Source organism: Marinobacterium sedimentorum (assembly GCF_024267675.1).
Taxonomy (GTDB): domain Bacteria; phylum Pseudomonadota; class Gammaproteobacteria; order Pseudomonadales; family Balneatricaceae; genus Marinobacterium_A; species Marinobacterium_A sedimentorum.
Genome location: NZ_JALDYX010000004.1, coordinates 56,842 through 112,351, shown reverse-complemented (window position 1 = coordinate 112,351; position 55,510 = coordinate 56,842). Strand labels below are relative to the sequence as shown.

Here is a 55,510-nt window from a genome sequence, read left to right as displayed (position 1 = left end):
AGCCCCGCCATGGTGATCTGCGCCACCAGGGTTTCGGTGTCGATCGCCGGATTAACCAGCTCACGCAACCACTGTTCACTGAATTTCATTCTGCTGTCCTGACAAATCTGTTAAAAATCGCTTCCACACCGCGAGCCCAGGCTCGCCACCCGCCAGACCCGGTCGCAACCAGGCCCGCTGCAGGCTAGTTGAACTGGCCGAGGAAACGCAGATCGTTTTCGAAGAAAAGGCGCAGGTCATTCACGCCATAGCGCAGCATGGCCAGGCGCTCGACGCCCATGCCAAATGCAAAGCCGGTGTATTCTTCCGGATCTATGCCGACAGAGGCGAATACCTTGGGATGCACCATGCCGCAGCCGAGTACTTCGAGCCATTTGCCGTCGCCGCGATCGATATCAACTTCGATCGAGGGTTCGGTGAAGGGGAAGTAGGACGGACGGAAGCGCACCTTGACGTCTTCCTCGAAGAATTCGCGCAGGAACTGCTCCAGCGTGCCCTTCAGGTCAGCAAAGCTGATGTTCTTGTCGACCAGCAGACCTTCAACCTGATGAAACATCGGCGAGTGGGTCTGGTCGTAATCGCAGCGATATACGCGCCCCGGGCAGATGATGCGCACCGGCGGTTTCTGCTCTTCCAGGGTGCGAATCTGCACCGGCGACGTATGGGTACGCAGCAGGGTGTGGGCGTCGAAATAAAAGGTGTCGTGCATTGCCCGCGCGGGGTGATGCGCCGGAATGTTGAGTGCCTCGAAGTTGTGGTAGTCATCTTCGATTTCAGGCCCTTCGGCCACGCTGTAACCGATATTGGCAAAGAAGGCTTCAATGCGTTCCAGGGTCTTGGTGACCGGGTGCAGTCCGCCGAGCGCCTGACCGCGACCGGGCAGGGTCACGTCTATGGTTTCGGCCGCCAGCTTGGCATTCAGCGCCGCGCCTTCGAGGGAATCCTTGCGTGCGTTCAGGACATCCTGCAACGCCTGCTTGGCTTCGTTGATGCGTGCGCCCGCCTGCGGACGCTCCTCTGCGGACAACTGCCCCAGCCCTTTCAGCAGCTGAGTAAGATGACCTTTCTTACCGAGATACTGAACACGGACCTGATCCAGGTCCTGAGTACTCGCAGCCTGTTCTACGGCAGCAATGCCCTGTGCCAACAGGGGCTCAATGTTTTCCATTACCGGCTCCAAAAGAAAATAGGGGAAGAGCTTGCACCCTTCCCCTATTCGATTCGATCAATTACCTACAAGAGGCGGGTTTGCCTTACGCCAGAGCAGCTTTCGCTTTTTCGACGACAGCAGTAAACGCGCCCTGCTCGTGTACAGCCAGATCAGCCAGGACCTTACGGTCGATTTCGATGCTAGCTTTTTTCAGACCAGCGATCAGACGGCTGTAAGACATGCCGTTGATACGGGCTGCCGCGTTGATACGGGCAATCCACAGTGCACGGAACTGACGCTTACGTTGACGACGGTCGCGGTACGCGTACTGACCTGCCTTGATGACAGCCTGTTTGGCAACACGGAATACACGGCTACGAGCTCCGTAGTAACCCTTTGCCTGCTTCAATACCTTCTTGTGACGACGACGTGCTTGCACACCACGTTTTACACGAGCCATTGCAATACCTTCCTAAAATTCTGTTGATACCAAGAGTCTAAAAAAGACTTAGATGTACGGCAGCATGCGCTTAACGAGTGCCTTGTCCGCTGCATGAACCTGCAGCATCGGACGCAGCTGACGCTTACGCTTGGTGCTTTTCTTGGTCAGAATGTGACTTTTGAAGGACTGCTTGTGCTTGAAGCCATTGGCAGTTTTCTTGAAGCGCTTGGCAGCGCCACGGTTTGACTTGATCTTAGGCATTTCCAAAATCCCCACGCATTCGTTAAGTTGTGTTCACCTGAACAACCGCAAAACCCGCAACCACTTCCATACAGAAGCAATTACGGGCGCTGCATCGTTCAGACTACTTTTTCTTCTTCGGAGCAATGACCATGGTCATCTGACGGCCTTCCATCTTCGGACGCTGTTCAACGACACCCAGCTCTTCCAGGTCTTTTTCGACCCGTAACATCAGCTGCATGCCCAGTTCCTGATGAGCCATCTCGCGACCACGAAATCTCAAGGTCACTTTCGCCTTGTCTCCGGCTTCTAGGAAACGTACCAGGTTGCGCAGTTTTACCTGGTAATCCCCCTCTTCCGTCCCAGGACGGAATTTCACTTCCTTGACCTGCATCTGAACCTGTTTTTTCTTGGCCAGGTTCTGCTGCTTTTTAGCTTCGTACTGATGCTTGCCGTAATCCATCACCTTGCAGACGATGGGGTCGGAATCGGCGATCTGTACGAGGTCAAGACCTGCTTCCTGAGCTGCCTCAAGAGCATCCTTAATCGATACTATTCCAATCTGGCTACCGTCGGGGCCAATCAGTCGACACTCGTTAGCTCGAATATTGTCGTTGATCGCTGGGCGTTTCTCGCCGCGTCTGTTATCGCGCCTGATGGTACTATCTCCTGCTCAGATTAATGCTGGCGTCCCTTCCGAGTCACGTCTTGTGACAGGAGGGTTACGAACTCTTCGATTGACAAGGTACCCAGGTCCTCGCCCGAGCGAGTACGCACTGCCAGGGAACCTGATTCTACTTCCTTATCGCCCACTACCAGAAGATATGGAACCTTCTGCAATGTGCGCTCGCGGATTTTAAAGCCGATCTTCTCGTTTCTCAAGTCCGCTTGTGCTCGGAAGCCCTTATCTTCAAGAAGTTGCGCCACTTTTTTACTATATTCAGCCTGTTTGTCGGTAATGTTGAGTACCGCAACCTGCTGTGGAGCCAACCAGGCCGGCAATGCGCCGGCATAGTTTTCGATCAGTATGCCGATAAACCGCTCGAAGGAACCGAGGATAGCACGGTGTAGCATGACCGGGGTCTCACGTTCACCCGTTTCATTCACGAACTGGGCACCCAAACGGCCCGGCATCGAGAAATCGACCTGTATAGTACCGCACTGCCAGACGCGACCGAGACAATCTTTCAAAGAAAATTCAATCTTGGGTCCGTAGAAGGCACCTTCGCCCGGCAGCAGGTCCCATTTCAGGCCCGCGGCATCGAGTGCTTCGGCCAGGGCTTGTTCGGCCTTGTCCCAGCTTTCGTCGGAACCGACACGCTTTTCCGGACGGGTCGACAGCTTGTAAATAACCTCGGTAAAGCCGAAGTCCGCATACACCTCATGCAGGAAATCGATAAAGCTCGCCACTTCGCTCTGGATGTCCGCCTCGGCACAGAAGATATGCGCATCGTCCTGCACAAAGCCACGCACACGCATGATGCCGTGCAGCGCGCCAGAGGGCTCATTGCGGTGACAGGCACCGAACTCGGCCAGACGCAGCGGCATTTCGCGGTATGAACGCAGCCCCTGATTGAATACCTGCACGTGGCAGGGGCAGTTCATGGGCTTGATGGCAAAGTCGCGGTGCTCCGAGTGCGTGGTAAACATCTCTTCGGAAAATTTGTCCCAGTGACCGGACTTCTCCCACAGAGAGCGCTCCACCACCTGCGGCGTCTTGATCTCCTGGTAGCCGTGCGCACGCTGTTTGGCGCGCATGTACTGCTCGATTTCCTGATACAGAATCCAGCCCGGCGGGTGCCAGAACACCATGCCCGGCGCTTCTTCCTGCAGGTGGAACAGGTTCAGCTGCTTGCCGAGCTTGCGGTGATCGCGTTTTTCCGCTTCTTCGAGGCGGTGCAGGTACTCCTTGAGGTCTTTCTTGTCGCCCCAGGCCGTACCGTAAATGCGCTGCAGCATTTCGTTGTTCGAGTCGCCGCGCCAGTAAGCACCCGCCACCTTCATCAGCTTGAATGCCTTGATATGGCCGGTAGCAGGCACGTGCGGGCCGCGGCACAGGTCGATAAAGTCGCCATGACCGTAGAACGACAGATCTTCGTCGCCGGGAATGGCTTCGATAATCTGCACCTTGTACTGCTCGCCCATTTTTTCAAACATGGCGATAGCTTCTTCACGCCCCATCAGAGACCGGCTTACGCTCAGGTTCTCCTTGGACAGCTGCTGCATGCGCTTTTCGATCAGCACCAGATCGTCCGGTGTAAAGGGCCGCTCGTAGGCGAAATCGTAATAAAAACCGTTGTCGATCACAGGACCAATGGTCACCTGAGCCCCAGGGAACAGCTGCTGCACCGCCATGGCCATCAGGTGCGCGCAGGAATGGCGGATAATTTCCACGCCTTCTTCGTCGCGTGCCGTGATGATAGCAAGCTGTGCATCGTCGCTGATCAGGTAGCTGGTATCCACCAGGGTACCGTTCACCTTGCCGGCAAGCGCGGCCTTCGCAAGACCGGCACCGATAGACGCCGCAACCTCATGTACCGTAACCGCGGTTTCAAAACTGCGCTGGCTGGCATCCGGGAGTGTAATAACAGGCATGAAAGTCCCTTGTTGGCTCAGTGGTGACCCTTACGACAGGCCACTTAAGTGATCAAAAAATGTCGTGAAAATAAAGCTGTACAGACGAAGCACAGCATAAAGGGGGTGGAATTATACTCCAACGCAATCGCAGCGACTACCGCCAATTCAGGTTACACTGCGTTTAGGCCGGTAACGGCCGGGCTCGACATAAAAAAACAGCAACATGCGACCCCGGAAACACCATGACCAAATTCAAGATAAGCACCCGGCTGATGCTCATGATGTGTCTGCTGGTGCTACTGCAGGCCGGGCTACTCGGCGGCTTTGCCCTGCGCTATCTGGCGTCCTCACTGGAGGAGCAGATCGGCCTGCGGGCGCTGCAGCTGGCTTCCATGATTGCCCAGACCCACTCCATTCGCCAGGCAGCCATGGAACGCGACAGCGTGCAGATGCAGACCCTGGCCGAACAACTGCGCGAAGCCACCGACGCCAGCTTCATCTCCATCGGCGACAGCGAGGGCGTACGGCTGGCCCACCCGCTGCCCGAGCGCATCGGCAAGCCCATGGTGGGCGGCGACAACGAGCGCGCGCTGGAGCTGGGCCAGAGCTACATATCCAAAGCCACCGGCAGCCTTGGCCCCTCCATTCGCGGCAAGGCGCCGATTTTTTCCAGCGACGGCGATATCCTCGGCGTGGTGTCGGTGGGCTATCTCACCACCAGCATCGACAACGTGATCGAGCGCTACCAGCGTATCGTGATCGGCGTCACCCTGGCGCTGCTGCTGCTGTCCGTGCTGCTGGCCGTGTGGATTTCAAGCCGCTTCAGAGCCGCCATCTTCGGGCTCGAACCGCACCAGATCGCACGCCTGTTTGAAGAGCGCAACGCGACCCTGGAGTCGGTGCGCGAGGGCATCATTGCTGTCAATACCGAAGGCCTTATCACAACCGTCAACAAGGCTGCGGCCTCGACCCTTGGGCTCGACGATACCGAATCCCTGATCGGGCGACCGATACAGGCCGTGCTGCCGGACAGCCGTCTGCCCGACATGCTGGCCCACGGCGAACCCGAGTTTGACCGCGAGCTGGTACTGCGTGGCCAGACCCTCATCGTCAACCGCATTCCGATCCGGGATGGCCAGAAGGTCATCGGTGGCGTGGCCAGCTTCAGGCGCAAGGACGAGCTCGATCAGGTCAGCCGCCAGCTTACCCAGATTCAGCAATACGCCGAGACCCTGCGCAGCCAGGCACATGAATATGCCAACAAGCTGCACACCATCGCCGGCCTGATCCAGCTCGGCGCCAGTGACCAGGCACTGGACATCATTGGACAGGAAACCCGTGAGCATCAGGCACTACTGCGCTGGCTGGTCGCTTCGGTGACCGAACCGGTACTGTCCGGCTGTCTGCTGGGCAAGTACAATCGCGCCCACGAACTGGGCCTGCAGCTGCTGATAGACCCCGACAGCCACATGGGCGCCCTGCCCCCCCATGTCGCCCCCGAGTCTATCGTCACCCTGCTCGGCAATCTGCTGGACAACGCCTTCGAGGCGACCCTGGCGGCCCGGGGCAAGCAGGTCCAGCTGTCAATGACGGACCTGGGGTCGGATCTGATATTTGAAGTCGAAGATCAGGGCGCCGGTGTGCCCGAGTCCGAGCGCGAGCGCATTTTTCAGCGCGGCATAAGCGGCAAGCCCGGCGATCGCGGCATAGGCCTGCACCTGGTACGCCAGACACTGACCCAGCTCGGCGGCGAAATCACCGTATCTGAAGCGACAGGCGGCGGCGCGCGCTTTACCGCCTACATTCCCAAGGAGGCCGCAGTATGACCCCCAGAGAACAGCACCCCGGCAGCCCCACAGCGACGAGGCCACAGCATGACGCCTAAAATCAGCGTTATCATCGCCGAAGATGACCCTCAGATCGCAGAAATTCAGCGCCGTTTCGTTGAACGTATCGAGGGCTTCGAGGTGCGCGGCATCGCCCACAGCACTCAGGATGCGGCGGATCTGGTGGAAGTCATGCGCCCGGATCTGCTACTGCTGGACATCCAGTTTCCCGATGGCAGCGGCCTTGCGCTGCTGCGGCGTCTGCGTACTGAAAACAGCGCCACGGATGTAGTCATGGTCACCGCCGCCAAGGAGGTTGAAACCCTCACCGAGGCACTGCGCTGGGGGGTGTTCGACTATATCCTCAAGCCGCTGGTGTTCGACCGCCTGCAACAGGCGCTGAGCAATTATCGCCAGCACCGCGAACGCCTGCTGCAGCTGCAAAGTCTGTCCCAGCAGGAAGTCGACGGCTTGCTGCCTCGCACCGGCGCAACCGCATCCAAAACCACGGCAACCTCCCTGCCCAAGGGCATCGACATGCTGACACTGGAGAAAATCCGCCAGGTGTTTCGCAGTGACGCAAGCCTGGCCCTCAGCGCCGAACAGGTGGGTGACAGTATCGGCTCCAGCCGCACCACCGCACGACGCTATCTAGAATACCTGGTCGGCACCCAGGAGCTGACCGCCGATGTCGCCTACGGCAGCGTTGGCCGCCCCGAACGGCGTTACCGCCTGCCCCGCAAGCCAGGCTAGGCGGCGCCCACCAGGCTCATTGCTGGACCAGAACCCAGCGGGCCTGCACCCAAGCTACCAAGCTGCAGCTATCGTAGGAGCTGCGTCCCGCAGCGAAGCTTTTTGGGGTAGATGGCAAGGCGCCACGGGGCGCCGACCATTCGTCGCGGGGCGTTCGCCGCGGGGCGCGGCTCCTACACGGTTAAATTTGGTCCTGAACATGAATTCCTGCGTTCGCGGCATGCCCGCCAGGGATGGCGGACATCCATGTAGCCATCGCTCCTGCTCATCCATGCGCCCGCGCTGTACCCTACTTCCTGTACATAAAAAAACCGCCCGAAGGCGGTGGAAAACACACTGGCAGGAAGGCCCTTCCTGCCGGGGCGGAGCTTGGGTTGCGGCGCCCGAGCACCAAGGCCGGTCGCCGCAACCGCTTGATCAACAGATCAGTCTACGATGCTGTGATCCTTGTCCTGGGCGGCCGCCATGCGACGACGCAGGACCGGGCCTATCAGATAGGGCAGAACAAGACCTGCGATCGCCACCGCCCAGATACCCACCGACAGGCCGCTGCTCCAGAGGATGGTCCAGTCACCGTCTGAAATGGTCAGCGCATGACGCAGGCTCTTCTCCATTTCTGGCCCCAGCAGCATGCCGAGGATGACCGGCACCAGCGGGATATGCAGCTTGCGCAGCAGGTAACCCAGCAGACCGAAGCCAATCATGAAGTACAGGTCCAGCGGGCTGTTGCTGATGGCAAAGATGCCCACCGACGCCACCAGGGTCACCACCGGCATCAGGTACTTGGGCGGAATGCTCAGCAGCTTGACGAAAATGCCGATCATCGGAATGTTCAGCAGCAGCAGAATCAGGTTGCCGACGAACAGCGCCGCGATCACGCCCCACACCAGCTCAGCGTTCTGGGTGAACAGCATCGGGCCCGGCTGAATATTCAGCGAGATCAGCATGGCCAGCAGCACCGCCGTGGTACCACTGCCCGGCACGCCCAGGGTCAGCATCGGCACCAGGGCGCCGTTGGCCGCCGCGTTGTTGCCGGCTTCAGGCGCGGCCACACCGCGTGGGTCACCTTCACCGAAATAGCCACTCTTGCCGACGATTTTCTTTTCCATCGTATAGCTGAGGAAGCTGCCCAGCGATGCCCCGGCACCCGGCAGAACACCGGCGATAAAGCCCAGCACTGAGCCGCGCAGACAGGTCGGCAGTACCTGAATAATGTCTTTCATGCTCAGATTGAGCTTGTTCAGCGAGACCTTCTTGAAGCCTTCGCCAGCGTGCATTTCAATAAAGAACAGCAGCTCGCTGATGGCAAAGAGACCGACGATGGCGATGATGAAATCCACCCCTTCGTACAGTTCCAGAATATCGTAGGTGTAGCGCTGATTGCCGGTGGTGATATCAACCCCCACGGTGGCAATCATCAGGCCCAGACAGGCCGCCACAACGGTTTTGACCTGGTTCTTGCCGGTAATGCCGCCCAGGGTCGCAAACGCCAGCGTAAAGAGCGCGAAATACTCGGCAGGGCCGAATCGCAGCGCAAACTTGGCCAGTATCGGTGCCAGAATTACCAGCCCGACGGTCGCCAGCAGGCTGCCTATAAAGGATGCAATCGCGGAGATCGCCAGGGCTTCGGCCGCCCTGCCCTTGAGCGCCATGGGATAGCCGTCGAGGCAGGTCATCATCGCGGGCTCATCGCCCGGAATGTTCAGCAGGATACTGGAGATACGGCCGCCGTACATGGCGCCGGCATAAACCGATGTCAGCAGAATCAGGGCAGAACTCGCCGGCAGCCCGAGACTGAAGGCCAGCGGGATCAGGATGGCAACGCCATTGGCAGGGCCCAGGCCCGGCAAAGCACCGATCACGGTGCCCAGGATGGCACCGATGGCTGCAAACATCAGGTTTTCCGGCGTCAATGCGACGGCAAAACCCTGCAGCAGAAAATTCAATGTTTCCATTTAGATCAGCCCCCGCTCAGCTTCAAGAGTCCGGCCGGCAAGTGCAGTTCCAGCAGGAAATTGAACAGCACATACACCACAACCGCGCTGCCGACACCGGTAAAAACGGAGGGCAACGGCTTGGCACCCATGCGCCAGCACAGCACGCCGACCATCAGGGTGGTGGCGGGAATAAAGCCCACCGGCTGCAGCATCAGGGTAAAGATCGCCAGTATCAGCAGGACAAAGCCCAGTTCAGCCAGCATTTTCATATGCGGCCATTCTTCGTCTTCATCCGGTCGCACCAGCAGATAGATACTGCTCAGCCCCAGAACCACCGACAGTATTAGCGGGAATGTTTCCGGCCCGACAGCCTCGGATCCACCAAAGGGCTCTGGAAACATGGCAGCCTCCCAGCCGTAAACGACGGCCAGGAGGAGCAGAACGACACCGAGGATTCGATCCCCTATCATTTAATCAGCCCGATCTCAGTGGAAATTTCCTTGATGCTCTCGACCTGGCCTTTCACAAAGGTGCTGAATTCGGCACCGGTCTTGTGAAACGGCATCAGGCCATTTTTCTGCATCACGTCCTGCCAGTTATCACTGCTGTAAACGTTGTCCACGGTATCAACCCACCACTGGTAGGCTTCATCGGAAACACCCTTGGGTACGTAGAATCCACGCCAGTTGGGCGCTACAGCATCAATGTTCTGTTCACGGGCGGTCGGAATACCATCCAGCGGTGCCGGCAGACGTTCTTCAGACAGAACAGCCAGAACCTTCAGGTCACCGGATTCCATAAAGCCCTGGGCTTCGGAGATATCACCGGTGAACGCATCCAGATGGCCACCCACAACCTGGGTAATAGCCTCGGCGCCGCCGTTGAAGGCCAGGTATTTAACCTTGGGCAGATTGGCTTTTTCGATACCGGCGGAACGACCGGCAATCAGCACCTTGAGGTGATCCCAGCCGCCGGCTGCACTGCCGCCGCCAAACTTGACAGAAACAGGATCAGCCTTGAGTGCATCCATCAGCGCGGTCAGTGTCTGGTAGGGAGAGTCCTTGGAGACGGCAATAACGCCATAGTCGGCACCCAGGGCACCCACCCAGCGCACCATGTCCTGATCCATGCCAACAAACTGCCCCTGGGCCAGGCGGGTAGTGGTGGCGGTGCTGGCTGCAACGATAAGCGCGCTGTCATCGCCACGTTTGGAAATGGTATGCGCAAAGGCAACACCACCGCCGGCACCCGGCATGTTAACGGTCTGAACGTTGCCAGAGATGTAACCCAGATCGGTCAGCACCTTGCCAACACTGCGGCAGGTGAAGTCCCAGCCACCGCCCGGGTTGGCCGGAGCGATACATTCAGCGGTACGGGATTGTTCAAACGCGCTGGCCTGGGCGGCCAGGGTGAGGGTCGCTGTCGCGATCAGGGTTTTGGCTACAGGAAATTTCATTCAGCACTCTCCGTCTTTCTTTTTGTAATCAGCCATACCAGGCGGTACCGCTGTGTTTTGAATTCTGCGCCTGCTGTTGCCGGCTGCGTAAACTGCAGCAGGATCCAGACAGGGACAGATGCAGACTAGGCGGCCAAGCCTAAACTGGCCAGTTTGCGGAGATACTGGGTTTTCAAACCTTTGCGGGCATTGTGGTCATAAAGTTCACGCCCGGCAGATACCCGGGTGAGGGATAGGTAGCTACTCGCTTTGCTCAAGCAACCGATGCGTAAACAGGATATGTTCGGTAGCCAGGCGCCTGGCCTGCTCGCCATCACGCGCCATCAGCGCCTGATAGATTCCGGCGTGCTGTGCCCGAATGCCGTCGGGGTAGCGGCCATAGCGCTTGAGAGTGCGATCGAGCACACCGTAAATGGCATTGAAATAACGGCTGTAGAACAGCTGACTGAAGGACAGCAGCAACAGGTTGTGGCTCGATTGCGCAATCATCATGTGAAACTTCAAATCCGCCTTGGCCTTGGCCAGGGTGCTCTGGCCCTCACTGCGCTGCACCATACACTCGTACTCCCGCTCGATGCCGGCCAGTTCTGCGTCGCTGGCGCGCCGGGCACAGTTGTAGGCCGCTTCACCTTCCAGGGCCGCGCGCATTTCCAGTACCTGCAACTGAAAACCCAGGTTATCCCCGGCCCCGGCGGTGGGCATTTCGAAGTGCATCTCCAGCAGATTCAGACAGCGGCTGCCATCGCCCTGACGGGTCTGAATCAGGCCGCCGAGCTCCAGCTGGTTAATGGCTTCACGCACCGTGGCGCGGGAAACGCCACAAACCTCGGCCAGGCTGCGCTGCGAGGGCATCAGCTCGCCCGGCAAATAGCGGCCCTCGACGATACCGCGACTGAGCTGCGCTGCGAGCTGCTGCACCTTGTCCGCCTCCCCTTTCACTCCGCCTCCTTAACGCTTGGTCAGACCAGTGGACAGTGTAGCATTTCCTTTTTCGCCACCGGCTTCTATTGTTCATCCAGCCTGCGGGGAACAACCCCGCCATCGCGTATAAAAAACAACAGGTAAATCCATGCCCAACGCCGAGCGCTCGCCCCATGTCGCCCTGTTCGTCACCTGCCTGGTAGACATGTTCAGACCCGAAATAGGTTTTGCCAGCGTCAGCCTGCTGCAGCAGGCCGGTTGCAGCGTCGAGGTGCCCGAACGCCAAACCTGCTGTGGGCAGCCTGCGTTCAACTCGGGTGATCGAGCCAGCACCCAGGACATTGCCCGCCAGACTATCGAAGCCTTCGATGGCTATGAATACGTCGTCGGCCCTTCAGGCTCCTGCATCGGCATGCTGCACCATTACCCCGAGCTGTTCGAGGCCACCGACCCCTGGCACACCAGAGCGCTGGACCTGAAAGCCCGCGCCTTCGAGATCACCAGTTTTCTGGTGGATGTACTGAAGTTTCGCAGTGTTCAGAGCGAATTCAACGGCCAAATCAGCTATCACGACTCCTGTGCCGGCCTGCGCGAACTGGGTATCAAAACACAGCCGCGGGCCCTGCTCGGCCAGGTGGCCGGATTGCAGCTCAATGAAATGGACGAGTCCGAAACCTGCTGCGGCTTTGGCGGCACCTTCTGCGTGAAATACCCGGAAATCTCCAACCGCATGGTGGAAAACAAAACCGCCAATACCGCCGCCAGCGGCGCCGATACCCTGGTGGGGGGCGACCTTGGCTGCCTGCTGAACATGGCCGGCAAGCTCAAGCGTCAGGGTCACGAGATCCAGACCCGCCATGTGGTGGAAATTCTCGCAGGCCAGTGCGAGCTGGCCGCCATCGGCGAATCCGAAGCGCGAAAGCCCTCCGCGGCAGCGGCGTCCCCCTACGATCTTGCCAAGCAACTTTGACGCGGAGCCCAGGCCATGCAAATTACCAGTCCTGCTTTCAAGCAAAACGCCCGTATCGCGCTAAAGGATGCCGGCCTGCAGAAGGCCCTTGGCAACCTCAAGGCCGGCTTCCCGGTCAAGCGTGCCCAGGCCATCGCCAGACTGCCGGAATTCGATGCGCTGCGCGATGAAGCCCGCGACCTGAAAAACCATATCCTCGAAAACCTCGATATCTATCTGGAACAGTTCGAGAGCAAGGTGCAGCAACAGGGTGGCCATGTGCACTGGTGTCGCAGCAGCGACGAGGCCTGCAAAACCATCCTGGATATATGCAAACAGGTGGACGCCAAAACCGTCACCAAGGGCAAGTCCATGGTGTCGGAGGAAATTAACCTCAACGACTACCTGGAAAAGAACGGCGTGACGCCGGTGGAAACTGATCTGGGGGAATACATCCTGCAGCTGCGCGGTGACCACCCCAGCCACATCATAGCCCCGGCCATTCACCTTAATCTGGAGGACGTGTCCGAAGCCTTTCACCAGCACCACCACAGGCCCAAATCCTATGACCCCGCCGTGCTGATGCAGGAAGCGCGGGAGGTACTGCGCGAGCAGTTTGTGGCGGCGGATGTCGGTATCACCGGCGCCAACTTTCTGGTGGCCGAAACCGGCTCGACACTGATCGTCACCAATGAGGGCAATGGCGACCTGACCCAGACGCTGCCGAAAACCCACATAGTGGTCACCTCCATCGAAAAGGTGGTGCCCACCCTTGAGGACATGACCCTGTTTCTGCGCCTGCTGGCCCGCTCGGCCACCGGTCAGGAATTTACCGTTTACAACACCCTGTCCAGCGGACCAAGGCGCGACAATGACCAGGACGGGCCGGAAAACTTTCACGTCGTGCTGGTCGACAACGGTCGCAGCGACATGCTGGGCGGCGAACTGCAGGACATGCTGCGCTGCATTCGCTGCTCGGCCTGCATGAACCATTGCCCGGTCTACGGCGCGGTGGGCGGCCACAGCTATGGCTGGGTCTATCCAGGCCCCATGGGTTCGGTCCTGACGCCCCAGATGGTCGGCATCGAAAAGGCGGCGCTGCTGCCCAACGCTTCCACCTTCTGCGGCAAGTGCGAATCCGTCTGCCCGGTGCGCATTCCGCTGCCAAAGCTTATGCGCCACTGGCGCGAGAAGGAATTCGAGCGGCACCTGAGCCCCAAAGCCGTGCGCTATGGCATCGGCGGCTGGGCCTTCTTCGCCAAAAGACCCGGGCTTTACCGCCTGCTGAGCCGGGGCTCCAACCTGGCATTGCGCCTGCTGGGCGGCAGGAAGCGGCTGATCCACAGATTGCCACTGGGCGCAGGCTGGACGGACGGTCGCGACATGCCGGCCCCCAGCGGCAAAACCTTTATGCAGCAGTGGCGGGCCAAGCAGCAAGCGCAACAAAAACAGCAGCACACTCAGCAGCGAACCCAGCCGTCGTCACAGGAGCAGCAGTCATGAGCCGGGCCGAGATTATGAACAATATCCGTCGGGGCCTGCGCCGTGGCGAAGCATCCGCCGAGCAGCGAGCCGCGGCGCTGGCGCGCATCGAGGCGCGGGCCAACAACCTGATTCCGCGCCGGGCCCAGCTGCCCCGCGCCGAACAGGTCGCGCTGTTCAAGACCATGGCACTGGATGCCGCCGCCGAGCTGATTGAGCTGGACAGTATCGAGCAGGCCCCCGGCGCCATCGCCAACTGGATGACAACGCAGCAGATACCCGAGCTGGTGTGCGCCAGTGACGCGGCGCTGCAGGCACTCGACTGGTCGGCGCTGGGCACAATTAACCGGCTTGAGCGCGTCGCCCAGGCGGGGGATCTGGCGAGTCTGACCGGCAGCTTTGCCGGCATCGCCGAAACCGGCACCCTGATGCTGCACTCAGGTAGCACCAGCCCGACGACGCTTAATTTCCTGCCGGACAATCACCTGGTGATCCTGCATGAATCGCGTATCGTAGGGGTCTATGAAGAGGCCTGGAAACTGCTGCGCCATGCCACCGCGGGTCAGATGCCGCGTACCGTTAACCTGATTACAGGCCCTTCGCGCAGTGCCGATATAGAGCAGAAGCTGCAGATGGGCGCCCATGGCCCGCGCACCCTGGTGATTTTCCTGATCCGGGATTAATTGGCACCGCCACCTCCGCCGCAGGAGCAACGCCCCGTTGCGAATCACCCCTTCCCATTCGCCGCGCGGCGCGGCTCCTACGGTTATGCAGCCATTGGATCCGCCACCTGCGCAGGAACAACGCCCCGTTGCGCCCCCCTCCGGTACCCTTCCCATTCGCCGCGCGGCGCGGCTCCTACGGTTATGCAGCCATTGGCACCCGCGCCGCCGTCAGAATCCGACGATGGAGTCGCGCCCATAGTGAAACTTCATGTAGACGATGCCGGGCGCCATCACCAGGCGCCAGGCCAGCTCGGTGGCATCGTCACAGTCGGCATCAAAACGCCGCAGGGTCGCGATCAGAGTTTCCATCCACAAATCGTAGAGCTGCGGCCGAATGTTGTAGTGATTGCAGTTGTGGCTGATGGCCACCTTGTCGAGGTAATAGTCGGCGTTGCTGGAAGCGTAAAAGCTCAGCAGGTGGTAAAAGGATTTGCTTAACATCGACTGCTGACGTTCCATATCGGTGTTGCGAAACTTCTGCGCCACCTCGGGCGAGGCCGCGACAAAGGCATCGTAGAAGGCTTCGAAAAACGCCCGCCCGTCCCGCTGACACGCCAGCACCCGCGCGAGACTCTGATCAAACAGCTGTTCTGTATTCATCGAAAAGTCACTCGTTGACAGTGCCCCTGAGTATAAACCCCGTACTCTTTGCCGGCCTTGCCCTGCATCAAGACCGGTAGGCATTGCGGCAATGTTGCCAGATCAATGCCTGTATTCACCCTGAGTTCAGTTTACTCTGCACAATGGGTCCCCATACTGAATGGACTGTTGCACGAGGACGGCACACGCCATGAAAAATACCAAACTGATTATTCTTCTGGTCGTTGCCGCGCTGATCGCACTCTTCTTTGCCTTCGATCTGCAACAGTACCTGAGCCTGGCCGAACTCAAGGCGCGCCAGGCCGACTTCAACGCCTACTACCAGAACAACCCGCTGCAGACCCTGGGCCTGTTCTTTGGCTTCTACATACTGGTCACGGCGCTGTCGCTGCCCGGTGCCGCCATCATGACCCTGGCGGCCGGTGCGCTCTTTGGCCTTGCCAGTGGCCTGCTGCTGGTGTCTTTTGCCAGCAGCATTGGCGCCACCCTGGCCTTTCTGGTGTCCCGCTACCTGTTCCGGGATACGGTGCAGAGCCGCTTTGGCAATCAGCTCGGCGCCTTAAACCGTGGTGTGGAGCGCGATGGGCCCTTCTACCTCTTTACCCTGCGTCTGGTGCCGCTGTTCCCGTTCTTCATGATCAACCTGCTGATGGGGCTGACGCCCATCAAGGCCCGTACCTTCTACTGGGTCAGCCAGGTCGGCATGCTTGCCGGCACCGCCGTGTTCGTCAATGCCGGCACTCAGCTGGGCCAGCTCGAAAGCCTGTCCGGCATACTGTCGCCGGCGATCATCATCTCCTTTGTACTGCTGGGTATATTCCCCCTGCTGACACGCAAGATCGTCGATATCGTCAAACAAAGGCGCGCTCTGGGCCACTTTCCCAAACCCGCCCAGTATGACTACAACCTGGTGGCCATAGGCGCAGGCGCAGGCGGCCTGGTGAGTACCTACATAGGCGCGGCGGTCAAGGCGCGGGTGGCACTGATTGAAAAACACCGCATGGGGGGCGACTGCCTGAACACCGGCTGCGTACCGAGCAAGGCGCTGATCCGCTCAGCCCAGCGGGTACGGGATATGCGCGACGCAGGCGAGGTTGGCATTGAGGGCGCCGCCCCCGAGGTGGATTTCGCGCGCGTGTTCGAATCCGTGCAGGACATCATTCGAAAAGTCGAACCCCATGATTCCGTGGAACGCTACACGGGCCTTGGCGTCGAGTGCATCAGCGGCGCCGCCCGGGTCATTTCCCCCTATGAGGTGGAAGTGAACGGCCAGCGCCTGACCACACGCAATATCGTTATCGCCACCGGTGCCCGCCCGCAGGTACCCGACATCCCGGGCCTGGACCAGGTACCCTATTACACCTCGGACAGCATCTGGGAGCTGCGCGCACACCCGGGCCGTCTGCTGGTGCTCGGCGGTGGCCCCATCGGCTGCGAACTGAGCCAGGCCTTTGCCCGCCTGGGCGCCAAGGTCACCCAGGTGCTGCGTGGTGACCGCCTGATGCCGCGCGAAGACGCCGATGCCGTCGAGGTGGTCAGCCGCAGCTTTGCCAGGGATGGTATCCAGGTACTGACCCGCCACGAGATGCGCCGTTTCGAATCTGTCGACGGCAAGCACCGTCTGATCTGCGAGCATGAGGGCAAGCAAGCCAGTATCCAGTTCGATACCCTGTTGCTGGCGCTCGGTCGCACCCCCAATGCCAAGGGCCTTGGGCTGGAGGAGATCGGCGTGCAGCTCGACAAGCGCGGCGCCCTGCAGGTGGATGACTTCCTGCGCAGCAACATTCCCAACATCTACGGCGTGGGCGATGTCACCGGCGGCTACCAGTTCACCCACACCGCCGCCCACCAGGCCTGGTACGCCGCCGTGAACGCCCTCTTCGGCCGTTTTCGCAGCTTTCGTGTCGATAACCGTGTCATTCCATGGTGTACCTTCACCGCCCCTGAGGTAGCCCGTGTGGGGCTCAATGAACAGCAGGCCCGGGAGCAGAAGGTGGCCTTTGAAGTCACTCACTTCCATATGAAAGAGCTGGATCGCGCCATCACCGAACGAGAGGAAGCGGGTTTCGTCAAGGTACTCACGGTACCCGGCAAGGATCGCATTCTGGGTGTGACCATCGTCAGCGTCCATGCCGGCGAGCTGATCACCGAATATGTGCAGGCCATGAAGCAGGGGTTGGGGCTGAACAAGATCCTGGGCACCATCCACATCTACCCGACCCTGAGTGAGGCCAACAAGTACGCCGCCGGCGAATGGAAACGCGCCCATAGCCCGCAAAAGCTGCTGCAGTGGGTCGGCCGCTACCACCGCTGGATGCGCGGCACCCAGGCGCCCGCAAAATCACAGCCAACCGCGAGCGAGAAGCCCGCGTCGCGGTGAAAGGTGAAAGGAGGCAAGGTGTCTCCACAGCTTCGCTGCGGATGTCGGAATTCGCTACGCTCATTACCAACCTACGAATGCCGTTGTAGCCTGGAATGAGCCTGCGAATTCCGGGAAACGAGCGAAGCGAGTTTCGAGGACGTGCCTGTGAATTCCGGGGCGAATCCGGGAAATGAGCCCCAAGCGAATTTCGAGGATATACCTGCGAATTTCGGGAAGCAGGATAAAACCTGCGACGTTCGAGCAGGTGACCTAACTGTGTGTCCACTTTTGTGGGGTCACAGCAATTTTTTTGCATGCGTATTTACAGGCGCAACTTCAACCCTGGCTTCAGGCGGCGTCTAACATGCCCTGCTTGATCACGAACGCGATGATTTCATCCAGCCCGGTACCCAGCTTGAGGTTGGTGAACACATAGGGCTTGCCGGGGCGCATGCGCTTGGTGTCCTGGTCCATCACGTTCAGGTCCGCCCCCACATAGGGTGCCAGATCGATCTTGTTGATAATCAGCAGATCGGAACGGGTAATGCCGGGGCCGCCCTTGCGCGGGATCTTCTCGCCTTCGGCCACATCGATCACATAGATGGTCAGGTCGGCCAGTTCCGGGCTGAAGGTGGCGCTGAGGTTATCGCCGCCACTTTCAACAAAGACCACATCCAGCGTCTTGTGACGCCGCGCCAGTTCTTCCACCGCCGCCAGGTTCATGGAGGCATCCTCGCGAATCGCGGTATGCGGGCAGCCGCCGGTCTCGACACCGATAATGCGATCCGCCGCCAGGGCTTCAGCCCGGGTCAGTATCTTGGCATCTTCCTGGGTGTAGATATCGTTGGTCACCACGGCAATGTTGTAATCATCGCGCATGGCCTTGCACAGCACTTCCAGCAGCGCTGTCTTGCCGGAGCCTACCGGGCCGCCAACACCGATACGCAGTGGAGATTTGTAGTCGTTCATTTTTCACCTCAAGCAACAAATGTTCGTGAATCCAGTCAGGAACGGAGCCATTCAATCAGGAGCAAAGCCATCTGGTCAGGACCTGAACAGGCGCGTGTACTGCGTCTCGTGCCGGCTGCTGGCAATGGCCAGCGCCAGTGTCGAGCTGCCGATATGGTCGTCATCGATGCCAAGGGCCCGCTCCAGCGCCGCCGGCACAATCTCGGACAGGCGCAGCAGCAGTTGCTGACCCGCCGTCTGCCCCAGCGGTACCAGCTTGACCCCCGCCATGACACCGGCTTCGAGCCAACTCCAGCAAAAGCCCAGCAACGCATCCCGTGGTGCTATGTCCCAGCGCACCGCCGCCAGCGCAAAGCCCGCCAGTTGAGTACTGCGCAGGGTCTCAGCCAGTTCAGGCGAAATCTCGATCCCCAGATTCGGCAACAGCGTTGCCAGGGCAGCACCGCGCTGACGCTCCTCCTGGCGCAACTCGCGGGTTTCGCGGCAACAGAGCAGCCACTGGCAGTATTCCTCAACCCGGGCCTTATCCTGCTGCCCAAAGGCAGCATGGAGCCGGCTCAGCAGTGGCAGCTCCAACGTTACCAGACTGTGCTCAAGCACACTTTCAAGCCAGTCGCCAAGGCTCTCGCTTGATGTGACCCAGCCGCGTTCGATGGCCCACTCAAGCCCCTGGGAGTAGGTAAAACCGCCCACCGGCAGCGACGGGCTGGTGAGCTGGTACAGGCGCAGATCCGGCAGCATCAGCCAGCCTCAGCCGAGCAGCGCAAGGGCAACTGCCGCCAGCGCACTGGACGCTCCCAGCTGCCGGGGAGCCAGCTGCCGTCCCAGCGCAAATCCGGCGCCCAGCAGCGCACAGGCCGTTAGCAACATGCCCGGCAGGAAGAACGCCACCTGTGCCGGTGCCACTTCAAGCCCGTGCGCCCAGCCATGAAACAGCACCAGCACCACCGATGCCATCATCGCCATGGCTTTGCCGCGCCCAAACCACAGACCCGCCGCCACCACAAACAGCGACAACCCAATCATCAGCTCGATACCACCGGCCCAGCCGGTTGTCAGCCCCAGCAGGGCACCACCGAAGAGCGCGACCAGGGCAGCGGCATAGATGCCCGTACGGGCTTTCAGGGTCTGACCCGCTCCCAGGGCGCCGACACCCAGCAGCATCGCCAGGTGATCGAGCCCGGTCAGCGGGTGCAGCATGCCGGCGGCAAAGCCCCCCAGGTCCTGGCCGGTATGGGCCAGAGTCAGCGGTGAGGCAACCGCCAGCAGGCTGGCCAGGGCGGCTTTGTGAGTGGTTTTCATCGGTAAGGCTCCTTTCAACAATGAATTCAGTGGCTATGCCCGGCGTGACCGCTATCGTCGCTGCCGGCATGGCTATGGGAGTGGCTATGGGCATGCGAATGACCATGGGAGCCGCCCTGATAGGCGCCGGCTTCGGGCTCGAAGGGCGCCTCTTCAAAAGCCACCTCCAGACCGAGCCCGCGTACCATGTCATCCAGTACATGATCGTGCAGATAGCGTACCCAGCCGGCTTCCACCTGCAGCGGTACATGGCGGTTGCCCAGGTGATAACAGACCCGCGCCAGCGCCAGGGCATCATCGCTGCGCACCGTGGACACGGGTTCCGGCGCCGCTTCGATGCGCACCACCAGCCCATCGTCGGACTGCAGCAGATCGCCGTTACGCAGCGTCAGGCCCCGGGGCAGGAAGAGCCCGACCTCGCGGCCATCCACCAGTTCGGCGCGCAGGCGACTCTTGATGCGCTTGTCGATGGGCAGACACAGCTCGGCCGTGTAGGGCTGCGGCTCGTTCAGCACTTTGGTCAGATGAATCATGACTCTCCTTTTTCAAACAGGATGCTTCTTAAAACAGGGAGCTTTTAAAACAGACCGCTGTTTAAAATAAAAAATACCGCTGGGCCATCGGCAGTACCGCGGCCGGCTCACAGATCAGCAAGCGACCGTCGGCGCGCACCTGATAGGTTTGCGAGTCCACCTCGATGACCGGCTGATAGCTGTTGTGCACCATGTCGTTCTTGGTCACGCTGCGACAGTTGCGCACCTCGCCGATCAGGCTCTTGAGCCCCACCTGCCCTGCCACATCGGCGGCAATGGCCGCCTGGGACATGAACAGCATGGAAGTGGCCTGACAGGCGCCGCCATAGGCGCCAAACATGGGCCTGTAGTGCACCGGTTGCGGCGTGGGAATAGATGCATTCGGGTCCCCCATTGGTGCCGCGGCAATCAGGCCACCCTTGAGAATGACGCTGGGTTTGGTGCCAAAAAACGCCGGTCGCCAGAGCACCAGATCCGCCAGCTTGCCCACCGCGATGGAACCCACTTCATGGGCAATGCCGTGGGCCAGCGCCGGATTGATGGTGTACTTGGCAACATAGCGCTTGAGGCGGGTATTGTCGTGACCGGCCGGATCACCGGCCAGGCTGCCAAACTGCACCTTCATCTTGTGGGCCGTCTGCCAGGTGCGGGTGATTACCTCACCCACCCGCCCCATGGCCTGGGAGTCGGACGAGATCATCGAAAACGCGCCCAGGTCATGCAGCAGGTCTTCGGCGGCGATGGTTTCGCGCCTGATGCGCGACTCGGCAAAGGCCACGTCCTCGGCGATGCTTGGGTCCAGGTGATGACAGACCATCAGCATGTCCAGGTGCTCATCCACCGTATTGACGGTGTAGGGCCGCGTCGGGTTGGTGGACGAGGGCAGCACATTGGCATAGCCCGCCGCCTTGATAATGTCCGGCGCATGGCCGCCCCCGGCGCCCTCGGTATGGTAGGTATGGATGGTGCGCCCACCGATGGCCTTGAGCGTTTCTTCTACAAAGCCGGATTCATTCAGGGTGTCGGTATGGATCGCCACCTGCACGTCCATTTCCTCGGCCACGCTCAGTGCGCAGTTGATCGAGGCCGGTGTGGTGCCCCAGTCCTCGTGCAGTTTCAGGCCAATGGCGCCGGCGGCCACCTGTTCGCGCAGCGCCTCTGGCTGGCTGGCATTGCCCTTGCCCAGAAAGCCGATGTTCATGGGCAGCGCATCGGCGGCCTGCAGCATGCGGTGCATGTTCCAGGGGCCCGGCGTGCAGGTGGTGGCATTGGTGCCGGTGGCAGGCCCGGTGCCGCCGCCCAGCATGGTGGTAATGCCGGAGGTCAGCGCCTCCTCGATCTGCTGCGGACAGATGAAGTGGATGTGGGAGTCGATACCGCCAGCGGTCAGAATCTGGCCTTCGCCGGCGAGGATCTCGGTGCCGGGGCCGATCAGGATATCGACGCCGGGCTGCACATCGGAATTGCCGGCCTTGCCGATGGCGGCAATGCGGCCGGCCTTGATGCCCACATCCGCCTTGACGATGCCCCAGTGATCCAGAATCAGCGCGTTGGTGATGACCAGATCCATGGTCTGGCTGCTGGGGAACTGCCCCTGCCCCATGCCGTCACGAATGACCTTGCCACCGCCAAACTTCACTTCGTCGCCGTAGACCGTGAAATCCTTCTCGACCTCGAGCCAGAGCTCGGTATCCGCCAGCCGCAGCCGGTCACCCGTGGTAGGCCCGAACATTTCCGCATAGGCCTGTCGTGAAATTCTGGCCATCAGTTACACCTCCCTGAATTACACGCGGCAAAAAAGCCCCCGTGGGCCGCTCTCGTAACGGACTCCGCATAGGCCTGTCGTGATATACGAGCCATTACAAGTCCCCCATCACTTTGCCCTGAAAGCCATACACCTTGCGGTCCCCTGCATAGCTCACCAGTTCGACGGTGCGACTCTGCCCCGGCTCAAAGCGCACGGCGGTGCCGGCGGCAATATTGAGACGAAAGCCCCGCGCCTGGTCGCGGTCGAACTGCAGTGCATCATTGACTTCATAGAAGTGGTAGTGGGAACCGATCTGGATCGGCCGGTCACCGGTGTTGGCGACCTTGAGCGTGACCACGGGGCGGCCCGCATTGAGCTCGATGTCGCCGCTTTGAACAATCATCTCTCCGGGTATCATAGGACCTCCTCAGACGATCGGATCATGGACGGTGACCAGCTTGGTGCCATCGGGAAAGGTCGCTTCGACCTGCACATCGTGGATCATCTCGGCCACGCCTTCCATGACATCGTCAAGACTGAGCAGGGTGCGGCCAAAATCCATCAGCTCCGCCACGGTACGACCGTCCCGCGCGCCTTCCAGAATGGCCGCACTGATATAGGCCACCGCTTCCGGATAGTTAAGTTTCAGCCCCCGCGCCTTGCGACGCTCCGCCAGCAAGCCGGCAGTAAACAGCAGCAGCTTGTCTTTTTCCCGTGGTGTCAATTCCATGCAGGAGCCCCGTATACATTGGTGGAAAAAAGGCCGCTTGCCGTCATCACGCCTTGCTGTGCAGCGGCCCGTCTAAAGTTAGAAATTATGAATGCAATACCCAGACCAATCTGGCACATCACGGCCACCAGCCCTCAAAGCGCTCGGCGCCCAACGCCGCTCTTAGGTTAGAGTGCCAGTGGCATAACCACACATACATCCATGCCGGTGCGCCATAACCGCCAGGGATGGCGGAAATCCTTCCTTTGCAGCAGCAAAAATTCAGGGAGCCTAGCTCCCGTACATAACGGACAAATAGGGAGGGAAGCTGCTTCTCCGCCCGATTAATAGCGCCAGCACTTTACAATCATCCGGCACTCAACATGCCCCGAAGATACGAATTAGCACCACAAGAGTGCATAAGATAAACGAGCGCACAATATGCGTGCATTCAACGCACCAAAATGACAGTAGCAACGACACCAAGCAGACCCAGGAACGACTGCGCTCCTGCACGCGCCTGATCATCCGAATACAGCTGTCCCAGCCCCGGCTGGACTAAGCTGCAGATCAAGGCCCGGCAGCCGGCGGCAATTCTCGCGAACTCAGGATGCAGGTGATCAGCATGCGCAACCCACCCCATATCCCCGGCAGACCCCAGTCCCGCACCGAGGAACTGGCCAACAGCCTGAGTCACTGCCTGGGATGCATTGCAGCCCTGGTCGCGGCACCGGTGATGATCGTGCAGGCCGTGGAGCGCGGAGATATCGGCATCATTATCGGCGTCTGTCTCTTTGCCCTCAGCATGGTGCTGCTATACCTCAGTTCAAGTCTCTACCACGCCCTGCCCCCGGGCCGGGCCAAACGCCTGATGCGCATGATTGAGCACTCGGCCATCTACCTGTTGATTGCCGGCACCTACTCGCCCTTTATGCTCGGCGTGCTGAGCGACCTCTGGGGCTGGATTCTGCTGGGCGTTATCTGGGCACTGGCACTGGCCGGCGTTATCCTGAAGGTCACCCAGCGCCTTTCCCACCCGATACTCTCCACCGGGCTTTACCTGCTGATGGGATGGTTGATTGTGCTGTTGATAGAGCCGCTGAGCCAGGCCCTGTCGGGCACCGGGCTCGCCTGGCTGGTCGGTGGCGGCCTGGCCTATACGGTCGGCGTACTTTTCTTTGTACTCGATTCCAGCCTGCTGTACGGACATTTCATCTGGCATCTGTTCGTCATGGCCGGCACTACCTGTCACTACATCGCCGTGTTCTGGTACGCCATTTAACCGGCATGCGCCCCCCTTGGCAGGGCCTTGAAAAACGTTGGCGCAGCAGCAGAGGCATAAATCCGCGAAAAACCGCCGTTTACCTGTTCGAAACGAAGACTTTGAGCGGATTTTTAACGCCGAACTGGCTCTGCAGGTAGATTTTCAACCCCCTGTCAGAGCACCGCACTCATAAAACTTTGCAACTCCGGCGTCTGCGGGCTGGCCAGCACCTCCTTTGCCGGGCCGGTTTCCCAGACCTTGCCCTGGTGCATGAACACCACACGATCCCCCACATCCCGGGCAAAATTCATTTCATGGGTCACCAGGATCAGTGTCATGCCTTCGGCGGCCAGCTGTTCCAGCACCTTGAGCACTTCGCCGACAAGTTCGGGATCCAGCGCCGAGGTAATCTCGTCGCACAGCAGCACCTTGGGCTTCATGGCCAGCGAACGGGCTATGGCCACCCTCTGCTGCTGCCCGCCGGACAGCTGCTCCGGAAAGCTGTCGAACTTGTCCGCCAGCCCAACCTTGGCCAGCACCGCCCGTGCTGTCGCCTCGTTCTCGCCGGCCGGTGCCTTGAGTACCAGCTTGGGGGCCAGCATGACATTCTGGCCAACGGTCAGGTGGGGAAACAGGTTGAAACTCTGGAACACCATGCCGACACTGCGACTCAGTTTGCGCACCTGCCGGTCGTCACTGGTCACCTCGAGCCCGTCGACCACGATCCCCCCCTGCTGATAGGCCTCCAGGCCGTTGATACAGCGCAGCAACGTGCTCTTGCCGGAACCGCTGCGACCGATGATGGAGACCACCTCGCCGCCGGTAATTTTCAGATCCACGCCCTTGAGTACGTGGTTTTCACCGTAAAATTTGTGAACCGCATCGATCTTAACGAGTGACATGAAGCTTTTTCTCCAGGTTCTGGCTGGCCTTTGACAGCGGATAACAGAGCAGGAAATACATAAGGGCCACCAGCCCGAACACCTTGAACGGCTCGAAGGTTGCGTTGTTCAGCATGGTGCCGGCCTTGGTCAGTTCGACAAAACCGATAATCGAGGCCAGCGCCGTGCCCTTGACGATCTGCACCGAAAAGCCGACGGTGGGCGCAATCGCCACACGCAGCGCCTGGGGCAGTATCACGTAGCGCATCAGTTCGAAATAGCCAAGCCCGAGACAGCGACCCGCCTCCCACTGCCCCCGCGGTATGGACTCGATACAGCCACGCCAGATCTCGCACAGAAAGGCGCTGCTGAACAGCGTCAGCGCCAGCGCGGCCGCGGTCCAGGCGGACACTTCAAGCCCCAGCATCGAGAGCCCGAAAAATGCCAGGAACAGCTGCATCAGCAGCGGCGTACCCTGAAACAGCTCGGTATAGAGCCGCGTGAACCAGATCAGTGGCGTGCGCCGGCTCATGCGCAAAAAGGTCAGCAGCAGGCCGACAATGGCACCGCCGGCAAAGGCGATCAGCGACAGTGCAATGGTCCAGCGCGCCGCCAGCAGCAGGTTGCGCACGATATCCCAATCAGTCAGTAGCGCCATCAGTTCTTCCTCAACCGTGGAAAGGCGTAATAACCCGCCAGCCGGAACAGCTGCCGCATCCCGACGGCCAGCAGCAGGTACATCAGTGCCGTCACCAGGTAGACCTCGAAACTGCGAAAATTGCGGGACTGGATAAAGTTGGCGGCAAAGGTCAGTTCTTCGACCGAAATCTGCGACACAACGGCCGAGCCCAGCATCACGATGATGCACTGGCTCGACAGCGCCGGATAAATGCGCTCCAGCGCGGGCGGCAACACCACCCGCACAAAGGTCTGCAGCTTGCTCAGCCCCAGGGTACGCGCCGCCTCCAGCTGCCCCAGCGGGGTCGCCTGAATGCCGGCACGAATAATCTCGGTGCTGTAGGCACCCAGGTTGAGAATCAGTGCCAGCAGGCCGGCCTCGATCGCCGAGAGTTTGAATCCCAGCGCCGGCAGGCCGAAGAACACAAAGAACAACTGCACGATAAAGGGGGTGTTGCGGAACAGTTCGACATAGACCCCCGTTAACCTGCGGGGCAGCGGCTGGCGACTGCTGCGCGCCGCGGCGCCGAGGATGCCCAGCAGGCAACCCAGCAGCGTCGTAACGCACATCAGCCAGACAGTGGTCCAGAACCCGTGCAGCAACTCATTCGCATAGGGCAGCAGCTCGGCGAATTGAAGTTGATAATCCATTCTGTCACCTCAGATTTTCAGGTCGTCCGGCAGCGGCGCCTTGAGCCATTTCATCGACAACTCATCCAGGGTACCGTCGGCGATACCGGCATTTACCAGCGCATTCACCTTGTCGAGCAGCTCGGCATCACCCTTGTGCACGCCGATATAGCAGGGGGAGTTCTTGAGCAGGAACTTGGTCAACGGCTGGCGCTGCGGATTGCGCTCGGCAATGATGGCCACCACCAGGTTGCCGGTCGCGATCAGGTCCACCTGGCCGGACAGGTAAGCCGACAGCGTGGTGTTGTTGTCCTCGAAGCGCTTGATGTCGGTGTCGCCCGTTACCAGCTTGCTCAGCTCCATATCCTCGACCGAACCGCGGGTCACTCCGACCACCTTGCCGACCAGCTGCTCCGGCGCGCTGACGGCCATGTCTTGGGCGCCGAACACTCCCAGGAAGAAAGGCGCGTAAGCACGGGAAAAGTCGATCGCCTTTTCCCGCTCCGGGTTTTTACCCAGGCTGGAGATCACCAGGTCGACCTTGCGGGTCTGCAGATAGGGAATGCGGTTGGCGCTGGTCACAGGTACCAGTTCCAGCTTCACCCCCATGCCTTGCGCCAGGTAGCCGGCCATGTCAACGTCGTAGCCCTGCGGTTGCAGGTCCGCCCCCACGGAGCCAAAGGGCGGAAAGTCCTGCGGGACGGCAACCCGCAGCACACCGCGAGACGCCACATCGTCAAGCTGGCTCGCCGCCACGTTCAGCGTGGTTACACTCAGCAGCACCCCTGCCATGACACCTACACACTGCTTCATCAGATTTTTCACAAGATTGCACTCCAATCGTCAGGCCAACGAAGACCGTTACTTTTGTTTCACCTGACAGATTTATTGCAACTAACGAACCACAAAATAAAATTAACTTAATAAACAAATAGATAATTCCTAAATACAGCCTAAAACCGGGATTATCAGACACAGACAAGGGGCATTATTAGTGCAACAGGGCAGACACTGGCACCACAATAGCGCTCTAACGGCCTGTCGATGGAGGCGACTGAAACAGATGCAACGCACGGCGCTGTGACGAAATGGCTGGCCCGGCGAGCGCCGGGCCAGCTGTGACCGCTCAGGCAAAGGGATCAGACAGATCCATGGACAGTTCATCGAGTTGTTCATAGCACTGATTGATCTGCGCGATACGGGAGCGACCCGACGCCAGTTGCTGATGCAGCAGCAGATTTACGATCAGGTTCACCAGGCTCATAGCCCCGCTGTAGCAATCGAAGGCCGACAGGCTGTCAAGCGAGCACTCCAGCCACCATTTTGCCTGGGGGGCCAGGAGCCGCGCCGAACCGTCAGCCAGCAGCAGTACCGGAACCCGCTGCAGCTGCAGGGTTTGCAGGATGGCTGGAAAATGGTGCGGGCGCCGCCTGAAACCACAGAGCACAACCAGATCCCCGGCGCCCAGACCTGCCAGTTCCTCACCCAGCGACTGACCCGGCAGCGGCGCGACCCTCACCTGTTCTCGCACCTGGCACAGCTGCTGGCGCAGATGCAGTGCCACCGGATAGCTGTTGCGAAAACCGACCACCAGCACTTGCCGCGCCGCGCCCAGTGCCTGCACGATCTCAGTCAGCTGGGCAGGATCCAGCTGGCTGTAAAGGCGCTGCAAATTGCCCAGCTCCCGCTCCAGGTGGCGTTCAAGCAGACTGCCGCCGGCAAGATTGGACGCGGCTATGGGGACTCCCTGCTGGCGCAACTGGCGAAACATCTGCCGGCCTTCACGAAAGGAGTTGAACCCCAGGCGCTTGAACAACCGGCTGACCGTCGCCTTGGACACACCGCAGAGCCTGGCGAGCTCCGCGCTATTGAACAGCGGCAGGTCTTCCGGATGATCCATGATGAAATCCGCCAGCCTGCGCTCCTGCGGTGGCATCTGCGCATATTCGCTACGCAGGCGCTGATCGATCTGATTCAAATCTCACTCCCTGATGCTGTAAACGTACGACGTCACAACCCGATATCTACTGGATTCTATAGCAGGGTATCCACAGCAAGAACCAGACCAGCGACAGAACCCGGGACCGCGCCTTAAAGAATAAATACGCCAAAGCGGGATCTTTCAGCATTGATTCAGTTGCATGCTGTCTTAATAGATATACCCCGCCAACGGCACCCGACCGGCGTGTACAAGCCGCTCCCCTTCTGATGACGGGACTGAACACTGCAACCGCCAAGGCCCAGGAGGCTGTCCGAGAGCATTCAACCTACTGCGAACCGACTGACTCTTTAACTATAAGAGGGACTGTTTATTGTGCCGTCTTTCGTTAAATAGAAAACCAGCTCACATCAGCCGGCTCTCGTTACGGCCAGCATTCTCGGACAAGCTTCCAGGCACGCGGGCTGTTGCCCGGAACAGCGCAGGTTCCCTTACCCACTGATAACACCGGAGGTCGCCCATGTCAGCCAGGATTTTCAAGGTAATGACACTCTTAGCAGCCACAGCGCTGGCAGGCTGCGCCTACGCGCCCTACCATAACGGTGGCGCAGTCAGGGATTACGACTACGGCTATAACGACAGCGGTTTTAACGACCGTGACTATGATGATTTTTATTACTACCCGAGCCTGGGTATCTACTTCAATATCAGCTCCGGCTATTACTACTATCAGGATGAGCATCGCTGGGTGCGCACCCGCACGCTGCCACGTCATTATCGGCTGCACCCCGATCACCGCGTCCGCATGAAAGCCCACCGCGACCAGCCCTATCGCGACTACCAGAAACACAGCCAGACTTATCGCAGAGACGGCGACCGCTGGCGCCAGCACGACGGCCGCAACGACGGCCGGGGTGACCGGGACGGTGACCGTCGCCGTGATGACCGGAACGATCGCAGCGACCGGCATGATCGCCACTCATCTATTGAGACCCAGAGCGGCCCGCGCCGCTTCGAGCGCAACCGGCAGGACGACGGGCGCAGGCATGATCAGGCTGTCGAGCGCCCTCTGCGCAACCGCGAGCGCACCGAAGGGTCAGCCGAGACTCGACGCAAGGCAGAGAGCAACCGGCGGATAAAGGAAGCGCACACATTTGAAAAACGCCAGACGCTGAAGCAGGACGCACTAAACCGCCAGCAGAGAAAACGCGAGCAGGATAATCGCCAGGCCGACGGCAGGACTCACCGGGACTCAGGCCGGGCAGAAAGACGGGACGAAAGACACCAGACCCTAAGGGATGAGGCACGGCCAGACAGAGACAGAGCCCGCCGCACGGATGGCCGGGCAGACCGGCAGGAAGCGGGCCCCGTAGAGCGGCGCCGCGAAGGTGAGGCCGGCAGCGATGAAGACCTCCGCTGGCTGCGACACAATGACCGTAACAACTGATCGGGCAATGCACCCTAGCAGCACAGACCCGGCCGCGCTCAGGTCGACCAGATACGCGGCGGGCAGGGTTCAAGCGCCAGCAACTCCCGGCGCAACAGCTCCCACAGGGGAATCAGCACGGACTGAATATCTTCGGTATTCTGCCCCAGCATGCGCACGGCCAGCACCGAATCCACCAGGGTTGCCCCAATGGCATGCTCCGCAAAACGGTCATCAATCAGTGACTGCACCCTGCCCAGCACGGCCTCGGTTGCCGGCAGCGCATAGAGGCTGGCCGCCATGGAATGGCCGCGCATGCCGGCGGCGGCGCCAAACTGATCCAGCCCCCGCACCTGCAACTGATCAATCAGCACCCGCTTGCCGTCCAGACGCAGCTCACAGCGACTGTCGACGCTGCCAAAGGTAAAGGTTTCATTATTGGCTGGCCGCCCCAGACACTGGAACTCCCAGCCGATAAAGCGCCCGCCGGCCGCCACATCAATACGGCTGCGCAAGCGGCTCGATGCACCGGGAAAGAAGATATTTTCCTGCGGCAGCCACTCCAGAATACCGCCATCCTCGACCCAGAAATGCTGGCACTGGTGCGCGGTAAGCCCGGCACAACGATAAAACTTGGTGGCCCCGGGCGTGGTCAGCAGCGCATGGGCGCCGTCTGCGACACGCACATCGATCTCAAGTTCATCGCCGCCCACCACCCCGCCGGGGGGATGCAGCAGGTAACTGTGACAGATACCGCCCTGGGGATAGAAGGGCCGCTGCACCGCCAGAGGTCCGTGCATGCTGCGATGTACCAGGCGGGTTTTGCCGCCGCGCGACTCGTAACCCAGCTCAAGCCGAGCCTGCCAGCCCCGTTCCGCCTGTACCGCCGTCTGCCTACTCACGTCTCTCTCCCTCCCCTTGGGCACAGTCTGCGCATGTCTGCGGTTACACCGTAAGGTATTTGCGGATCAAGCCATCATCCAGCCCGTCCATGGCGCCGGTGGCCACACTGCGGCCGCGATCAAGGATACAGAAATGATCGGCCACCTTGCGGGCGAACGGCAGTTTCTGTTCCACCAGCAACACGGTCAGGCCGAACTCGCGGTTCAGGTGACGGATGATATCGCCGATTTCCTGCACCACATTGGGCTGAATGCCTTCGGTGGGTTCATCCAGTATCAGCAGCTGCGGGTCCACCACCAGCGCCCGGCCAATCGCCAGCTGCTGTTGCTGACCGCCCGACAGATCGCCGCCGCGCCGGTTGAGCATCTGCTTGAGCACCGGGAACAGCTCGAAGATGTAATCCGGTATCCTGCGATCGCCACGCTTGCGCACCGGCAAGCCCACCTGCAGATTCTCTTCCACGCTCAGCAGCGGAAAGATCTGCCGCCCCTGGGGCACGTAGCCCACCCCCAGACGCGGGCGCTGCTCCACCGAGCGCGCCAGCAGATCCTGGCCGGCCAGTTCGATCTGGCCACTCTTGACCGCCTGATGCCCCATGATGCACTGCAACAGCGTGGTTTTGCCCACGCCGTTACGGCCCATCAGTACGGTGCATTTCCCCTTGGGAACATCCAGTTCCACGTCCCAAAGCGTATGGCTCTCACCGTAGAACTGGTTCAGACCTGTTACTTTAAGCATGTCGTGCACCCTGCTTTCATTTTAACCATGTCCTACTCCCCCAGGTACACTTCAACTACCTTGCGATTATTCTGTACCTGCTCCATGGTGCCTTCGGCCAGTACCGAGCCCTGATGCAGCACGGTTACGGTACGGTCCCTGCCCGCCAGGTTGCGCACAAAGTCCATGTCGTGCTCCACCACCACCACGGAATGCTCGCCGGCAAGCGAAATCAGCAGCTCGGCGGTACGATCCATTTCCTGGTGGGTCATGCCGGCCACAGGTTCATCCACCAGCAGCAGACGCGGGCGCTGCATCAGCAGCATGCCGATCTCGAGCCACTGTTTCTGACCGTGGGACAGACTGCCGGCACGCAGCGCGCGCTGCTCGGCAAGACCGATCATGTCCGCCACCTTGTCCAGATGATCACGCTGCTCGCCGGTCAGCTTGCTGCTGATGATCGACCAGAGACCGCGGTCACCCTCCATCGACAGTTCCAGGTTTTCCACCACCGAGAGAAACTCGAACACAGTGGGCTTCTGGAACTTGCGCCCGATACCGGCCTGGGCAATGGCGGGCTCATCCAGCGCCAGCAGGTTGATGCTCTGACCAAACCAGGCCGAGCCGCTGTCGGGTGTCGTTTTGCCGGTGATGATATCCATCATGGTGGTCTTGCCGGCGCCGTTGGGGCCTATAATGCAGCGCAGTTCGCCGTCGTTGATATAGAGGTTCAGGTCATTGATGGCCCTGAAGCCGTCAAAGCTGACCGATATCCCCTCCAGATACAGCAGCACATTGTGGCTGACGTCAATGTTGCGATGCGGCCCCCCCTGCATGAAGGGATACACATGTTCACGGTCCAGCATTTGCTCAAAAACGGTTGCCACTTTCATGCGCTGGCCTCCTTGCGACGCAGCAGACCGGTCAGGCCGCGCGGCAGCAACAGCGTGACCAGCACGAACAGGCCGCCGAGGGCAAAGAGCCAGACTTCCGGCAGTTCGGCGGTAAAGTAGGTTTTGGCATAGTTGATCACCAGAGCCCCCACCACGGCGCCGTACAGGGTTGCCCTGCCACCCACAGCAACCCAGACCACGACTTCGATGGAGTTCAGCGGTGAAAACTCGCCGGGGTTGATAATGCCAACCTGAGGCACGTAGAGTGCGCCGGCAATACCGGCCAGCATGGCGGATACGGTAAAAACACCCAGTTTGACGTTCTCGACCCGATAGCCGATAAAGCGCGCCCGGGACTCGGCATCGCGCACCGCCACACAGACGCGCCCAAGGCGACCGTTCATCAGTACCCGGCACAGCAGATAGCCCAGCATCAGGGCCACCGCGGAGGCAACAAAGAGGCCAATACGGGTCTGGTCAGACTGCAGATCAAAGCCCAGCAGCTCCTTGAAGTCGGTCAGGCCGTTGTTACCGCCAAAGCCCATTTCATTGCGAAAGAACGCCAGCATCAGGGCATAGGTCAGTGCCTGGGTGATAATCGACAGGTAAACCCCCGACACCCGGGAGCGGAACGCCAGGGCGCCGAACACAAAGGCCAGCAGGCCCGGCACCAGCAGCACCATCAGGGCCGCGAACCAGAACTGATCAAAGCCACTCCAGAACCAGGGCAGTGCGTCCCAGTTCAGGAACACCATGAAGTCCGGCAGATCGGGGTTGCCATAGACACCCCTATCACCAATCTGGCGCATCAGGTACATGCCCATGGCGTAACCGCCCAGGGCGAAGAAGGCCGCGTGGCCCAGGGTCAGAATACCCAGATAGCCCCACACCAGATCCACCGCCACCGCCAGCAGCGCCAGCGTCAGGTACTTGCCCATCAGCGTCACTGTGTAGGTCGGAACATGTAACGCATGGCCCGCCGGCACCATCAAATTCAGCAGCGGCACCGCGATAACCAGCACCAGCAGTACACCCAGCAGAATCTGGCCACCACGATCACCCTTGAGAGCATTCATAATAAACATCACTATCAGCCCTCCGCGGCACGGCCACGCTGTGGAAAGAGCCCGCGCGGTCGTTTTTGTATAAACAGAATGATAAACACCAGCACCAGGATCTTCGCCAGCACGGCCCCGGCCCAGGGTTCCAGTACCTTGTTGGCGATACCCAGACTAAGGCCCGCCACCAGGGTGCCCCAGAGATTGCCGACACCGCCGAATACCACCACCATGAACGAATCGATGATATAGGCCTGGCCGAGGTTGGGTCCCACGTTGGTCAGCTGCGACAGCGCCACACCGGCCACGCCGGCAACACCCGAGCCAAGGCCAAAGGTCATGGCATCCACCCATTTGGAGCGCACGCCCATGGCCCGGGCCATGGCACGGTTCTGCGACACTGCACGTACCTGCAGACCCAGCGGTGTGCGCTTGAGCACCATCACCAGTGCCACGAACACCAGCAGGCAGAACAGGATGATGTACAGCCGGCTCAGGGTCAGGGACAGCACCGGATTGATCTCGACCATGCCGCTCATCCACTCTGGCGTGGATACGGAACGGTTCAGCGGCGAGAACACCGAGCGCACCGCCTGCTGCAGGATCAGGCTGATACCAAAGGTCGCCAGCAGGGTTTCCAGCGGGCGGCCGTACAGAAATCGAATGACACCGCGCTCGATGGCCACGCCCACCAGGGCCGACACCATAAAGGCCGCCGGAATCGCCACCAGGATGGAGGCCCCCAGATGATTGGGCATCAGCTGCTGCACCACATAGGTGGTGTAGGCCCCCAGCATGATCAGCTCGCCGTGGGCCATGTTGATCACGCCCATAACGCCAAAGGTAATGGCAAGGCCTATACCCGCCAGTACCAGCACCGAGCCCAGGCTGATACCGAAATAGAGGGTTTCAACCATGCCATAGAGGCGAATCTGCTCGTCGATACCGTTAAGCGCCAGCTGCGCCTTCTGTTTGACCACCGGGCTGACGTCGGACTCGGCCACCTGGGTCAGGGCCGTGCGCACCGGCGACTCCAGTGATCCCTCAACGCGCTCAATCGCCTGCAGCCGGGCGACTTCATCACCGTTTCTCAAGTCATTTACCGCCAGCGCGACCTGTATCAGATCACGCACGGCGCTGACCGGCTCCGCACCGATGCGCTTGCGCAGCACGGCCACGGATTCGTCGCTCAACTCGCCGAGCAACTTGCGTACTGCAGCCTCGCGCTGGGCCGGATCCTCGGACTTGAGCCCGATCTCCGCCAGCGCCAGACCGATCTGGCCACGCATCAGATTGTTGAGCGTGACCTTCTTGAATTCGCGGGTTTTCTCGATTGTGATGGCCGATGCATCGAGCAGGTCGACTGCCTGGGCTCCGGTCTCGGCCACAGGGATGTTAAACAGCCGGTTATCATTCTTGCGGTAATAAAGCTCGCCGTCCTGAATCAGCCGCAGGATCTCTTCTGTGCGCGGATGATTGGTTTCAACCAGCAGCGCAACCGCTTTTGCCTTGTCATCGAATTTCTTCACCAGCAAGGTGCTGACGTGCGCCAGTGTCGGATCCTGCTCGGCGGACCTGGCATCCAGCGAGAGCGACAGCAGAAGTGTCACGAGCATCCAGAGTGCAAAAAACGGTAGCAGTCTCACCACAGGCCTGGACATGGGCATGCTGTTCTCCCAACAGTTCAATCAAACGGAGCCCGGCTACTGCCAGGCCCCGTCACGGCACTTCATGTCAAATCAGAAATTCTGACCCGAGCACTTGGCAGTTTTAACGTTGTAGTTGCCGCAGGACAGCGGTGCACGCCAGTCGGAGATGATGTCCTTGGAACCTTCCAGGTAGTCGGACCAGGCATCGCCCGCCACGGTACCTGAGGTCTGCCAGACCACTTCGAACTGACCGTCATCCTGAATTTCACCGATCATTACCGGCTTGGTGATGTGGTGGTTGGGCATCATGGTGGAGTAGCCACCGGTCAGGTTGGGTACTGCAACCCCGATGATGGATTCCTGCACCGCCTTGGCATCCGTGGTGCCGGCCTTCTTCACCGCCTCAACCCACATGTTGAAGCCGATGTAATGGGCTTCCATCGGGTCGTTGGACACACGCTTGTCATCCTTGGTGTAGGCATGCCAGCCGTCGATAAAGCTGTCGTTGGTTTCGCTGTCCACGCTCATGAAATAGTTCCAGGCCGCCAGATGGCCGACCAGCGGCGCGGTATCGATACCGGAAAGCTCTTCCTCGCCCACGGAGAAAGCAACAACCGGGATATCGCCGGCAGCAACGCCCTGGGAGCCCAGCTCCTTGTAGAACGGCACGTTGGCATCACCATTGATGGTGGACACCACGGCGGTCTTCTTGCCTTCGGCGCCGAATTTCTTGATGTCAGAGACGATGGACTGCCAGTCGGAATGACCGAAGGGCGTGTAGTTGATCATGATGTCTTCAGCCGCCACGCCCTTGGCCTTGAGGTAGGCTTCCAGAATCTTGTTGGTGGTGCGTGGGTAAACGTAGTCGGTCCCCGCCAGTACCCAGCGTTCGACGCCCAGGTCGTTCATCAGGTAATCCACCGCAGGAACGGCCTGCTGGTTGGGTGCTGCGCCGGTGTAGAAGACGTTTTTGGAGGACTCTTCACCTTCGTACTGCACCGGGTAGAACATGATGCTGTCGAGCTCTTCCACCACCGGCAGCACGGACTTGCGTGATACCGAGGTCCAGGCACCGAAGATGGCATCCACACCGTTCTTCTCGATCAGCTCACGGGCTTTTTCCGCGAACAGCGGCCAGTTTGACGCGGGATCCACCACCACCGCTTCCAGCTGCTTGCCCAGCAGACCGCCTTTCTTGTTCTGCTCCTCGATCAGCATCAGCATGGTGTCTTTGAGCGTGGTTTCGCTGATTGCCATGGTGCCCGACAGAGAATGCAGGATACCGACCTTGATCGTGTCTTCAGCCGCAACCGCGACATTCATGGACACAGACAGTGCCAGTGCGGACAGAGTCCCGATCACGGCGGATTTGGAAGCCTTGGTTTTCATCTACAGTCACCCCTTGCCATTTAAAGTGTGTCAGTCTGAAACATGCGTCCAGACCTACTGCAAAGGTGGTGCCAGTTTTTAAATAACGCCCGGATACGGGGCCAGGCGGCCCGCAAGTCAGCCAGGGCCTCATCCGTCAAAGTGACATCCTCGTGCCACAATGCGCCCTCAGTGCGCACGGATTTGCGCCGCCGGCAGGCCCCTGCACCACAAAGAAGCAGCCTGCACTGCAGCAGCGCCCCACAACGGGGCCTGCCCCATTCACAGCAAGAGTGCGCCTCTGTAACTGCGACTTGGCACCTTTTGGGGCTCTTTGCCCACACCCTGGTGCGACGCTACCCTGCCCTGTACAAAATCCGGCTCCCATGCATTTTCTGGCACCGTTTCATGCTGTACAATCTGCGACCAAATTCTGGCCCCCGGCAGCCTTTCGAGCTTGGCCGATCGTAGCGAGGGAAAGACCGATTTGAGTCAGTTTTTGAACTCTTTTGAGGCAAATAGTGGTTCTATTTAACACTTGGAACGAAGTGGAAAGAACCGCTTTAGCGGGGTCGCAGGCCGAGGAGCCTGCGACGAGTAAAAAAGAGCTCAGAAAATGACCCCTCTTTACCGGAGAGAATCGGCTTTTCCGCGGTAGATCAGTGTTAAGCCCGACAGGCTGCTAAGTTAAATCAAGGAGCAAAAAAGTGCGTCTGGCGGAAATGGAGTCTCTTGCACTGAACATTGGTCTGGTTCTGTTCGCGGCCTTTGTATTTTTCATCATTTATGACCTGGCGAAGAAGTCCAACGCCGGCAAATTTGGCACCTTCATACTGTTTGGCGCCCTCGGACTTGGGCTGGCAGCCTTTCTCGTCAAGACGCTGGTCGTCGAGATGATGGGAGGCGGGCAGATCTGAGCCCCGCCATCCGCATGCACAGCCGCCGCGGCGTCCAATCCGGTAAACGGGTGCGCTATAGTGTTCTGGTCATCAAGCAAGGAAGATGTTCATGGATCCGATCACCCTGATTCTGCTGGCCGCCGCCGTGCTGCTGGTGCTGTACGGCATCTCGCTGTACAACAATCTGGTTCGCCTCAAACACAATGTTTCCAAGGCCTGGGCCAATATCGATGTGTTGCTCAAGCAGCGCCATGACGAGCTGCCCAAGCTGGTAGAAACCTGCAAGCAATACATGGGCTATGAACAGCAGACGCTGGAAGCCGTGATGCAGGCACGCAACGCCGTGGCCCAGGCGCGGGAAGCGCAGGATATAAAAGCTGTTGGCAAGGCCGAAACCCAGATGCGCTTCGGCCTTGGCAATCTGTTTGCCGTGGCCGAAGCCTACCCCGACCTCAAGGCCAGCGAGTCTTTCCAGCACTTGCAGGGTCGCATCACCGGACTTGAAAGCGGCATTGCCGACAGACGCGAGTTCTACAACGAATCGGTGAACCTCAATAACATTCGCATCGAGCAGTTCCCCGACAACCTGATTGCCGGCAAATTCGGCTTCAGAGCAGCGGAGCTGCTGGAATTCGAAGACGAGCAGAAGGCTGACGTGAATATCAAGGCACTGTTCGGCTGATGCTGCTGGATGTCACCGCGCTGGAACTGCACGAAGTCGTGATCGCCTTAGGTGTCAGTTGCGGGGTGATTCTGGCTGGCTTCTGGTTTGGCTTTCGCTTCCTTAAACGCTATCGCCTGATTGCAGACACACCCACCGCACGGGTGCAGTCAGCGCATCAGGGCTATGTCGAGCTGCAAGGCCAGGCCCTGTCAAGCCCCAGCGGTCTGCTCCGTTCCCCGCTCACCGGGCGCGAATGCGTCTGGTATCACTACAAGGTGGAAAGGGAAAAAGGCAGCGGCAAAAACCGCCGCTGGGTGTGCGAGCGCGAGGGCACCTCGGACGAGTGGTTCCAGCTGGATGATCGCAGCGGCATCTGTCAGATAGACCCCGAGGGGAGCGAGGTGAAGGCGCAGGTGCGCAAGCGCTGGTATGGCCACACCCCGAGCCCTGCGGGCGGGCCCGCGCAGCACAATCCCGGCATGCGCTTTAATGTCAGCTTTGGCGGCAGCCGCTACCGCTATCTGGAAGAAGTGATACTGGAATACGAAAGCATCTATGCCCTGGGCCGGTTCCACAGCCTGGGCGGCGGGCGCGACCAGCTGGACCAGACCCGGGAAGTCGGCGAGCTTATTCGCCAGTGGAAGTCAGACTATCAGCAGCTACTGGCGCGCTTTGATGGCAACCGCAACGGTTTGCTGGATGCGGATGAATGGCAGCAGGTGCAAACCCAGGCCCGCAACGACATCATGCAACGCCAGAGGGAACTGCACACATTGCCCACGGTGCATGTACTGATGCGCCCGGACGAATCGGATCAGCCCTACCTGCTCTCCACCTACGACGAAGAGAAGCTCGCCAAACGCTATCGCTGGTTCGCCTATGGCTGTTTTGTGGCCCTGCTTGTCGCCAGCTGGATCGCCGGCGAAATGCTGCAGGCGCTGTGACGCAGCCTCCTAGTCCGCGTCCCCTGCTGAGCGCTGGCGCAACCGGTCGGCATCGATATGGCGCAATTCGCCGCTCTTCACATCCAGTTCATAGGCACGCCCAAATCCCACTATATAAGTACCGCTTTGCGGCGCCAGCGCCAGCAAATGAAAATCCGCCAGGCTTCGCAGTTGCTGAATCAGCGGGCCAAAACGCGCTGCCATGCGCTCCAGAATGGGCTCGTAATCCGACTCATCGCGGTGAATCTCCGTTGCCCGACAGCGCAGCGTCAGGCGCTCGCGGGCAAACAGGTTGGTCGCCTCGGACTCGGGCTGAATCAGCATGACAGAGGCACGGGGCTCGCGCAGCAGATTGCCGGTGTGGGCCGCCAGCGCACTGACAAAGATGCAAAAACGCCCCTGCTCATCGCGCACGAAGGGCGCATAACTGATATCCGGTACGCCATCAGCGGCCGTCGTGGCCAGCGCCAGCGTTGCCCGGGATTCGATCACTGCCTCATAGCCGGCCTGCAACACCGACCGTTCTTTTTTTGAGTCCATCCATCAGTCCAGTATTTTTGAGCGATAAATAAAAAATTCTGTTCAGGTTACTTTCACCCTGGCCGATATACTCTAGGTACAAGGGCGCCACTGGACAAGCATATTAGGGACTACAAGACCCCTTGATGCTGATACAAGGGCCTTGCGTCATCTGATCTGCGGAGGTTGTCATGCGCAACCAGCAACGTTTTATCCGCCACCCCGACGAGATCCCCCTCGAACTTCAGGTTGTCGACCCCCTATGCAATACCGCACAGCTGCCCATGCCACTTGGACTGCTGTGCCGCTCGGCCGCCATGATCGCCACCGGGCAGCAGGTGAACATCAGCACCAGTGAACTGGCCCATGCTCCCGCCATAACAGGCCAGATCGAATGGTGCCGCGCCCACCAGGACCATTTTGAGCTGCATATCCGCTTCGCCAGCGACGAACACGCCCAGCGCATGCGCATGTTCGAGCAGGTCTGCCATATCCGCCGTTACCGCCAGTGGGTGCAGGATCAGCAGGGCCGCTGCCTCAGCGAAGACGAAGCCGCACTGGAATGGATTGCCAAGTACGCTGCACTGTTCCCGTCTGCAGAGACTTGATACCCCGGAGCAAGCAAGGCACAACCTAAAAGCTGGGGATCAAAAATAAGCGCAAGGCCTGCGGCTGGAGTGACCGTTACCTGTTTCATATTCTCGGGTTGATCAAATAGTGTTCATGCGTTTGCCCTGGGCCATCGCGCGGTGGTTCTGGAAACAGTGGCTGCCGTCCCCGGCATGGTGGGCGGTGCACTGCAGCAATTGCGCGCCCTACGCCGCCTGGAAAGCGATCAGGGCTGGATACGCACTTTGATTGACGAAGCCGAGAATGAGCGGATGCACTTGATGACTTTCGTCGAGATTGCCCGCCCTTCGCGCCTGGAGCGACTGCTGATCGTGCTGGTCCAGGGCAGTTTTTATAATTTTTACTTCTCCTCCACATGATCTCGCCCCGGACGGCGCATCGCGTCGTGGGTTACCTCGAAGAAGAAGCCGTTTACAGCTACACCGAATATCTGGCTGACGCGGACAGTGGCATCGATGCCAATATCCCGGTTCCCCAGGATGCAGTCGCTTACTGGCAGTTGCCCTCCAATGCCCGCTTGCGGGAGGTGATCATCGCGGTGCGCGCCGATGAGGCGAAGCACCGCGATGTCAATCATCAGTTTTCCGGTCAATTAGGGAACGCCCGAACCTGATAGCACGGCGTTTGATAGCGTCCAATCGAACAATCCGGAAAATGATCAATGACCAAAAAAACGCGCAAGACCCTGTGGCGCAAGGCACTTCGGCGCACGCTAAAGGTCATGACAAAGAAGGCAGTACGCGCCGGCAGCAAGGCAATCAAGGACTCTTTGCGCACAACACCGAGCACGCCAAGGCGAGCGCCGCTCAAAAAGCAGCTCGCAGCCTCGGCCAACTGGATCGGCGGCATCGCCGTTGGTACAGCTGGGCCACGGCGTTATCGGCTCTACAAACCACCCGGCCTGCGCCGAAACGAAAAACTGCCACTGCTGGTCATGTTGCACGGCTGTGGGCAGGATGCCGAGGCGCTGGCCACAAGCAGCCGCATGAACCAGATCGCGTCCCGCGAGCGATTCTTTGTGCTCTACCCGGAGCAGGATCGTCTGTCGAATATCCAAGGCTGCTGGAACTGGTACGACTCGCGTACAGGCCGGGCGCAAGCCGAAGAAAATTCAATCAATGCCGCCATCGAGCAAATTTGCCTCTCACAGGCAGTTGACCGCAGCAGAATTGCATTGGCCGGCATTTCGGCCGGCGCTGGCATGGCGGTGCTGCTGGCAACTCACCACCCTGAACGGTTTAAAGCCATCGCCATGCATTCCGGTATCGCTCCCGGCGTTGCCCACTCCTCGGCCGGTGCCATCAAGGCCATGTTCGGGCAAAGCGCGACGCCATCTCCGCTACCGCCCATTGCGCCGAATACCCGGCTGCCCGCCCTATTGGTCATTCAGGGTGCGGCAGACACTGTGGTTGCGCCGAGTAACGGCGCGCAAGCCGCCATTCGCTGGGGGGCACGGGTTGCTGCCAAAGCAAGCAAACCGCGCACCGTACAACGCGGTGCCCGCTATGCGGCAACCATCACCGACTATCGAAGCAAAGGCCGAATCATTGCGACGCTTTGCGAAGTCAGCCGTCTTGGCCACGCCTGGAGTGGTGGCGCAACCGGTCATGCCTACAGCGACCCGAAAGGCCCGGACGCCTCACGCATGATCTGGGCTTTTGTGGCCAAGCAGTTTACGCAGGCATAGGCTTGGATCGCTACCTTGATAACCGCGGGTCTGGAACTTGTCCGACTTCGGCTATTGGACGCCTTAGCGCAGTCCGAAAAAAGACAGAACGACGAGGACGATGACTACCAGGCCAACAATGTAGATTATATTGTTCATTTGAGTATCCTTATACGCAGGTTTGAAAGCCGACTCGGATTTGTATTACGCCTGTGGACAGGACGAGATATCCACTCGATCATTTCTTCAGGCTCCGGGCTCGGCCCATTGCTTCGACGCCGCAGCTAGCAGCCGGCAAAGCCGCTTCAGGGAGTAGATCTCCTTCTTCTGGACGACGAACTGATACTTCAGCTCGATTCTTTCGCGAAGAAGGCCGCTGCTTTTTTAGGATTTCCCGCTCCAGCTTCGGTCGACGATTCTCTTCGCGCAGGCGACGCAGCTCGTCCTGCTCCCGCGTCAGATTGCCATTACCCCGGAATGAGTCGTTCTCATCCGCCTGGAATTCCCGGACCCAGCGTCCCAGCATGCTGGCATTGATCCCCAGGTTCCGGGCCGCCTCAGTCCGCATCGCCTTGCTCCGTGACCCGTCGGACCGCGCCCTGTTTGCACTCTTTGGTATATTTATTTCTCGTCGTCATCTACTTCGGTTTCAGAGCTTATCTCTTAACTGAGGTGTCCGGCACCATTAGGCCAGCTCAATTCTCGCCCTTGGCCTCCTCCGTGGCTTCGGTTTCCCACACATTGGAGGAGACATCAACCGAGGTCGATAGCTTGGTTTCTGCATCGAACTTCACTTCGACTTCGTAGCTGGTATCATCTTTTACGACTTCGAGCTCAAGGTTGGTCTCATCGCTATCATTGATCGAGGTCACCTTGTAACCCATTTCTTCCAGCGCCTTGCTGTAGTGGGCCTTGTCCTTACCGACCCCGAGCGCCTGTTCGAGCTTGTCCTTGCTCTCAATCCCCGTTTGCTGCCGTGCATCCGAACTCGCTGCGTACTTCTGTGCTTCGGGCTCTTGCGCCGCATCTGCGGCGATTGCTGCGGTCGACAGGGTCATAGACCCGATCAAGGCCGCCAAGGCAAGTTTGTGTGTTTTCATGGTTGATCTCCTGTTGTAACAATGATGTGACCCAAAACGCCACCATGTTGATATCTGCGCAAACAGTATTCATGCAGCGTCGGCTGGTACCGCATTCTCGGACAGCCTCCTGGCCATCATCAGCGCGGCATGGTCGCCCCGTTCCAGCGCCGCGGCGGGTACTGAGGCTGAGGGAGTGCATCAGCCATTCCGGTATCAGGGATCGACATGATTCCACGTACGCGACCCGATCCCCGTGACAGATCCCGGTTAATCCCTGGTTTGATCCTCAAACCGCTTGATCTGCGCTTCGGCTTCATCTTTCGATACGCCGTAAGCCTCCTGGATCCTGCCCGCCAGCTCGTCACGCCTGCCGGAAATCTTGTCGAGTTGATCGTCGGTGAGCTTGCCCCACTGTACTTTCACCTTGCCCTTAACCTGCTTCCAGTTGCCTTCAACGATATCCCAGTTCATATCGAATGCCTCCTGTTCCGGATCTAAGTGGAGAAGTCGCCAATCGATTTCTCCCTGTCGCGATAAAAGCTTAAGCACAATCCCGATCGCCGTCGGTGCGGCGGCGCACTTAGAGACACCTTGATGTCGCCACCGGGACAGGCGCCCGCCAATGCGCTCTCCTCACTGAGCCCCGCCCGCGGCACTTTGTGCGCAGGCGTACAGACTAGAGCCCACTTTTGGAGCAATTTTGAATAAGAGCGAGACGACGTCCAGCGGACCCAAGCATGGATGGCATAGACGCCAAACCGTCGGGACCGCCAGGAAAAGTCCTGTCCACTAATACTGGGCAGGCACCAGTGTCCGCGGGAGCCGTTGCGCAAACGTGCTCCGGCATAACAGCAAGCCCCCCGAGCGGCCCCGTGCCGAATCGAACCGGATTATTATCTGGGCTTACATTTGGAGATATAACGCCATGGGAACCATTCTGCTGATAATTCTGATTCTATTGCTGTTCGGCGCCATTCCAATGTGGCCCCATAGCCGTTCATGGGGATATGGTCCGAGCGGGGGGATTGGCCTGCTGCTGGTGATCGTGCTGGTTTTGTTCCTGTTGGGCAAACTGTAGTAAAGGATCATCCGCCGATCATTGAATCACTACAGAAATGTCAGAACGGTCTTCACTCTGGGGCAGACGCATGAACGTTTTTATGACCAATTTTCTCGCACGAATTGCTTTAAAAATAAGTGAAAAACAGCCATGCCTACGTAATGCCGACAGCAACTCAGGTAAATCTCACTATAGGGATAATCAATATTTATCCAAATGGCGAGCTGTCTACCCATAAAAATAGTCGCATTCGCTGTACAAATTATGTTCATGCGTCTGCCCTGCTCTAAGTACAAGGGCGCCACTGGACAAGCACATAGGGACTACAAGACCCCTTGATGCTGATACAAGGGCCTTGCGTCATCTGATCTGCGGAGGTTGTCATGCGCAACCAGCAACGTTTTATCCGCCACCCCGACGAGATCCCCCTCGAACTTCAGGTTGTCGACCCCCTATGCAACACCGTACAGCTGCCCATGCCACTTGGACTGCTGTGCCGCTCGGCCGCCATGATCGCCACCGGGCAGCAGGTGAACATCAGCACCAGTGAACTGGCCCATGCTCCCGCCATTACAGGCCAGATCGAATGGTGCCACGCCCACCAGGACCATTTTGAGCTGCATATCTGCTTCGCCAGCGACGAACACGCCCAGCGCATGCGCATGTTCGAGCAGGTCTGCCATATCCGCCGTTACCGCCAGTGGGTGCAGGATCAGCAGGGCCGCAGCCTCAGCGAAGACGAAGCCGCACTGGAATGGATTGCCAAATATGCCGCCCTTTTCCCATCGAATAACTTATAATCGGGCCTTTCAGGCAAGCTGATCAAACCCGGATCCGTGGCCTTGCAGGCACTGCGTCTTATGAGCTGTGCCTCGAAAGGTTACGGTTACAGGGATCAGTAACGTCTTCCAAAGAACTCCGGTTACGGTAGGAAAAAATGCAGCAAAAAGTCATTCGCGTCGGTGAAATCGAGATCGCCAACGACAAGCCCATGGTGCTGTTTGGCGGCATGAATGTGCTGGAATCCCGCGATCTGGCAATGAAAATCGCCGAGCACTACGTCGAAGTCACTACCAAGCTCGGCATTCCCTATGTATTCAAGGCGTCCTTCGACAAGGCCAACCGCTCGTCCCTGGGTTCGTTCCGCGGCCCGGGCCTGGATGAAGGCCTGAAAATCCTGCAGGAAGTAAAAACCACCTTCAATGTTCCGCTGATTACCGACATCCATGAACCCGATCAGGCGGCCCCTGCGGCAGAAGTCTGCGACATTATCCAGTTACCGGCATTCCTGTCGCGCCAGACGGATCTTGTCAGTGCCATGGCCAAAACAAAGGCCGCTATCAATATCAAGAAGGCGCAGTTTCTGGCCCCCCACGAAATGAAGCACATTCTGCACAAGTGTGAAGAAGCCGGTAATGACCAGCTGATTCTGTGCGAGCGTGGCAGCAGCTTTGGCTACAACAACCTGGTGGTCGACATGCTTGGCTTTACCATCATGAAGGAGTTCGGCTATCCGGTGATGTTCGATGCCACCCACGCGCTACAGATGCCTGGTGGCCGCTCCGATTCCGCCGATGGACGCCGCGCCATGGTCGCCCAGCTGTCCCGCGCCGGCCTTTCCCAGGGTATCGCCGGGCTCTTCCTTGAATCCCACCCCGATCCGGAAAAGGCAAAGTGCGATGGCCCCTGTGCCCTGCCCCTGGCCAAACTCGAGCCCTACCTGGCGCAGATGAAAGCCGTGGACGAGCTGGTCAAAAGCTTCGCGGTACTGGACACCTCTGCCTGAGTCACCTGCGCGGAATGAGAACCGGAACGAACACAAAAAGCGCCCCGCAGGGCGCTTTTTGTGTTTTATGGCTCAAAACCTAAAGATCGCGCTGCAGTATATCCTGCAAGGTCGCACTCAACAGATAAGGACTCGGTGCCGTGGTAGCGCTTGGCGCCCGCCGACACATTTCCAGTGTCGGCAGATAGCCATCCAGTTTGCGCCTGACCGCTGTCGGCAGTTCGTCCTGCGGCAGAACGTTAATAACTGAGCTTGCAACATCCACCACGCCATAGGTCGTGCTGCCTCCCGGAAAAACGGCGTAGATAACACCACTATCGGTCAGCTGCTTGGCAAAATGGCGTTTATTGAGAACCACAATGTTGTAATTGTCACAGCCATAGAGCGCAGTCCCCGCCGCCGTAGGCTCCTGTTCGTCGGTTGGATCAAGCAGCGCATCCTGCAACAGCCGTTGTTGCAGAGCCTCCGTTTGCGCCTCAGTCTCGGCCAACGCCCGGGCGTACTTCTGTTCCAGCGCGCTGACCGCCGAGGACGGACCGTAAATGCCGACCAGGCTATCGGGCACATTAAAATAGAACAGACCGGAGAAAAACAGCACAATGGGGATACAGGCCATGTATAACTTAGGCATAGCCCCCCCTTTGCCAGAGGTTCAGACTAGGCGCAGGTAGAGAATTCCCAGGGGGCCGCTGCGGCACACAGAGTGCATGGCGATTTAACGCCTTCGATGAACTCCATATGGGCCGCCGTGTATTTAAACCCGACACCGACACACACAAACAGCGCGCCGGAAAGATACCGAAGCAGTTGTGATTCATAACGCTACATCCCTGTAACCCCGGCGGGCACCCGCAATTGCAGGGCTTGGAAACCGGATCGAATACACGTCGGCACCTCAGTGTGCCGCTCTCACAACAAGGCTTCCTGCCAGCACGAAGCCTTGCCTGTAGTATAGGTTGGAAAATAGCACAGCTGTCGCCTGGCCGGCATAGGCACAATGCCTAAAAACAAGTGTCGGCCACCCGACTGCGGGCTATTGAATTCGAGCACCCAACCTGGGCTATTATGCGGGGCTGACACTTGACATGAAACGCAGAACATAATGACAAAACGGAGGCACTTCTGGACAGATCCAACCCACTGCTGGCGCCAGGCCTGACGCTGGGCCCCGACCACCACCGCTTTCAGCTCAGCGCACGCCTTGACGCCCACCCATTGGGGGAGCTTTGGCAGGCCAGGGATCTGAGCACCCGTCCGGAAACCCCCGTCACCCTGCTACTGATAGAACCGGCACTGCTGGGCAACAGCACCTTTGTGAATGCCTTCAAGAAGCAGATGCTGCTGAGCAAGGCACTGAAACATCCCCATGTACTTGCGAGCTATGGCTACTTTCTGGATAAAAACGGCCAACTGTTCAGCGCCCATGAGGCCGTCGATGGCCTCACCCTGGCCCAGCTGTTCGCCCGTGGTCAGGCGCGCAAGCTCGCGCAGACCAAACAGCGGGCGCTGCTCGGCCAGCTGGCGCAGGCCCTGGACGCAGGGCACCAGATACTGCGGCAACCCCACGGTGCCCTGAGCCCGGCCCAGGTTTTTATCAATCGCCAGGGTGGCGTGAAGCTGTTCGGCTTCGCCAGCCAGGAAGCGCTGCAGGCCGCCGGAAACCCGGACGACAGGGCTACGCGCTACCAAGCCCCTGAAACCGATATCCCAAGCCGGCTCAGCATCCAGTCGGACCTGTATTCTCTCGCCCTGATCAGCCTGCAGCTGCTCAGCGGCAATCTTCCGACACTGGCTCCGGGAGAGTTTCTTAACGTCGAAGCCCAGGCCCGGCCCGGAAAAGTTACTGCAGCCCAGTGGGCATTACTCCAGCAGGCACTGGCAACCGAGCCTGGCGAGCGCCCCAAGGGCGCTACCCGCTGGGTACAGCAGTTGTTCAATCCGCCAGAGCAGCCTTCGGCGGCCCAGCTACCGGACAGCGCCAATGCCCCCCGGCAAAGCGCCGAGACCACAGCTGAAAGCAGCCGTTTTGAAACCCTCCGCCAGCGCCTGAGCGGCTGCTTTACTCCAAGTCGCATAACCGGCGGCGCGCTCTTTACGGGCGGACTGGTGCTTGGCGTCTGGCTCGGGCTCTGGCTGAGCCAACCCTCCGTTAATCCGCTGCAACAGCAGTTGCAGCGCCTGGCCGAACAGAATGCCGAGCTGTCTACGGCGCTTGAGGCCTTGAAGAATCATTCAGCCGTCAGCCCTCAGACTGCTTCGAACGACAACACTGTGCAGCAAGCAGACAAGCCCGCAGGCGATCGCTTTCGCGGCGATCGCACAACCCCGGGTGGTTTCTTCTTCGATGCGCTCGAACAGGGTGACTATGGGCCTGAAATGGTGCATTTGCCCCGCGGCACCTTTCTGATGGGCTCAGAGTCACGCGAGAGTGATGACAATGAAAAGCCTGTACACGAAGTCACCATCAGCCATGGGGTGGCGCTGGCCCGCCACGAAGTCACTTTTGCAGACTACGACCGCTTTGCCATCGCCACCGGACGGGCCCTGCCCGATGACAATGGCTGGGGCCGGGGCCGCCAGCCGGTGATCAATATCAGCTGGTCCGATGCCAGTGCCTATGCTCAGTGGCTCGCCCGCGAAACCGGGCAGCCCTATCGCCTGCCCAGCGAAGCCGAATGGGAATACGCGGCCCGTGCCGGGACTCAGGGTTCGTATTGGTGGGGAGATGAACTTGGCCGCGGATTTGCGGTCTGTGACGAGTGCGGCAGCGAATGGGATGGCAAGCAAGCAGCACCGGTCGGCAGCCTGGATGCAAATCCCTGGGGGCTGTTTGATCTCAACGGTAATGTCGATGAATGGGTGCAGGACTGTTATGCAGACAACCATGGGGGGGCGCCCGACAATGGCTCTGCGCGCCAGCAAAGTGGCTGCGAGTACCGCGTTATGCGCGGTGGCTCCTGGTTCGATATAGGTCGCCTGGTGCGATCGTCCAGCCGGTACCGCAACCCGCCAGCTGGACTGGGATCCAGCTGGGGATTTCGGGTTGCCGTCGACCTGCCTGACCTGCCGTCGCAACAATAACCCGCAATGACGATTGCAAAGACACTAAGGGACTGGCTGGCGGGAGATCCCCGCCCCGACCCCGAAAACATGGAGCATGTTTGATGAAAGCCCGCCATAGCGCCCCTGTCGCTCTGCTGATGATCCTGAGCGCTCAGCTGTACGCTGCAACACCCGCGCCGCTGAGCATTGATGCCAGCGCCCAGAAAGGCGTGACCCTGACGGTATATACCCAGAACCTCGGGCTGGTACGGGACAGTCGAGCCCTGCCGGCTCTGGCGCCTGGCCAGGCGGTCATCATTCAGGATGTCAGCCGGCAAATGCAGACCGAAACCCTGTCCATCAAGGGCGCAGGCCAGATCCTGGAGCAGAATCTCAACACCAATCTGCTGTCCCACCAATCCCTGCTGCAATATTACCTGGGCCAGCAGCTGCAGCTGGCCAGACGCAACCCCGCCAGTGGCGACGAAAGCATCACTCCCGTTACCCTGCTGAGCATCGAGGGAGATCGCGCCCTGGTGCGGCGAGACAGCCAGATTGAAAGCATCCCGCTGAACACCGACTGGCGCTTTATCTTCCCCTCACTGCCGGCACACCTGAGCAGCAAACCCAGCCTTGAGTTTCGCACCCAGGGCACCGACAGTCCCGCCGAGGGCACATTCAGCTACCTGACCGGCGGCCTGAGCTGGCAAATGGACTATGTCATGACCCTCAATAAAGGCGGCAGCCAGATGTCGCTTGAAGGTCTTGCAACACTGCACAACTCCAGCGGGGTCGACTTTGAAAATGCCCACTTCCAGCTGATGGCTGGCACCCTGAATCAGCCCGCTCCGGAGTCATACCGCAAAGCCAATGTCGCCATGGCCTCCATGGCCGCCGATAGCGGGGCAGCACCGGCTGCCTTTGAGGACTATCAGCTCTACACCCTGCCCAACAGCACCAGCCTGCTGGATCAGCAGCAAAAACAGCTGCCGCTGGTCAGCACTGCCGCACTGCCGGTCAAACGGGAATACCGCCACGAATTTCTGGCTATGCAGCACCCGGACAACCAGCGCCACCGCTCAGCACCGCAAACCTGGCTCAGCTTCCAGAATGGAGACGCGACGCCGCTGCCGGGCGGCGCCGTGCGCACCTTTGCCCCGGATGAGGACGGCCGGCTGCAGTTTATCGGCGGCAGCCAGATCAATCATACCGCCACCGGTCAGACGGTGGAGCTGATGCTCGGCGAAGCCTTTGACCTGAGCGTGGAGCGCCAGCAAACGCTGCTCAACAAGGACTACGACAGCTACGTGGCCGAGTACGAAGTGCTGGTGCGCAACAGCGGCAGCGACGCCAAACAGCTGGATCTGGCGGTCAACTTTACCCAGCCCTGGACACTGGAACACGCCAGCCAGCCCATGGACGAGAGTCTTGGAGGTCGGGCGCACTGGACGCTGGATATTCCCGCCAAGGACAAAACCATGCTGCGGTTTCGCGTCAAGCTGAAGAACCCAACGCCCTGATTCAGGTACAAAAGCCAGGTGCAGGGAGCAAGGAGCAAGGAGCAAGGAGCAAGATGACATCAACCGCCGCCGCTGCGCCAATCACAGGCCCAGTTCCCAGCGTTCTGCCGCCTGAGGATCGGCGCTCTGCCCCAGTTCGCCGCCGCGGTAAACGTCCGCCAGGCGGCGCGTGGCCAGCGGGTGCTGCTGCTCGGCGGCGCGGCTATAGTAATGCAGCGCCAGGGCCTCATCGACGGGGAACTGGTGCTCGAAGCCCTGCTCGAAAATGCGTCCCATCTGATAGCAGGCCTTGCTATCCCCCTTGTCGGCGGCCCGCTGCAGATAGATCGCGCCCTGGATACGATTGGCAATGCCGTCGCCCCGAAAGTGCAGCAGATGACCATAGACCGACAGCGCCCGGCGATGGCCGTTATCCGCCGCCAGCCGGAACAGCTTCATGGCCAGCAGATGCCGACGGCGTGACGCCTTCAGCCAACGCATTCTGAAAAGCCCGTAGGCCAGCCAGAACACCACAGGTGACAGGATTTTCATCAACAAGCGCATCCTTTACCTCCTCTATCATCATTGAAGCTGAAGGCAATCCTGCCTTGTTCAAACCCCCGGAGCCTTTCACAAAGCGTCGGGGTTCGCTATAACTGTGCAACGGATTTTACCACCGCTCACAACGCAAGGATCACCATGAAGATATACGAGGACAACTCTTTATCCATTGGCAATACACCGCTGGTACAACTCAAACAGCTGGCACCCAACGCCCGACTGTACGCCAAGATCGAATCGCGCAACCCGGCCGGCTCCGTCAAGTGCCGCATTGGCGCCAGCATGGTGTGGGCCGCGGAGAAATCCGGCCAGCTTAAGCCCGGCATGACCCTGGTTGAGCCCACCAGCGGCAACACCGGTATCGCCCTGGCTTATGTTGCTGCGGCACGGGGCTACAAGCTGGTGCTGACCATGCCCTCCTCCATGAGCATCGAGCGCCGCAAGCTGATGAAAGCCCTGGGCGCCGAGATCGTATTGACGGAACCGGCCAAAGGCATGAAAGGCGCTATCGCCAAGGCCACCGAACTGGTGGACAGCAACCCTTCGACCCACCTGATGCTGCAGCAGTTTGAAAACCCGGCCAATCCGCACATTCATGAAACGACCACAGGCCCCGAAATCTGGCAGGATACCGACGGTCTGGTGGATGTACTGGTGGCGGGCGTGGGTACCGGCGGCACCATCACCGGTGTATCGCGCTACATCAAGCAGACCCAGGGCAAGGCCATAACCAGCGTGGCTGTGGAGCCGGTGGACTCGCCCATTATCAGCCAGACTCTGGCGGGTGACGAACTCAAGCCTTCACCGCACAAGATCCAGGGCATTGGCGCAGGCTTCGTACCGGCCAACCTCGACCTGGCACTGGTCGACCGGGTCGAACAGGTCAGCAATGAAGATGCCATCACCACCGCCCGAGCGCTGATGGAAAAAGAAGGTATTCTGGCGGGCATTTCCTGTGGCGCTGCGGTCTGTGCGGCACTGCGCATTGCCGATGAACCGGCCTTCGCAGGCCAGCATATAGTCGTAATTCTGCCTGACTCGGGCGAGCGCTACCTGTCGACCGCGCTGTTTGAAGGCATGTTCAGCGACAACGAGCTGGTGCAATAAACGAAAACGCCAGGGCAAGTGCCCTGGCGCTGCTGCAGCGGGCATTGCGCCCGTCTGCCTCGGTTTTAACAATCACATCAATGAATCAGGCTGCGTATCTTGTCGCAGCTGGGGAAGCTGGCCAAATGATCCGCATGCACCTTGCGGGTGCTGACACGGATCACCGTATACCAGCTCGCCTTGCGGGCGTGCCCCCTGTAATGACCATCAACTTCAAAACTTTCACCGTCCACATCCAGCACGGCGATCTTTCTGATCTGCTCTTTAATCTGCATTCGCCACTCTCCCGTTCTTATTGTCCTAACTGTTAAGTTTAGACTAATGCGATTTAAGCCTAGCGGCGGCAGATGACAACCCTGTGCCGATTTGCCAACAGCGTCATGACAGTAACAGCGTTGAATGCAGGCGAAGGAAACGCCTCAGGCGGGCCCGGTGGCCACAGGACGCAACGGATCCTGAATCCATTCGCTCCAGGAGCCGGGATAGAGCCCGGAACCATCAAGACAAGCAATCTGCATGGACAGCAGGTTATGGCAGGCCGTTACCCCGGAGCCACACATGTGGACGACCTGACGGGCATTGCGGCCGCCCAGCAACGCCAACCACTCCTGCCTCAGTACCTGCGGGTTTTTGAAGCGCCCCTGCGCCAGATTATCGGTCAGCGGACGGTTAAGGGCCCCCGGCACATGGCCGGCCACCGGATCGATGGGCTCCTGCTCGCCGCGAAAGCGCTCGGCACTGCGCGCATCGACCAGCACAAAGTTTTCTTCGCGCAGATTATCCAGCACCTCAGCGCTACTGACCATCGCCGCGCCGGACCAGGTTCCCTGCCAGCTAGACGCTACGAGCTCGGGCACGCCGGTATCCAGCACACCCCCACGGTCAAGCCAGGCCGCTATACCGCCATCCAGCACGGCCACCGACGCCAGACCCAGCATGCGCAGCAGCCACCAGGCGCGGGCCGCCATGGCACCGCCGCAATCGTCGTACACAACCACCTGCACCCCGGGTGCGGCACCACAGGCGCGAAGACGCGCCATCAGCTGATCCATGTCCGGCAGCGGATGCCGACCGGTGCCGGGACCTATGGCGCAGGCCAGATCCTTATCCAGGTCCAGGTAGTAGGCACCAGCAAGATGACCCTCGCCATAGACTCGCCGGCCGTAGCCCTTGTCCGCGAGACTGAAACGGCAATCCAGCAGACAGCAGTCCTGACCCGGCTGCGTCAGGAACTGCGCCAACTGCTGCGGGCTGATAATGGTGCTGTACATGATGGCATCCTCCGGCAGGCGTCATGCCGCAAATCAGGCGTTGAGAAAATCCGCCAGCTCTTCGTTGAGCACGTCCAGTTCATTCTGGGCTTTCTGTCTGGCCTTTTTCTTGAGCCCATCCACTTCGGCGGTTTTCTGCGCGATGATATCCGCGGCGGTAGCGGCCTTGTCGTCGGCGCCAGTGACCTGATCGAGCAATGGCTTGAGCTGCATAAGAATAGCCCGGCGACGGCCTTCGTCCACCCGCGCCAGCTCTTCAGCCGACTTTTCCTTCTTTTTGGCTTCATTCGCAGCCACCGGCGCCTGGTAGGTCAGTGGGCGAATACCGGCGGCGATACGTACCTGCTCCAGCAAAGGCGCGGCCTTGGCGCGGGCTTTCTCGGCGCCCTTTTGCAGTTCCTGCTCGACATGACCCAGATCCTGCATCAGCTCATTGTAACGGCTGCGCGGACCACTGAGCTTGGCATCAAGGAACTCGAACAGCTGCTTCTTGGCTTCGCCCCAGGCAATCCCTTCCAGGAACTGACGCCGCATGGCGTCGGCCTCAGCCCTGTCGGCAAAGCAGTTGTAGAGCTGAAACAGTGTGCTGCCATCCGGATCCTTGGGCTCGCCGGGCGCACGCAGGTCGGTGGTTATCAGGTTGATCAGCTTGCGCAGTTCATCCGTGGAGCTGAACAGCGGAATGGTATTGTCGTAGCTCTTGGACATCTTGCGCCCGTCGAGCCCCGGTATCAGCTGAGTCTGTTCATCCACCTGGGCTTCAGGCAGGTTAAACAGCGGCTGATAGTTATGGTTGAAACGCCCGGCGATGTCCCGCGCCATTTCGATATGCTGGATCTGATCCTTGCCCACTGGAATGATGTCGGCATTGAACATCAGAATATCGGCGGCCATCAGGATTGGATAGCTGAACAGCCCCATGGTGACGCCATCGTCCAGGTCCGCATTGCCCGCGTCCCGATTGGCATCGGTGGAAGCCTTGTAGGCATGGGCCCGGTTCATCAGACCCTTGGAGGTCATGCAGGTCAGGATCCAGGTCAGCTCGGTAATCTCGGGGATATCCGTCTGGCGATAGTAGGTCGCCGCATCGGTATCCAGCCCCATGGCCAGCCAGGTGGCGGCGATTTCGCGGGTCGAACGCGCCACACGCTCCGGATCATGGCATTTGATCAGGGCATGGAAATCAGCCAGAAAGAAGTAGCTGTCCAGCGCCTTGTTGCGGCTGGCTTCGATAGCCGGCTGGATGGCGCCGAGGTAGTTGCCGATATGTGGCGTGCCGGTCGTGGTGATGCCGGTAAGTACTGTTTTTTGGGTCATGGCTCTGTGATGGACTCTTTACAAGCCTGCAGAAAAGGTTGAGCGCCATGATACACAATTCGGCACGCCGGTGCCCCTGAACAGCCCCGCCGGGACTATGGCTACAACGCTGTTTTGCCGCACTGACCAAGCGCTACCCCCTGCTTTGACTTTCCCCCGCTCCTGAACGAGACTCCAGTGTGCGGGCACAGCGCCAGACGCGTCGCGCCTGCGCACCACCGCAACACATGGCAGGAAATCAGCATGGATACCTCGCAACACAGTATGCACAACCTGTTCGAGCAGCTTGGCCTGCCCAGCAGTGAGCACGATGTCGAGCAGTTTATTCGCATCCACCGGCTGTTCAGCCAGGACATTCGACTCGATCAGGCCACCTTCTGGACGCCGGTACAGGCGGCGTTTCTGCGCGAAGCCATAGAAGATGACTCCGACTGGAGCGAAGTGGTCGACGAGCTCAATACCCGTCTGCGCAACTAGATCAACTCAGGCGCCAGACCCGCCGTTACCGCCAGAGCCTGCCTTCAGCTGAACGACTGTAGCAGCCAGAGCACCGCCATTCCGCTAAGCAGGGTGTAGAGAATGTTTTTCGTCTTCCAGGCCACCAGCGCCGCCGTCAGAGCGGCGAGAGTGCGCGGACTCAAGAGTAACAGTTCAGCATCGGCGCCAGAGTTGACCACCGATGGCAACACCAGCGCGGCCAGTACGCTGGCCGGCACATAGGCCAGGGCCCTGTTCAGTACCGCCGGCAAGCGCAACTGACCGTGAAACTGAATAAAGGACAGCCGCAGGCAAAAGGTACCGAGCCCCACGGCAAGAAACAGCAGCCAGAGTTCCAGTTCACTCATGGTGCTTTGTCCCCAGTGGCATTCTCGCCTGCGGCTTTCTCCTCAGGTGCCGCATCCCCAGGCGCGGGAGACAGGGCCCTGCCAGGCCTGCCTCGCTGCACATGCTCCACCAAGAGACCGGTGCCGATACCGCATACAGACGCCAGCAGCAGACCCAGGTTATAGGCCATGTCCATGGCCAGCACCGCCACCACCCCGCCGACACAGGCAGCCCCCAGGCAGGCCGAGTTCCTGACAGAGGGCACCAGCAGCGCCAGAAAGACCAGCGGAATGGCAAAATCCAGCGACCAGCTGGCCGGAATCTCAGCCCCCAGAAAGACCCCCGCCATCACCGCCAGCTGCCAGGTCAGCCACATGCTGATGCCGGCGCCGGCATAGAAGTAGTGGCCGTACAAGGCCGACTTGCCATCGGTGAATTTTAGGATACTCAGGACATAGGCCTGATCGGACAGCACATAGGACAATGGCCACTTCCAGCGTTTGGGCAAGCGGGCAAAATGCGGCGCCATGGAGGCGCTGTACATGAGAAAGC

The 55,510-nt window shown here is 59.6% G+C and carries 60 protein-coding genes and 1 pseudogene (2 of these 61 running past the window's edge); 21 read left to right on the top strand and 40 right to left on the bottom strand.

Annotated features, from left to right (window positions below; all coding sequences use genetic code 11):
• From pheT to thrS, 6 genes are all read right to left on the bottom strand, one after another.
• Nucleotides 1–89, bottom strand: the 5' end (the start) of a protein-coding gene (gene pheT / locus MRS74_RS06030; protein ID WP_254579379.1) for a phenylalanine--tRNA ligase subunit beta. It extends 2,290 nt beyond the left edge of the window; the window shows 89 of its 2,379 coding nt (coding positions 1–89); its start codon is at nt 87–89; the stop codon falls past the left edge of the window.
• A 95-nt stretch (nt 90–184) separates the two neighbouring features.
• The gene (gene pheS / locus MRS74_RS06025; RefSeq protein ID WP_254579378.1) at nt 185–1,168 is read right to left on the bottom strand and encodes a phenylalanine--tRNA ligase subunit alpha; all 984 of its coding nucleotides are present in this window, start codon (nt 1,166–1,168) and stop codon (nt 185–187) included.
• 85 nt (nt 1,169–1,253) lie between these two features.
• Nucleotides 1,254–1,610, bottom strand: coding sequence for a 50S ribosomal protein L20 (rplT, locus tag MRS74_RS06020; RefSeq protein ID WP_026291807.1), 357 nt, complete (start codon nt 1,608–1,610; stop codon nt 1,254–1,256).
• Nucleotides 1,611–1,658: 48 nt separating this feature from the next.
• Nucleotides 1,659–1,853 (bottom strand): 50S ribosomal protein L35, encoded by a 195-nt coding sequence (rpmI, locus tag MRS74_RS06015; RefSeq protein ID WP_020682328.1) that lies wholly within the window; start codon nt 1,851–1,853, stop codon nt 1,659–1,661.
• Between the two features lie 103 nt (nt 1,854–1,956).
• Nucleotides 1,957–2,490: a translation initiation factor IF-3 gene (gene infC, locus MRS74_RS06010; protein ID WP_254579469.1), complete on the bottom strand. Its 534-nt coding sequence runs from the start codon at nt 2,488–2,490 to the stop codon at nt 1,957–1,959.
• 20 nt (nt 2,491–2,510) lie between these two features.
• Nucleotides 2,511–4,427: a threonine--tRNA ligase gene (gene thrS, locus MRS74_RS06005; RefSeq protein WP_254579377.1), complete on the bottom strand. Its 1,917-nt coding sequence runs from the start codon at nt 4,425–4,427 to the stop codon at nt 2,511–2,513.
• Nucleotides 4,428–4,651: 224 nt separating this feature from the next.
• Between thrS and MRS74_RS06000 the strand changes: the two genes are divergently transcribed.
• Nucleotides 4,652–6,235 (top strand): ATP-binding protein, encoded by a 1,584-nt coding sequence (locus tag MRS74_RS06000; protein WP_254579376.1) that lies wholly within the window; start codon nt 4,652–4,654, stop codon nt 6,233–6,235.
• A gap of 48 nt (nt 6,236–6,283) precedes the next feature.
• Nucleotides 6,284–6,988 carry a response regulator gene (locus MRS74_RS05995; RefSeq protein WP_254579375.1) on the top strand — a complete coding sequence of 235 codons (705 nt, stop codon included), beginning with the start codon at nt 6,284–6,286 and terminating at the stop codon, nt 6,986–6,988.
• A 425-nt stretch (nt 6,989–7,413) separates the two neighbouring features.
• Here the strand turns inward: MRS74_RS05995 and MRS74_RS05990 are convergent, their stop codons facing one another.
• The 4 genes from MRS74_RS05990 to MRS74_RS24180 all read right to left on the bottom strand — a co-directional run bounded on the left by MRS74_RS05990 (nt 7,414) and on the right by MRS74_RS24180 (nt 11,320).
• Entirely contained in the window at nt 7,414–8,943 is a 1,530-nt protein-coding gene (locus MRS74_RS05990) for a tripartite tricarboxylate transporter permease (RefSeq protein WP_254579374.1), read from the bottom strand.
• Nucleotides 8,944–8,948: 5 nt separating this feature from the next.
• Nucleotides 8,949–9,395: a tripartite tricarboxylate transporter TctB family protein gene (locus tag MRS74_RS05985; RefSeq protein WP_254579373.1), complete on the bottom strand. Its 447-nt coding sequence runs from the start codon at nt 9,393–9,395 to the stop codon at nt 8,949–8,951.
• Complete coding sequence (locus MRS74_RS05980) at nt 9,392–10,381, bottom strand: Bug family tripartite tricarboxylate transporter substrate binding protein (protein ID WP_254579372.1); 990 nt, start codon at nt 10,379–10,381, stop codon at nt 9,392–9,394. The genes MRS74_RS05985 and MRS74_RS05980 overlap by 4 nt, the downstream gene beginning before the upstream one ends.
• 240 nt (nt 10,382–10,621) lie before the next feature.
• The gene (locus tag MRS74_RS24180) at nt 10,622–11,320 is read right to left on the bottom strand and encodes a FadR/GntR family transcriptional regulator (RefSeq protein ID WP_254579371.1); all 699 of its coding nucleotides are present in this window, start codon (nt 11,318–11,320) and stop codon (nt 10,622–10,624) included.
• A gap of 130 nt (nt 11,321–11,450) precedes the next feature.
• On the opposite strand from MRS74_RS24180, the gene MRS74_RS05970 reads away from it, so the two are divergent.
• From MRS74_RS05970 to MRS74_RS05960, 3 genes are read left to right on the top strand one after another with little or no spacing between them, the layout of a single operon-like run.
• Entirely contained in the window at nt 11,451–12,272 is an 822-nt protein-coding gene (locus MRS74_RS05970) for a (Fe-S)-binding protein (protein ID WP_254579370.1), read from the top strand.
• Between the two features lie 15 nt (nt 12,273–12,287).
• Nucleotides 12,288–13,754 carry a LutB/LldF family L-lactate oxidation iron-sulfur protein gene (locus MRS74_RS05965; protein ID WP_254579369.1) on the top strand — a complete coding sequence of 489 codons (1,467 nt, stop codon included), beginning with the start codon at nt 12,288–12,290 and terminating at the stop codon, nt 13,752–13,754.
• Nucleotides 13,751–14,416: a LutC/YkgG family protein gene (locus MRS74_RS05960; protein WP_254579368.1), complete on the top strand. Its 666-nt coding sequence runs from the start codon at nt 13,751–13,753 to the stop codon at nt 14,414–14,416. Before MRS74_RS05965 ends, MRS74_RS05960 begins: the two co-directional genes overlap by 4 nt.
• A 210-nt stretch (nt 14,417–14,626) precedes the next feature.
• On the opposite strand, the gene MRS74_RS05955 is transcribed toward MRS74_RS05960, so the two are convergent.
• A complete protein-coding gene (locus tag MRS74_RS05955; protein WP_254579367.1) occupies nt 14,627–15,058 on the bottom strand; it encodes a globin in 432 nt (143 codons plus the stop codon).
• A 190-nt stretch (nt 15,059–15,248) separates the two neighbouring features.
• On the opposite strand from MRS74_RS05955, the gene MRS74_RS05950 reads away from it, so the two are divergent.
• Nucleotides 15,249–17,438 (top strand): dihydrolipoyl dehydrogenase family protein, encoded by a 2,190-nt coding sequence (locus MRS74_RS05950; protein ID WP_254579366.1) that lies wholly within the window; start codon nt 15,249–15,251, stop codon nt 17,436–17,438.
• A gap of 330 nt (nt 17,439–17,768) precedes the next feature.
• Here the strand turns inward: MRS74_RS05950 and ureG are convergent, their stop codons facing one another.
• The 7 genes from ureG to ureA form a co-directional block, all read right to left on the bottom strand.
• A complete protein-coding gene (ureG, locus tag MRS74_RS05945; protein WP_254579365.1) occupies nt 17,769–18,389 on the bottom strand; it encodes an urease accessory protein UreG in 621 nt (206 codons plus the stop codon).
• A 75-nt stretch (nt 18,390–18,464) separates the two neighbouring features.
• Entirely contained in the window at nt 18,465–19,130 is a 666-nt protein-coding gene (locus tag MRS74_RS05940; RefSeq protein ID WP_254579364.1) for an urease accessory protein UreF, read from the bottom strand.
• Between the two features lie 9 nt (nt 19,131–19,139).
• Nucleotides 19,140–19,691: a HupE/UreJ family protein gene (locus MRS74_RS05935; protein ID WP_254579363.1), complete on the bottom strand. Its 552-nt coding sequence runs from the start codon at nt 19,689–19,691 to the stop codon at nt 19,140–19,142.
• 26 nt (nt 19,692–19,717) lie between these two features.
• Nucleotides 19,718–20,224 (bottom strand): urease accessory protein UreE, encoded by a 507-nt coding sequence (ureE, locus tag MRS74_RS05930; RefSeq protein ID WP_254579362.1) that lies wholly within the window; start codon nt 20,222–20,224, stop codon nt 19,718–19,720.
• 61 nt (nt 20,225–20,285) lie between these two features.
• A complete protein-coding gene (gene ureC, locus MRS74_RS05925) occupies nt 20,286–21,989 on the bottom strand; it encodes an urease subunit alpha (protein ID WP_254579361.1) in 1,704 nt (567 codons plus the stop codon).
• A 94-nt stretch (nt 21,990–22,083) separates the two neighbouring features.
• On the bottom strand, nt 22,084–22,389 hold the full coding sequence (locus MRS74_RS05920; protein WP_254579360.1) for an urease subunit beta: 306 nt from the start codon (nt 22,387–22,389) through the stop codon (nt 22,084–22,086).
• Nucleotides 22,390–22,398: 9 nt separating this feature from the next.
• Nucleotides 22,399–22,701, bottom strand: a complete 303-nt coding sequence (gene ureA, locus MRS74_RS05915) for an urease subunit gamma (protein WP_254579359.1) — start codon at nt 22,699–22,701, stop codon at nt 22,399–22,401.
• 604 nt (nt 22,702–23,305) lie between these two features.
• Between ureA and trhA the strand changes: the two genes are divergently transcribed.
• A complete protein-coding gene (gene trhA, locus MRS74_RS05910; RefSeq protein WP_254579358.1) occupies nt 23,306–23,962 on the top strand; it encodes a PAQR family membrane homeostasis protein TrhA in 657 nt (218 codons plus the stop codon).
• A 155-nt stretch (nt 23,963–24,117) separates the two neighbouring features.
• Here trhA and MRS74_RS05905 read toward each other — a convergent pair whose 3' ends face one another.
• The 5 genes from MRS74_RS05905 to MRS74_RS05885 all read right to left on the bottom strand — a co-directional run bounded on the left by MRS74_RS05905 (nt 24,118) and on the right by MRS74_RS05885 (nt 28,111).
• Complete coding sequence (locus MRS74_RS05905) at nt 24,118–24,846, bottom strand: amino acid ABC transporter ATP-binding protein (protein WP_254579357.1); 729 nt, start codon at nt 24,844–24,846, stop codon at nt 24,118–24,120.
• On the bottom strand, nt 24,833–25,483 hold the full coding sequence (locus MRS74_RS05900) for an amino acid ABC transporter permease (RefSeq protein ID WP_254579356.1): 651 nt from the start codon (nt 25,481–25,483) through the stop codon (nt 24,833–24,835). The genes MRS74_RS05905 and MRS74_RS05900 overlap by 14 nt, the downstream gene beginning before the upstream one ends.
• On the bottom strand, nt 25,483–26,154 hold the full coding sequence (locus tag MRS74_RS05895) for an amino acid ABC transporter permease (protein WP_254579355.1): 672 nt from the start codon (nt 26,152–26,154) through the stop codon (nt 25,483–25,485). Before MRS74_RS05895 ends, MRS74_RS05900 begins: the two co-directional genes overlap by 1 nt.
• A gap of 9 nt (nt 26,155–26,163) precedes the next feature.
• Complete coding sequence (locus MRS74_RS05890; protein WP_254579354.1) at nt 26,164–26,946, bottom strand: transporter substrate-binding domain-containing protein; 783 nt, start codon at nt 26,944–26,946, stop codon at nt 26,164–26,166.
• Between the two features lie 313 nt (nt 26,947–27,259).
• Nucleotides 27,260–28,111, bottom strand: a complete 852-nt coding sequence (locus MRS74_RS05885) for a MurR/RpiR family transcriptional regulator (RefSeq protein WP_254579353.1) — start codon at nt 28,109–28,111, stop codon at nt 27,260–27,262.
• A gap of 505 nt (nt 28,112–28,616) precedes the next feature.
• Between MRS74_RS05885 and MRS74_RS05880 the strand changes: the two genes are divergently transcribed.
• On the top strand, nt 28,617–29,519 hold the full coding sequence (locus MRS74_RS05880; RefSeq protein WP_254579352.1) for a hypothetical protein: 903 nt from the start codon (nt 28,617–28,619) through the stop codon (nt 29,517–29,519).
• Nucleotides 29,520–29,557: 38 nt separating this feature from the next.
• Here MRS74_RS05880 and MRS74_RS05875 read toward each other — a convergent pair whose 3' ends face one another.
• The 6 genes from MRS74_RS05875 to urtA form a co-directional block, all read right to left on the bottom strand.
• Nucleotides 29,558–30,400: an urease accessory protein UreD gene (locus tag MRS74_RS05875; protein ID WP_254579351.1), complete on the bottom strand. Its 843-nt coding sequence runs from the start codon at nt 30,398–30,400 to the stop codon at nt 29,558–29,560.
• A 43-nt stretch (nt 30,401–30,443) separates the two neighbouring features.
• Nucleotides 30,444–31,139: an urea ABC transporter ATP-binding subunit UrtE gene (urtE, locus tag MRS74_RS05870; protein WP_254579350.1), complete on the bottom strand. Its 696-nt coding sequence runs from the start codon at nt 31,137–31,139 to the stop codon at nt 30,444–30,446.
• 32 nt (nt 31,140–31,171) lie between these two features.
• Nucleotides 31,172–32,011: an urea ABC transporter ATP-binding protein UrtD gene (gene urtD / locus MRS74_RS05865; RefSeq protein WP_438362318.1), complete on the bottom strand. Its 840-nt coding sequence runs from the start codon at nt 32,009–32,011 to the stop codon at nt 31,172–31,174.
• Nucleotides 32,008–33,096, bottom strand: coding sequence for an urea ABC transporter permease subunit UrtC (gene urtC / locus MRS74_RS05860; RefSeq protein ID WP_254579349.1), 1,089 nt, complete (start codon nt 33,094–33,096; stop codon nt 32,008–32,010). The genes urtD and urtC overlap by 4 nt, the downstream gene beginning before the upstream one ends.
• Before the next feature lie 5 nt (nt 33,097–33,101).
• Nucleotides 33,102–34,736, bottom strand: a complete 1,635-nt coding sequence (gene urtB / locus MRS74_RS05855; protein WP_438362317.1) for an urea ABC transporter permease subunit UrtB — start codon at nt 34,734–34,736, stop codon at nt 33,102–33,104.
• 72 nt (nt 34,737–34,808) lie between these two features.
• Complete coding sequence (urtA, locus tag MRS74_RS05850; protein WP_254579348.1) at nt 34,809–36,107, bottom strand: urea ABC transporter substrate-binding protein; 1,299 nt, start codon at nt 36,105–36,107, stop codon at nt 34,809–34,811.
• Between the two features lie 686 nt (nt 36,108–36,793).
• Here urtA and MRS74_RS05845 point away from each other — a divergent pair.
• The 3 genes from MRS74_RS05845 (at nt 36,794) to MRS74_RS05835 (ending at nt 38,593) form a co-directional block, all read left to right on the top strand.
• Nucleotides 36,794–37,003, top strand: a complete 210-nt coding sequence (locus MRS74_RS05845; protein ID WP_254579347.1) for a DUF2788 domain-containing protein — start codon at nt 36,794–36,796, stop codon at nt 37,001–37,003.
• 91 nt (nt 37,004–37,094) lie between these two features.
• On the top strand, nt 37,095–37,667 hold the full coding sequence (locus MRS74_RS05840; RefSeq protein WP_254579346.1) for a LemA family protein: 573 nt from the start codon (nt 37,095–37,097) through the stop codon (nt 37,665–37,667).
• Nucleotides 37,667–38,593 carry a hypothetical protein gene (locus tag MRS74_RS05835; RefSeq protein ID WP_254579345.1) on the top strand — a complete coding sequence of 309 codons (927 nt, stop codon included), beginning with the start codon at nt 37,667–37,669 and terminating at the stop codon, nt 38,591–38,593. Before MRS74_RS05840 ends, MRS74_RS05835 begins: the two co-directional genes overlap by 1 nt.
• 9 nt (nt 38,594–38,602) lie before the next feature.
• On the opposite strand, the gene MRS74_RS05830 is transcribed toward MRS74_RS05835, so the two are convergent.
• Nucleotides 38,603–39,133 carry a HugZ family pyridoxamine 5'-phosphate oxidase gene (locus MRS74_RS05830; protein WP_254579344.1) on the bottom strand — a complete coding sequence of 177 codons (531 nt, stop codon included), beginning with the start codon at nt 39,131–39,133 and terminating at the stop codon, nt 38,603–38,605.
• A 170-nt stretch (nt 39,134–39,303) separates the two neighbouring features.
• On the opposite strand from MRS74_RS05830, the gene MRS74_RS05825 reads away from it, so the two are divergent.
• The 3 genes and pseudogenes from MRS74_RS05825 to MRS74_RS05810 all read left to right on the top strand — a co-directional run bounded on the left by MRS74_RS05825 (nt 39,304) and on the right by MRS74_RS05810 (nt 41,429).
• Nucleotides 39,304–39,720, top strand: coding sequence for a hypothetical protein (locus tag MRS74_RS05825; RefSeq protein WP_254579343.1), 417 nt, complete (start codon nt 39,304–39,306; stop codon nt 39,718–39,720).
• A 174-nt stretch (nt 39,721–39,894) separates the two neighbouring features.
• Nucleotides 39,895–40,355: pseudogene (locus tag MRS74_RS24175) on the top strand (alternative oxidase).
• Between the two features lie 48 nt (nt 40,356–40,403).
• Nucleotides 40,404–41,429, top strand: a complete 1,026-nt coding sequence (locus MRS74_RS05810; RefSeq protein ID WP_254579340.1) for an extracellular catalytic domain type 1 short-chain-length polyhydroxyalkanoate depolymerase — start codon at nt 40,404–40,406, stop codon at nt 41,427–41,429.
• Nucleotides 41,430–41,646: 217 nt separating this feature from the next.
• Here the strand turns inward: MRS74_RS05810 and MRS74_RS05805 are convergent, their stop codons facing one another.
• The 3 genes from MRS74_RS05805 to MRS74_RS05795 form a co-directional block, all read right to left on the bottom strand.
• Nucleotides 41,647–41,976 (bottom strand): transposase, encoded by a 330-nt coding sequence (locus tag MRS74_RS05805; RefSeq protein WP_254579339.1) that lies wholly within the window; start codon nt 41,974–41,976, stop codon nt 41,647–41,649.
• 127 nt (nt 41,977–42,103) lie between these two features.
• On the bottom strand, nt 42,104–42,508 hold the full coding sequence (locus tag MRS74_RS05800; protein WP_254579338.1) for a hypothetical protein: 405 nt from the start codon (nt 42,506–42,508) through the stop codon (nt 42,104–42,106).
• A gap of 249 nt (nt 42,509–42,757) precedes the next feature.
• Entirely contained in the window at nt 42,758–42,961 is a 204-nt protein-coding gene (locus tag MRS74_RS05795; protein ID WP_254579337.1) for a CsbD family protein, read from the bottom strand.
• A gap of 454 nt (nt 42,962–43,415) precedes the next feature.
• Between MRS74_RS05795 and MRS74_RS05790 the strand changes: the two genes are divergently transcribed.
• The 3 genes from MRS74_RS05790 to kdsA all read left to right on the top strand — a co-directional run bounded on the left by MRS74_RS05790 (nt 43,416) and on the right by kdsA (nt 45,336).
• Nucleotides 43,416–43,568: a DUF3309 family protein gene (locus MRS74_RS05790; protein WP_254579336.1), complete on the top strand. Its 153-nt coding sequence runs from the start codon at nt 43,416–43,418 to the stop codon at nt 43,566–43,568.
• 365 nt (nt 43,569–43,933) lie between these two features.
• Nucleotides 43,934–44,350, top strand: coding sequence for a hypothetical protein (locus MRS74_RS05785; protein ID WP_254579335.1), 417 nt, complete (start codon nt 43,934–43,936; stop codon nt 44,348–44,350).
• A 137-nt stretch (nt 44,351–44,487) separates the two neighbouring features.
• Entirely contained in the window at nt 44,488–45,336 is an 849-nt protein-coding gene (gene kdsA / locus MRS74_RS05780) for a 3-deoxy-8-phosphooctulonate synthase (protein WP_254579334.1), read from the top strand.
• A gap of 79 nt (nt 45,337–45,415) precedes the next feature.
• On the opposite strand, the gene MRS74_RS05775 is transcribed toward kdsA, so the two are convergent.
• Nucleotides 45,416–45,967: a hypothetical protein gene (locus tag MRS74_RS05775; protein WP_254579333.1), complete on the bottom strand. Its 552-nt coding sequence runs from the start codon at nt 45,965–45,967 to the stop codon at nt 45,416–45,418.
• Nucleotides 45,968–46,551: 584 nt separating this feature from the next.
• On the opposite strand from MRS74_RS05775, the gene MRS74_RS05770 reads away from it, so the two are divergent.
• Nucleotides 46,552–48,417, top strand: coding sequence for an SUMF1/EgtB/PvdO family nonheme iron enzyme (locus tag MRS74_RS05770; RefSeq protein WP_254579332.1), 1,866 nt, complete (start codon nt 46,552–46,554; stop codon nt 48,415–48,417).
• An 83-nt stretch (nt 48,418–48,500) separates the two neighbouring features.
• Nucleotides 48,501–49,898, top strand: a complete 1,398-nt coding sequence (locus MRS74_RS05765; RefSeq protein WP_254579331.1) for a DUF4139 domain-containing protein — start codon at nt 48,501–48,503, stop codon at nt 49,896–49,898.
• An 81-nt stretch (nt 49,899–49,979) separates the two neighbouring features.
• Here MRS74_RS05765 and MRS74_RS05760 read toward each other — a convergent pair whose 3' ends face one another.
• Nucleotides 49,980–50,429 (bottom strand): tetratricopeptide repeat protein, encoded by a 450-nt coding sequence (locus tag MRS74_RS05760; protein ID WP_254579330.1) that lies wholly within the window; start codon nt 50,427–50,429, stop codon nt 49,980–49,982.
• Nucleotides 50,430–50,576: 147 nt separating this feature from the next.
• Between MRS74_RS05760 and cysK the strand changes: the two genes are divergently transcribed.
• Nucleotides 50,577–51,545 (top strand): cysteine synthase A, encoded by a 969-nt coding sequence (gene cysK, locus MRS74_RS05755; protein WP_254579329.1) that lies wholly within the window; start codon nt 50,577–50,579, stop codon nt 51,543–51,545.
• Nucleotides 51,546–51,622: 77 nt separating this feature from the next.
• Here the strand turns inward: cysK and MRS74_RS05750 are convergent, their stop codons facing one another.
• The 3 genes from MRS74_RS05750 to trpS all read right to left on the bottom strand — a co-directional run bounded on the left by MRS74_RS05750 (nt 51,623) and on the right by trpS (nt 54,133).
• Entirely contained in the window at nt 51,623–51,820 is a 198-nt protein-coding gene (locus MRS74_RS05750) for a hypothetical protein (RefSeq protein WP_254579328.1), read from the bottom strand.
• A 144-nt stretch (nt 51,821–51,964) separates the two neighbouring features.
• Nucleotides 51,965–52,816 carry a sulfurtransferase gene (locus MRS74_RS05745; RefSeq protein WP_254579327.1) on the bottom strand — a complete coding sequence of 284 codons (852 nt, stop codon included), beginning with the start codon at nt 52,814–52,816 and terminating at the stop codon, nt 51,965–51,967.
• 33 nt (nt 52,817–52,849) lie between these two features.
• On the bottom strand, nt 52,850–54,133 hold the full coding sequence (gene trpS, locus MRS74_RS05740) for a tryptophan--tRNA ligase (protein ID WP_254579326.1): 1,284 nt from the start codon (nt 54,131–54,133) through the stop codon (nt 52,850–52,852).
• Nucleotides 54,134–54,376: 243 nt separating this feature from the next.
• Between trpS and MRS74_RS05735 the strand changes: the two genes are divergently transcribed.
• Entirely contained in the window at nt 54,377–54,610 is a 234-nt protein-coding gene (locus MRS74_RS05735; RefSeq protein WP_254579325.1) for a DUF2789 domain-containing protein, read from the top strand.
• A 44-nt stretch (nt 54,611–54,654) separates the two neighbouring features.
• On the opposite strand, the gene MRS74_RS05730 is transcribed toward MRS74_RS05735, so the two are convergent.
• Both MRS74_RS05730 and MRS74_RS05725 read right to left on the bottom strand, forming a co-directional pair.
• Nucleotides 54,655–54,978, bottom strand: coding sequence for an AzlD domain-containing protein (locus MRS74_RS05730; RefSeq protein ID WP_254579324.1), 324 nt, complete (start codon nt 54,976–54,978; stop codon nt 54,655–54,657).
• A protein-coding gene (locus tag MRS74_RS05725) for an AzlC family ABC transporter permease (RefSeq protein WP_254579323.1) crosses the window boundary here: on the bottom strand, nt 54,975–55,510 show its 3' portion. The gene runs 250 nt beyond the window's last position; only the last 536 of its 786 coding nucleotides appear in the window; its start codon lies off the right edge, out of view; the stop codon is at nt 54,975–54,977. Before MRS74_RS05725 ends, MRS74_RS05730 begins: the two co-directional genes overlap by 4 nt.

Coding starts and splice junctions, on each gene's coding strand:
- pheS (WP_254579378.1), bottom strand. CDS start 1,168: ATGGAAAACATTGAGCCCCTGTTGGCACAGGGCATTGCTGCCGTAGAA.
- rplT (WP_026291807.1), bottom strand. CDS start 1,610: ATGGCTCGTGTAAAACGTGGTGTGCAAGCACGTCGTCGTCACAAGAAG.
- rpmI (WP_020682328.1), bottom strand. CDS start 1,853: ATGCCTAAGATCAAGTCAAACCGTGGCGCTGCCAAGCGCTTCAAGAAA.
- thrS (WP_254579377.1), bottom strand. CDS start 4,427: ATGCCTGTTATTACACTCCCGGATGCCAGCCAGCGCAGTTTTGAAACC.
- MRS74_RS06000 (WP_254579376.1), top strand. CDS start 4,652: ATGACCAAATTCAAGATAAGCACCCGGCTGATGCTCATGATGTGTCTG.
- MRS74_RS05995 (WP_254579375.1), top strand. CDS start 6,284: ATGACGCCTAAAATCAGCGTTATCATCGCCGAAGATGACCCTCAGATC.
- MRS74_RS05990 (WP_254579374.1), bottom strand. CDS start 8,943: ATGGAAACATTGAATTTTCTGCTGCAGGGTTTTGCCGTCGCATTGACG.
- MRS74_RS05985 (WP_254579373.1), bottom strand. CDS start 9,395: ATGATAGGGGATCGAATCCTCGGTGTCGTTCTGCTCCTCCTGGCCGTC.
- MRS74_RS05980 (WP_254579372.1), bottom strand. CDS start 10,381: ATGAAATTTCCTGTAGCCAAAACCCTGATCGCGACAGCGACCCTCACC.
- MRS74_RS05970 (WP_254579370.1), top strand. CDS start 11,451: ATGCCCAACGCCGAGCGCTCGCCCCATGTCGCCCTGTTCGTCACCTGC.
- MRS74_RS05965 (WP_254579369.1), top strand. CDS start 12,288: ATGCAAATTACCAGTCCTGCTTTCAAGCAAAACGCCCGTATCGCGCTA.
- MRS74_RS05960 (WP_254579368.1), top strand. CDS start 13,751: ATGAGCCGGGCCGAGATTATGAACAATATCCGTCGGGGCCTGCGCCGT.
- MRS74_RS05955 (WP_254579367.1), bottom strand. CDS start 15,058: ATGAATACAGAACAGCTGTTTGATCAGAGTCTCGCGCGGGTGCTGGCG.
- MRS74_RS05950 (WP_254579366.1), top strand. CDS start 15,249: ATGAAAAATACCAAACTGATTATTCTTCTGGTCGTTGCCGCGCTGATC.
- ureG (WP_254579365.1), bottom strand. CDS start 18,389: ATGAACGACTACAAATCTCCACTGCGTATCGGTGTTGGCGGCCCGGTA.
- MRS74_RS05940 (WP_254579364.1), bottom strand. CDS start 19,130: ATGCTGCCGGATCTGCGCCTGTACCAGCTCACCAGCCCGTCGCTGCCG.
- MRS74_RS05935 (WP_254579363.1), bottom strand. CDS start 19,691: ATGAAAACCACTCACAAAGCCGCCCTGGCCAGCCTGCTGGCGGTTGCC.
- ureE (WP_254579362.1), bottom strand. CDS start 20,224: ATGATTCATCTGACCAAAGTGCTGAACGAGCCGCAGCCCTACACGGCC.
- ureC (WP_254579361.1), bottom strand. CDS start 21,989: ATGGCCAGAATTTCACGACAGGCCTATGCGGAAATGTTCGGGCCTACC.
- MRS74_RS05920 (WP_254579360.1), bottom strand. CDS start 22,389: ATGATACCCGGAGAGATGATTGTTCAAAGCGGCGACATCGAGCTCAAT.
- ureA (WP_254579359.1), bottom strand. CDS start 22,701: ATGGAATTGACACCACGGGAAAAAGACAAGCTGCTGCTGTTTACTGCC.
- trhA (WP_254579358.1), top strand. CDS start 23,306: ATGCGCAACCCACCCCATATCCCCGGCAGACCCCAGTCCCGCACCGAG.
- MRS74_RS05905 (WP_254579357.1), bottom strand. CDS start 24,846: ATGTCACTCGTTAAGATCGATGCGGTTCACAAATTTTACGGTGAAAAC.
- MRS74_RS05900 (WP_254579356.1), bottom strand. CDS start 25,483: ATGGCGCTACTGACTGATTGGGATATCGTGCGCAACCTGCTGCTGGCG.
- MRS74_RS05895 (WP_254579355.1), bottom strand. CDS start 26,154: ATGGATTATCAACTTCAATTCGCCGAGCTGCTGCCCTATGCGAATGAG.
- MRS74_RS05890 (WP_254579354.1), bottom strand. CDS start 26,946: ATGAAGCAGTGTGTAGGTGTCATGGCAGGGGTGCTGCTGAGTGTAACC.
- MRS74_RS05880 (WP_254579352.1), top strand. CDS start 28,617: ATGACACTCTTAGCAGCCACAGCGCTGGCAGGCTGCGCCTACGCGCCC.
- urtE (WP_254579350.1), bottom strand. CDS start 31,139: ATGCTTAAAGTAACAGGTCTGAACCAGTTCTACGGTGAGAGCCATACG.
- urtD (WP_438362318.1), bottom strand. CDS start 32,011: ATGAAAGTGGCAACCGTTTTTGAGCAAATGCTGGACCGTGAACATGTG.
- urtC (WP_254579349.1), bottom strand. CDS start 33,096: ATGTTTATTATGAATGCTCTCAAGGGTGATCGTGGTGGCCAGATTCTG.
- urtB (WP_438362317.1), bottom strand. CDS start 34,736: ATGCCCATGTCCAGGCCTGTGGTGAGACTGCTACCGTTTTTTGCACTC.
- urtA (WP_254579348.1), bottom strand. CDS start 36,107: ATGAAAACCAAGGCTTCCAAATCCGCCGTGATCGGGACTCTGTCCGCA.
- MRS74_RS05840 (WP_254579346.1), top strand. CDS start 37,095: ATGGATCCGATCACCCTGATTCTGCTGGCCGCCGCCGTGCTGCTGGTG.
- MRS74_RS05835 (WP_254579345.1), top strand. CDS start 37,667: ATGCTGCTGGATGTCACCGCGCTGGAACTGCACGAAGTCGTGATCGCC.
- MRS74_RS05830 (WP_254579344.1), bottom strand. CDS start 39,133: ATGGACTCAAAAAAAGAACGGTCGGTGTTGCAGGCCGGCTATGAGGCA.
- MRS74_RS05825 (WP_254579343.1), top strand. CDS start 39,304: ATGCGCAACCAGCAACGTTTTATCCGCCACCCCGACGAGATCCCCCTC.
- MRS74_RS05810 (WP_254579340.1), top strand. CDS start 40,404: ATGACCAAAAAAACGCGCAAGACCCTGTGGCGCAAGGCACTTCGGCGC.
- MRS74_RS05805 (WP_254579339.1), bottom strand. CDS start 41,976: ATGCGGACTGAGGCGGCCCGGAACCTGGGGATCAATGCCAGCATGCTG.
- MRS74_RS05800 (WP_254579338.1), bottom strand. CDS start 42,508: ATGAAAACACACAAACTTGCCTTGGCGGCCTTGATCGGGTCTATGACC.
- MRS74_RS05795 (WP_254579337.1), bottom strand. CDS start 42,961: ATGAACTGGGATATCGTTGAAGGCAACTGGAAGCAGGTTAAGGGCAAG.
- MRS74_RS05790 (WP_254579336.1), top strand. CDS start 43,416: ATGGGAACCATTCTGCTGATAATTCTGATTCTATTGCTGTTCGGCGCC.
- MRS74_RS05785 (WP_254579335.1), top strand. CDS start 43,934: ATGCGCAACCAGCAACGTTTTATCCGCCACCCCGACGAGATCCCCCTC.
- kdsA (WP_254579334.1), top strand. CDS start 44,488: ATGCAGCAAAAAGTCATTCGCGTCGGTGAAATCGAGATCGCCAACGAC.
- MRS74_RS05775 (WP_254579333.1), bottom strand. CDS start 45,967: ATGCCTAAGTTATACATGGCCTGTATCCCCATTGTGCTGTTTTTCTCC.
- MRS74_RS05765 (WP_254579331.1), top strand. CDS start 48,501: ATGAAAGCCCGCCATAGCGCCCCTGTCGCTCTGCTGATGATCCTGAGC.
- MRS74_RS05760 (WP_254579330.1), bottom strand. CDS start 50,429: ATGAAAATCCTGTCACCTGTGGTGTTCTGGCTGGCCTACGGGCTTTTC.
- cysK (WP_254579329.1), top strand. CDS start 50,577: ATGAAGATATACGAGGACAACTCTTTATCCATTGGCAATACACCGCTG.
- MRS74_RS05750 (WP_254579328.1), bottom strand. CDS start 51,820: ATGCAGATTAAAGAGCAGATCAGAAAGATCGCCGTGCTGGATGTGGAC.
- MRS74_RS05745 (WP_254579327.1), bottom strand. CDS start 52,816: ATGTACAGCACCATTATCAGCCCGCAGCAGTTGGCGCAGTTCCTGACG.
- trpS (WP_254579326.1), bottom strand. CDS start 54,133: ATGACCCAAAAAACAGTACTTACCGGCATCACCACGACCGGCACGCCA.
- MRS74_RS05735 (WP_254579325.1), top strand. CDS start 54,377: ATGGATACCTCGCAACACAGTATGCACAACCTGTTCGAGCAGCTTGGC.
- MRS74_RS05730 (WP_254579324.1), bottom strand. CDS start 54,978: ATGAGTGAACTGGAACTCTGGCTGCTGTTTCTTGCCGTGGGGCTCGGT.